Origin of the sequence: Nocardia sp. CY41 (assembly GCF_009829325.1) — a bacterium.
In the GTDB taxonomy this organism is placed as follows: domain Bacteria; phylum Actinomycetota; class Actinomycetes; order Mycobacteriales; family Mycobacteriaceae; genus Nocardia.
Genome location: NZ_VUOS01000001.1, coordinates 1 through 57671, shown reverse-complemented (window position 1 = coordinate 57671; position 57671 = coordinate 1). Strand labels below are relative to the sequence as shown.

The following is a 57671-nucleotide window of genomic DNA, read 5'->3' as shown; positions in this document are numbered from 1 at the left end:
CCGGACTGCCCTATCTGGGCCGGGCGCTGCACTACATGCGCTGGGGCCCGGCCGAGATGATGGAGCGCTACCGCCGGTACGGACCCGTCTCGATGAACACCTCGCTCGGTGTCGACCGCGTTCTGGTCGCGGGACCGGACGCGCTCGACGAAGTGCTCGGTCACCGCCGCCGCGATTTCGGCCAGGGCTGGGACTATTTCATCGGTCCGTTCTTCCGGCGCGGCCTGCTGCTGCTGGAGTTCGACGAGCACAAATTCCATCGCAGGATCATGCAGCAGGCGTTCACCAGGGACCGGCTGGAAGCCCACCTGGCCGGGCTGACGCCGGTGGTGCGGGCGAGCATCGCACGCTGGGTGCCGCGCGAGCGCGACGCCGAACGCACGGTGCGGCTGTATCCGACGATCAAAGAGCTGACCCTCGACGTCGCGGGCGGGACTTTCATGGCCGCGGACGTCGGCCCGCAGCGCAGGCAATTGATCGACGCGTTCGTCGATTGCACCCACGCGGGGCTGTCGATCATCCGACACTCGGTGCCCGGCGGCCACTGGCGGGCCGGGTTGCGCGGCAGGAGAGTGCTCGAGGATTATTTCACCGCGATGCTTCCGGAGAAACGCCGCGCCGAATCGGCGGACTTCTTCTCGGGGTTGTGTCACGCCCGTAGCGAGGACGGTGGCGTCTTCGGTGACGCGGACGTGGTGAACCACATGATCTTCCTGATCATGGCCGCGCACGACACCACCACGACGACCGCCACCGCCGTGGCCTACTACCTGGGTAAACACCCCGACTGGCAGCAGCGGGTGCGCGCCGAGGTGCTCGACATGGACGCGCGCCTCGGCGATGGGCCACCGGCCATCGCGGACCTGGAGGCGCTGCGCGACCTGGATCTGGTGGTGCGGGAGAGCCTGCGGCTGATGCCGCCGGTTCCCGGACTGGCGCGCCGCGCCGTGCGCGACACCGAGATCGCGGGTCACTACATTCCGGCGGGCGCCCCCGTCGACCTCGCCTACCAGGTGAACCACCTGTTGCCCGAACTGTGGACCCGCCCCGAGCGCTTCGATCCGGAGCGGTTCGGCGAGCAGCGGCGTGAGGACAAGTCGCACCGCCTGGCCTGGATGCCGTTCGGGGCGGGCGCGCACAAGTGCATCGGGATGCACTTCGGCACGTTCGAGGTGAAGACGGTGACCGCCGCCCTGGTGCGCGAGTACGAGTGGCGGATCCCCGAGAAATACCGCATGCCCTGGGGATTCACCACGATTCCGTTCCCCAGGGACGGCGCGCCGATGACCTTGCGCAGACGCGCGGCCGCCTGAGCGGCCCCGCGATCAGCGGCCCGCGAGCAGGATCTCCGCGAGCTTGGTGTCGGTCTCGGCGCCCTCGGTGTAGCCGCCCGCGTCACCCAGCGAGCTCATGATGGCCAGGGTGTAGCGCTCGCCCGGACCCGCGAAGCCGACCGAGTTGACCACCCAGCCGCCCTGCTCGGCCGACCAGCCGTTCTTCAGGCCGGGACGCATGCTCGCACCCGCGCCCCACACGCCCCAGTGCTGGTTGGAGTCCACCGCGCGCATCCGGTCGACCAGGTAGTTGCGGTCGTCGGGGTGCATGCGGTTGAGGATGTGATCCATCAGCCGGTCGAGGTCGGCGGCGGTGCACTTCTGGAACGACCAGTCCGGGAACAGCGCGGTATTGGTCGGCTGCGGAACCAGCGAGGTCATCCCGTTGGCGCGGAAAGCGTTGTTGTAGGCCATCCGGTCGATCCCCGCGTACTTGGTCCAGAGCAGGTCGGCGGCGCCGTCGTTGGAGGTCGCGAGCATCCCCTCCATGAGGCCGCGGTCCTCCGGCGACAGGGTGATCGCGCCGACCCGCGCCCGGTTGAGCAGGTCCGCGGCGATCGCGAGCTTGATCGTGGACGCGGTCCAGACCGCGTTCTCGGCGTTGGCGTTGGCGTAGACGCCGCCCGATACCCGGTCACGCAGGACGTAGCCGGTGACCCCGGGGCGGCTGTTGAGGTAGGCGTCGGCCTTCGCGATGCGGCTGCTCAGGTCGCAGTCGAAGCCGGGCAGGCAGCCCTGAGTGTGCGCGAGCGGCGCCGCGCCCGCGATCGGCAATGCGGCGGGCAGGCTCGGGGCGATGATCGCCGCGGCGGCAAGGACACAGGCGGAGGCGGCCACGCGGGGAACGGTTCGGGTGGCGGGGGACGGATAACGCACGAGGGACCACGATCGCACATCCCGGGTCCGGACGCACGTCTTGAGCTCGGGTCCGGGGTGTGCTAACGCCGGTCCCGGCGCTTGGGCCCCAGCGATTTTCGCTCGTCGGCGCAGGCCAGGGCGTCAGCGGAAGGCCGCGCGCAGCTCCTCGACGGTGCGTCCGTTGAGTCGATAGCAGTGCTCGAACGCCTCGGTGTGCCGATCCCGGGGCCAGGAATGCAGGACGACGGTGCGGCCGTAGTGGCGCGAGTTGATCAGCTCCCAGCGGTCACCGATCCGGCGGACCGTGAATCCGCCTTTCGGGACCAGGGGAATCACCATCGCATCCATGAACGCGAACCAGCCTTTCGGTGCAGCTCTCTCGTTCCGCCCCGGTGCAAACTCTTACCTCCCCGGTGCAGCACTGTCGCACATCGCCGCAGCGGTCCCGGCGTGACACGGCGAAGTAATCCGTTCTGGTGTGGTCTATTTCACTGAGGTGCGGACGGGGCGGTGCGATTGCGCGTCGGTCGCTGGGCGTATAAACGTGCACAGTCCGTGGCCGGCGCGACCGGACACCATCGATCGAGAGGGCGCAGATGCCGCTGCACATGCACCGTGCCGAGCGCGCCGACGTCCTGGCCCGGGCGCTCGCCGGTGTGCTGGCGTCGCCGCTGGACGACCCGCTCGCGACCGAGGTGGTCGCGGTGCCCGCGAAGGGGGTGGAGCGCTGGCTGACACAGACGCTGTCGGGGGTGCTCGGCGCGGACGGCGCGGTCGACGGCGTGTGCGCGAACATCGCCTTCCCCTCGCCCGCCGCGCTGGTCGCCGAGGCGCTGGCGGCGGCGAGCGGAGTGACGCCCGCCGAGGACCCATGGGCGCCGGAGCGGGCGGTGTGGACGCTGCTGCGGGTGATCGACGGATCGTTGTCCGAGCCGTGGTCCGCTGTACTGGCCAGGCACCTGGGCGCGCGGGCCGCTGTGGGCGACGAGCACCGCGTCGGCCGGCGCTACGCGACGGCGGCGCGGATCGCCGCGCTGTTCGACAGCTATGCCGCACAGCGGCCCGCGCTGATCACCGAATGGGCGGCGGGCCTGGACACCGACGGCGCGGGCGGCGTGATACCCGACGATCTGCTCTGGCAGCCGATGCTGTGGCGTGGGCTGCGGGGGGAGATCGGGACGCCGAGCCCGGCCGAGCGGCTCGAGGCAGCCTGCGCGCGGCTGCGCGCGCGGCCGGATCTGGTGCCGCTGCCACCGCGGCTGTCGCTGTTCGGCGTGACCCGGTTGCCCAGCGATCAGCTTGCCGTGCTGTCGGCGCTGGCCGCCGCCCGCGACGTCCACTTGTGGCTCGTGCACCCGAGTCCGGTTCTGTGGTCGGCCCTCGGCGAACTGCCCTCGGCCCGCACGCGCGCCGACGATCACAGTGCCGAAGCGGTGGCCCACCCGCTGCTGGCGGGATCGGCCCGCGACGTGCGGGAGCTGCAGCAGCGGTTGACCGCAGCGGCCGCCACCGGCTCCGACACCTATCACCCACTCGGTTCGGCGCGCTCCGACGTCGCGGGGGAAGACACCTCGCCCGCGACCTTGCTGCAGGCGTTGCAGCGGGGCATCCGGGACGACCGGTGGCCGCCTCCCCCCGGGGAGGCGGGCGCCGACGGCACCGTGCAGGTGCATGCGTGTCACGGCCCCGCGCGGCAGGTCGAGGTGCTGCGAGACTGCCTGCTCGGGCGGTTCGCGGCCGACGAGACGCTGGAGCCGCGCGACGTGCTGATCATGTGCCCGGAGGTGGAGCTCTACGCACCGCTGGTACGCGCGGCGTTCGGGCAGCGCACGGCGGGAACGCCCGAGCCGCACTCGGATTCGGAGCATCCGGCGCACCGGCTGCGGGTGCGCTTGGCCGACCGGGGGCGCGGGGTGACCAATCCGCTGCTCGCGGTGATCGGAGTCCTCCTCGAGCTCGCCGACGGCCGGGTGACGGTGACCCAGGTGCTCGATCTCGCGGCCGCCGAACCCGTCCGCCGCCGTTGCGGATTCGACGACGACGACATCGAGCGGCTGCGCGAGTGGGCGGCCGAATCCGGGGCCAGGTGGGGCATCGGACAGCGACAGCGCCAAGCGTTCGGGCTCGCCGATTTCGCGCAGAACACGCTCAACAGCGCGGTGGACCGAATTCTGCTCGGCGTCACCGCGGGCGAGACCTCCGACGACTGGCTGGATCTCGCGCTGCCCTTGGACGACGTGGACAGCAACGACGTGGACCTGGCCGGACGTTTCGCGGAATTCGTCGACCGCCTCGCGGTGTGCCTGCGCGACCTGCGCGGCCCCCGGCCCGCGCACGAGTGGGCGGCGGCGCTCGGCCGCGCGCTGGACCTGCTGACCGACGTACCGGACGCGCAGGCGTGGGTGCGCACCGAGGCCAGGCAGGAACTCGCCGCCGCCACCGACCACGCGGGCGAGGTGTCGTTGCGGCTGACCGATGTCGGCGTCTTGCTCCGGTCGCGGCTGGCGGCGCGCCCCACCAGGGCCAACTTCCGCACCGGCGAGCTGACCGTCTGCACCATGGTGCCGATGCGGTCGGTACCGCACCGGGTGGTCGTGCTGCTCGGGCTGGACGACGAGATGTTCCCGCGCGCGAGCGCCGCGGACGGTGACGATGTGCTGGCCCGTGAACCGCTCCTCGGTGAACGTGATCCGCGCAGCGAGGACCGGCAACTGCTGCTGGACGCGATCCTCGCGGCGCGGGACACCCTGCTGGTGTTCCACACCGGCGCCGATCCGGTCAGCGGGGCGCACCGCCCGCCCGCCATCCCGGTCGCCGAGTTGCTGGACGCGCTGCGGGCCCACGTCGGCGCCGCGGCGATGCGCGCGGTGGTGACCCGCCATCCGCTGCAGTCGTTCGATCGGCGGAATTTCCGGGCCGAGCAGCCGTTCAGCTTCGACACCGTGGCCTTGGCAGGCGCGCACGCGGCCGACGGACCCGTGCGAGCGCGGCCCGGATTCCTGGCCGCCCCGTTGCCCGCGGCGGAAGCCGCGGACGTCGCGCTGGCCGACCTGATCTCCTTCGCGGAGCACCCGGTGCGCGCGTTCCTGTGGCAGCGCCTCGGCCTGCGGGTGCCCGAGCACGAGGAGGACATCGCCGACCGGCTGCCCATCGAACTCGACGGCCTGGCCAAGTGGGAGCTGGGCGAACGCCTGCTCGCCGCCCGCCTCAACGGCGCGGATCCGGCCGGGCTGCGGGCGGCGGAATGGCGGCGCGGCACGCTGCCGCCCTTCGGTTTCGGCGCCGCCGTGCTCGATGAGGTCGAACACACCGTCGACCGCTTGGTGCGCGCGGCACAGGCGGACTACGCGGGCTCGGCGCGCGCCGTGGACATCGCGGTCGACCTGGGCAACGGACGGCGGCTCACCGGCACCGTCCCCGAGGTTCGGGGCGACGTCCTGGTCCGCACCACCTTCTCCCGGCTGGCTCCCAAACACCGGATCGCGGCGTGGGTTTCGCTGCTTGCGCTGACCTCGACCGAGGACCGGTCGTGGCGGGCGGTGAGCACCGGCCGCGGACAGTTCGGCCGTCCCACCTGGCGGAGCGAACTCACCGCGCCCGATGTGCCCGCGGCCAGGGAGGCCCTACGTCAGCTCGTCGCACTGCGCGACGTGGGCTTGACCGAACCGCTGCCGGTCGCGCCCGCCGCCTCCGCGGTGTACGCCGAGCGCCGGTTCCGCGGCGCGGGCACCGACGACGCCATCGCCGCGGCGGAGCGCGAATTCAACGGCGGGCCCAACGGTCCCGGGCCGTTCGGCGACCACACCGACCGTCATCTGCGCTACGTCTGGGGTCCGGCGCCCCGGCTCGAGGACCTCGTGGCCGCGCCCGCCGCGGCGGGTGAGCCCGGGGAGCGCAGCCGGTTCGGCGCGCTGGCCCGGCGGATGTGGTTCCCCTTGCTGGCCGCGGAAAGCCAGGGACAGCCGTGAGCGATCACCCAGCGGCCGCTCCGGTGCGAGGGTTCGGCGCGATTCGACGCGGAACACCCGGATGCACCGACGCGGCGCGTGTCGGTCGCCGGTGGGCGGCCGGGCGCGGGGCAGAATGTCGGGTCGGACGGTCGGTTCGGGAGCAGCTCCGCGCGGCGTGGCCGGCCCCCCGGGCGATCGCGAATTGCGGGACCAACGCACGCGCAGGAGGGAGGCGGGCGTGACCGTGCAGGAAACCTCCTTCGCCGCAGCGGATTTCGACGCCGACGGGTTCCAACCGTATGGGCCGTTGCCCACCGGCACCACCGTGCTCGAGGCCAGCGCGGGCACCGGCAAGACGCACGCCATCGTCGGCCTCGCCGTGCGCTACGTCGCCGAGTCCGGCGTCGACGTATCCCAGCTGCTGTTGGTGACCTTCAGTCGCGCCGCGACGCAGGAGCTACGGGAACGCACCCGCGACCGGTTCGTCGCCGTCGCCGCGGGATTGGCCGATCCGGAGGCGGCGGCGGTACACACCGACGAACTGGTCCGGTACCTCGCGCAGGCCGGGGACGAGGAGGTGCGGCTGCGGCGGCGACGGCTGCTGGCCGCCCTGTCGGATTTCGACGCGGGCACCATCGCCACCACGCACAGCTTCTGCCAGCGCATGCTCGACGAACTCGGCCTGGCGGGCGAACACGACCCGGGCACCCGGCTGGTGGAGACCGTCGACGACCTCGTCGGCACGGTCGTCGACGATCTGTACCTCAACCGTTACGCCCGCGCGGAACCGCCGTTCTCGCTGAAAGAGGCCCGCACGCTCGCGCTGGCCGCGGTGCGGGACCGGCACGCGGCGCTCGTGCCCGACGGCGAGACCGGCGCGGGCGAGCGGGTGGCGTTCGCGCACGCCGTGCGCGCGGAGACCGAGCGCCGCAAGCGTTCGGCCGGACTGCGCGACTTCGACGATCTGCTGGTGCTGCTGCACGATGTGCTCGCCGATCCGGAGCACGGCCCGCGCGCGTGCCGCCGCATCCGCGCGCGGTACCGGGTCGCCTTGGTCGACGAATTCCAGGACACCGATCCCTTGCAATGGGACATTCTGCGCAGGTCGTTCCACGGGCACGCCACCCTGGTGCTGGTCGGGGATCCGAAGCAGGCGATCTACGCCTTCCGCGGCGCGGAGGTGCTCAGCTACCTGGACGCCGTCGCGCACGCAGGCACCCGCCGGGAGCTCACCACGAACTGGCGCAGCGACGCGGGCCTGCTCGCCGCACTCGACCACCTGCACGGCGGAGCGGCGCTGGGGCACGAGGAGATCCGCGTCTATCCGGTCGCGCCGACCCGGCCGTGGTCGCGGCTGTCCGGTCCCGGCGAGCTCACCACGCCGATGCGCGTTCGCTGCCTGCCGCGCACGGGGGCGGGACCGCTCAACAAATCCGGCTTCCCGGCCGTCGGGCGGATGCGCGCCAAGGTCGCCGACGATCTCGCCGCCGATATCGTCCGCTTGCTCGAATCCGGGGTACTGCTGGACGCGAAAGCGGAAACCGAGAGTGCTTCGCCGGCCGCGCCCGGGGACGCCGCGCGCAGGCCGATCGGCCCCGGCGACATCGCGGTGCTGGTGCGCACCCGCTCGCAGATCGACGTGGTGCGCGCCGCGCTGGACCGTGTCGGCGTCGCGTCGGTGCTCGCCGGTGGCATCAGCGTCTTCGCGACCAGCAGCGCGACCGACTGGCTGTGGGTGCTGCGGGCGCTGGAACAGCCGCACCGCGGCGACCGGGTACGGCTGGCCGCGTGCACACCGCTGCTCGGTGTGACGGCGGCCGAGATCGACAGCGGCGGAGCCGATCTGGTCGGCCGGGTCAGCGCCCAGTTGCGCGAGGCGGCGCGACTGTTCGCTCGCGCGGGCTTCGCCGCCGTCTACGAGAAGATCGCCGCCGAGACGCGTCTGGCGCCGCGGTTGCTGGCCGTGGAGAACGGGGAACGGCAGCTCACCGACCTGCGGCACCTCGCGCAGCTGCTCGATCAGGTCGCGCTCACCGAGGGCCTCGGGCTGACCGCGCTGACCCGGTGGCTGGCCGACCGGGTGCGCGATCCGGCCTCCGGCGCCGTCGCCGATCGCAGCCGCAGGCTCGACCGGGACGCCGCCGCCGTCCAGATCGCCACCGTGCACGCGAGCAAGGGACTCGAATTCCCGGTCGTCTACCTGCCCTTCGCCTGGGACAGCGCGAAGAATCCCTATCCGGCGACGTTGCTGTTCCACGCCGACGACGGGGCGCGCGTGCTGGACGTGGGCGGCCAGGACGCCGCGGGGTACGCCGATCGCAAGGCGCGCAGCGAGGCCGAGGAGGCGGGGGAGGAGCTGCGGCTGCTGTACGTCGCGCTGACCCGGGCCATGTGCCAGATCGTCGCGTGGTGGGCGCCCGCGATCACCACCGCGGCGTCTCCGCTGCATCGGATGGTCTTCGGGCGCGGCGATCGCGGCGCCGTCGTCGCCACACGTGCTGCCGTGCCGACGGATTCCGTTGCTGTTCGATCTCTTTCGACGTGGGCGCAGGACGGGGGCGCGGCGATCTCGGTGACGGCGGTGGCCGGGAGCGACGACGTCGCGATCCGGCGGGTGCGCACCGAGCCCGCGCACGGCGCGCTGGCGGCCGCCCGATTCGACCGGGAGCTGGACCAGCAGTGGCGGCGTACGTCGTACTCGGCGTTGACCGCTTCGGCACACGGGCCCGCGGCCGCGGAACCCGACAGCGAACCGGAGGACGCGCGGGGGCCCGGTGACGAGCCCGCGGGCACCTCCCTGGTCGGCGCGGCGGAGCCGGAGCCCGCGGGCGCGGCGTCGCTGATGAACGCGCTGCCCTACGGGGCGGAGTTCGGCACGCTGGTGCACGGCGTGCTCGAACGGATCGATACCGGCCACCCGGACCTGGCGGCCGAGGTGCACGACCGGTGCCGCGAAGCGGTGCGCGAACTGATGGCCGAGGTGGACGCGGAAGTGCTGGCCACCGCGCTGCTCGCGGTGCTGCGCACCCCGCTCGATACCGGCTGCCTGGCCGATGTCGCCCCGCGCGACCGGCTCAGCGAACTCGAATTCGAATTGCCACTGGCGGGCGGGGACCGTGTCGGCGCGACCGCGGCGACCCTGCGGTGCGTCGCCGCATTGTTGCGCGAGCATCTTCCGGCGGACGACGACCTGATCGCGTACGCCGACCAGTTGGCGGCGCTGGACGACCTCCCACTGCGCGGCTACCTGACCGGCAGCATCGACGCCGTGCTGCGGGTCGCGGGCGGCCCGGACCCGCGATTCGTCGTGGTCGACTACAAGACCAATCGGCTCGGCACCGGTGATCTCACCGTCGCGCACTACACCCGCGACCGCATGGCCGCCGAGATGCTGCGCTCGCACTATCCGCTGCAAGCGCTGCTGTATTCGGTGGCGTTGCACCGGTATCTGCGCTGGCGCTTGCCCGGCTACGACCCGGCGCGGCATCTCGGCGGGGTCCGGTACTTGTTCGTGCGCGGCATGATCGGACCCGAGACGCCCTCGGGATGTGGCGTGTTCGACTGGCGTCCGCCCGCCGGCTTGGTCGTCGCGCTGTCGGCGTTGCTGGCGGGGGAGGCGCGGTGACCTCGATCCAGGTGGCGCAGCGGGGCACCGGGCTGCTGCGTACGTTCAACGAGGCGGGAGTGCTGTCGGCGGCGGATGTGCACGTGGCCCTGCGGTTGGGCCGGCTGGGGCGGGAATCGTCGGAGCCGGTGCTGTTCGCCGCGGCGCTGGCTGTGCGAGCGGTGCGCTCCGGCTCGGTGTGCCTGGAACTGCACCGGATGCGGGAGATCGGCGTCGACGCCGACGAAACCTGGGACGCGGGCGTCGATCCGGCGACGCTGCCGTGGCCGGACATCCCGGCGGTGGTCGCCGCGCTGCGGGAGAGTCCGCTGGTGCGCGGTGGACCCGCCGGTCCGTTGCGACCGTTGCGACTGGTCGAATCGCACGGGCCGGGCGACTCCGGTCCGCTGCTCTACCTCGATCGTTACTACCGGCAGGAGCAGACGATCCGTCGGGTGCTCACCGAGCGATCCGCACATCATCCGGTGGTGGATCCCCGGATCGTGCGCCGCGAACTGGACCGGTTGTTCGACACGCCCGCGGGCACCGCGCCGGATCGCCAGCGTCTGGCCGCCGCGCTGGCCGCCACCCACTGGACCACCGTGGTCGCCGGCGGGCCGGGCACCGGCAAGACCCACACCATCGCCCGGATCATCGCCTTGCTGTCCGCGCACCGCGAGGCCGAGCCGAAGCTGCCCACGCTGCGCATCGCGCTGGCCGCCCCGACCGGCAAAGCGGCGGCGCGCCTGCAGGAAGCCGTGCGTGAGCAAGCGGCGTCGCTCGGACTGCCCGACCTCACCGCCGCCACGCTGCACCGGCTGCTCGGCTGGCAGCGCGGGCGCAGTACCCGGTTCAAATACCACGAGTACAACCGGCTGCCCTACGACGTGATCGTGGTCGACGAGACCTCGATGGTCTCGTTGACGATGATGAGCAGGCTGCTGGCCGCGCTGCGCCCGGACACCCGCCTGGTCCTGGTCGGCGACCCGGACCAGCTCGCCTCGGTCGACGCGGGCGCGGTCCTCGCCGACCTGGTCGCCGGACCGGTCGCCGCCACGGCGAACCCCGTCCTGGACCAGATCCTCGGCCCGGATCCGACCGCCGCACACGCGGAGTCCTTGACCGCGCTGGAGCGCACCCGCCTGCGCGGCGGCATCGTGCGGCTGACCCGGGGCCGTCGGTTCGGCGGCCGGATCGCCGACCTGGCCGTCGCGGTGCGGGCCGGAGACGCGGACACCGCACTCGAGTTGTTGCGCGGGGGCGGCGACGAATTGTCGCTCAACGCGCCGGACGAGCTGCTCGCGGTGCGCGCCGACGTAGTGCGGGCCGCCACCGCGGTCACCGCCGCCGCGCTCGACGGCGACGCGGCCGGCGCGCTCACGGCACTGGAATCACATCGTTTGCTGTGCGCGCACCGGCAGGGGCCCTTCGGCGTCGAACGCTGGGACCGGATGGCCGCGGAGTGGGCCGCCGCCGGGGGAGCGGGCCCCGATGCGCACCAAGCGCCGTGGTATCCCGGCCAGCCGCTGCTGGTCACCGCGAACGATCACGAGGCGCGGATCTACAACGGTGACACCGGCGTGGTCGTTCGCATGCCCGACGGCTCGCTGCGCGCCGCGCTGCAACGCGGCAGCGAACCGTATCTGGTACATCCGACGCAGTTCCCCGCCGTGGTCACCGTCTTCGCCATGACCATCCATCGCAGCCAGGGCAGCCAGTACGACACGGTGTCCGTCGTCCTGCCCGAGCCGGAATCGACGCTGCTGACGCGGGAATTGCTGTACACCGCGATCACCAGGGCGCGCCGCCACGTCCGGATCATCGGCGCCGACGAGTCCATCCGCGCCGGTATCGCACGACGGGTGTTGCGCGCCAGCGGGTTGTCGCGGCGGGAAGAGGTCCGGTGACGACATCTCACATTCGCGGCGCCTGCCGCGTCTACCGGGTGTGAGCCTGCCCCCGTTCGAGGAAATAGTGGCCGAATACGGCCCGATGGTGTTGCGCGTCTGCCGGGCGGTGCTCGGTCCGTCCGACGCGGCCGACGCCTGGTCGGAAACGTTTCTCTCGGCGCTGCGCGCGTTTCCCGGCATGCCCTCGGACACGAATGTCGAGGCATGGCTGGTCACCATCGCGCACCGTCGCGCGATCGACGTCGGCCGGGCGCTCACGCGCGCGCCGGTCCCGGCCGAGACGCTGCCGGAACGCCCCGCCACCGCCCCCGGACCCGCCGACTACGACCCCGACCTGTGGGCCGCCCTGCGGGCGCTGCCGACCAAGCAGCGCCAAGCGGTCGCCTACCACTATCTGGCCGGGCTTCCCCACGCGGAGATCGCCGCATTGCTCGGCAATTCTCCCGACGCCGCCCGCCGCGCCGCCGCGGACGGCCTGAAGACCCTGCGCAAGCTCTACCCGAAGGATGAAGCATGATGGCCACTCTCGATCACGGCGACGGGTTGTCGCGCGCACTGACCCCCGACGCCGATCTGCTCGCCACCTTGCACGCGCGACTGACCGCCGAGGCCGAAACCGCGGGCCTGCTCGATGTCGCCTACCGCCTGCTGGACACCCCGGTGGGGACGCTGCTGCTGGCCGCAACGCCCGCCGGGCTGGTCCGCGTCGCCTATCCCACCGAGGACCACGACGCGGTGCTCGCCACGCTGGCCGCCCGGATCAGCCCGCGGATCCTCGCGGCGCCCGCCCGGCTGGACGCGGCGGCGCGGCAGATCGCGGAATACTTCGCGGGCAGCCGGACGCGGTTCGATCTGCCCCTGGATCTGCGGCTGGCGGCAGGTTTCCGCCGCCAGGTGATCGAGCACCTGCCCGCCATCGGCTACGGACAGCGCGCGAGCTACGGCGCGGTGGCGGCCGCCGTCGGGAACCCGCGTGCCGTGCGCGCGGTCGGTTCGGCCTGCGCGCGCAATCCGCTGCCGTTGGTGCTTCCGTGCCACCGGGTAGTGCGCGGTGACGGGTCGATCGGACAGTACGTCGGCGGCGTCACCGCCAAGCACGCGCTGCTGGATCTGGAGGCGGCGGCATGAGCGGGCGAGGCATCGGCACCGCCCGGCGCGGTCACCCGGCCGCGCCGATCCCAGGAGGGACGAGAGTCGCCGCCTCCCTGGCAGATCGAGTCGACGACCAGCCGTGGCAGGCGCTGCTCGAGGAAGTCGACGCCCACGGCTGCGCGGCGACCGGGCCGATCCTCACTCCGGACGAGTGCGCCGAGTTCACCGCTGTCTGGGACGACCGCACGCGGTTCCGTTCCACCGTCGACATGGCACGTTACCGATTCGGCGAAGGCACCTACCGGTACTTCGCGGACCCCCTGCCCGAGTCGATCATGACCCTGCGCGCGTGCTTCTACCGAAAACTGTTGCCACTGGCGCGCTGCTGGGCCGAGCGGCTCGGCGATCCAGCTGCGTGGCCCGACGAGTTCGCGGATTGGCTCGCCGCCTGCCACGCCGCGGGCCAGACCGAGCCGACTCCCCTTCTGTTGCGCTACGACGCGGGTGACTGGAACGCCTTGCATCGCGACCTGTACGGCGACCTGGTCTTCCCGATGCAGGTCGTCATCGGATTGGACCGGCCCGGAATCGACTACACAGGAGGCGAATTCGTGCTCGTCGAGCAGCGTCCGCGTGCCCAGTCGAAAGCGACCGTCTCGGTGCTCGAGCAAGGCCACGCGCTGATCTTCACCACCCGCGACCGGCCGGCGCGCTCGAGCCGGGGCTGGTCCCGGGCTCCGATCCGCCACGGCGTCAGCCGTGTGCGCGACGGTCTCCGGCACACGCTGGGGCTCGTGTTGCACGACGCGCAGTAGCCGCCGGTGTACACGTTGCTCGATGGTGACGGCCGGCCGTATCGCAGCACCCGGCCGGGCGGCTACGGCGGTCATCGCCGTAGCCGGATCTACGGTCGCCTCGACTGCCCTTCGGCCCTGCGCGCGCTGGCACTCGGCGCCTACCTCCCACATCGCGTCTTCTTCGCCACCGAACTCGACGCTCTCGCCGCCGGCTACCGCCCCTGCGCCGTCTGCCTGCCCGACCGATACGTCGCGTGGAAGGCCCTGCGCTCGCAGCGATCCGACGGGTGACGCGCGGCGGGCGCGGTCGGCGCGGTCGGTCGGCGTGTCAGTAAGCGTCGGTTCGGCCGTGATTCAGTAGCGGGCCGGACAGGCTCTGTCGGCGACGTGTGGCACGACGGGTCGACGCGCTTCACCTTCTCGGATCCTCGATGCCCTACACGATTCGACGGGAGGAAGGTTTGGAAGTCAAGGATTCAAGTGTGCACCCGTCCTGCGAAGTGGGATTGCCACAGACGATCCCGACGACCGGGCGCGGGCGGGGAACGCTACTCGAGCCCTCCGGCGTCGCGTGATCCTCACTGGCCGCCAACTGCCCGTTGCTCAGTTCCGAGCAGCCGCGATCACCGAGATCTACGGCGCGTCGGTGTCGAAGGAGACCGTTTCTCGTATCACCGACAAAGTGGTCGCGGAAATGCGGGAATGGGCCAGACCGACGCCGCAGTCCCGGGGACCGCTGCCGTCGGCTCGAGGCGGTACTCCGATGAGCGTGCGAGGGTGGATCGCCCACGATGGGGGCAGGGTGCGAGAATCGCCCGATGGATGACTACACCACTCACAAGCAGCGCGCCGAGGCACTGCTCAGTGGCCTCACCGCCGGGGAGGCGGTCAGCGGAGCGGAGCGGCGGAACGTGATCGCTCAGGCGCAGGCACATGCTGCCCTCGCCCAGGCGGAAGCCCAGCGGGAGACCGCGGAAGCCATACGTGCACTCGGGGCGTTGTCGGCACGAAGCGCAGTCTGAACGAAGCAGACCGACTCACAACGGGATCGCGACCCCTGGATCTGGCGGGACCGCATGCTGACCTCGCGGGACGAGTGGTGCTCACTCCGGTCCTCATGTGCCCGTCGGATAGGCCGTCTCGATGTTCGTTCGGCTGCGGGATCAGGTTGTCGGCCAGGCGACTTCGTCGATCGCGAGCCACGGTGCCCTCGCGACGACGGTGGGGGTCATATCGGTAATCGCCTTGGTTCGACGGTGAAGATGGGATTGGTCGGCGTAGCCGGCCTCGACGGCGGCATCCGCAGGCGAGCGCCCTGTCGCTAGGAGATGGGCGGCATGGTCGAAGCGGACGAGTTCGGATGCATGCTTGGGCGAGACCCCCATGTGGGTGCGGAAGCGAGACCAGAGTCGCTGGCGGGTCCAGCCGGTCTCTGCGGCAAGGGTCTCGATGCGGAGCACGCCTCTGGTGCGGACGATCTGGTCCCAGGTGTACGCGATCTCGGGTGCTACACCGAATCCGCGAGGTACCCGGCTTCGGAGGAACGCGGCTGCGATTGCGAACCGGTCGTCCCACGACGGCGTCGAACGGAGTCGCTCGGTCAAGATGGCAGCGCAACTGCCCCACAGTTCCGGCAGTGGTGTCACGGCGCCGCCGATGATTTCGGTGTCTCGGAGAATCGCTGCGGCGATGACGGGGGACACGCGGATCTGCAGGACGTCGCCGGCCCCTGCGCTGGTGATGCGTAAGGCGCCGGCATGGAGGCCGACGATCGCGTTCCCCGTGACCGGGCGCCCGAGAACGTCGTAGACGACTCCGTGCTCGCTGAGATCGAGCAGGAGCGTGACCAAGGGATGCGGGATCATCGTGATGTCAACGGGACCAACGTCGTGGTACCGGAAACCCGCCATCCGGACTCCCGGAGTCGGTAGTCGGACCGGGACGGCGACGTCGACCCGACTCCAGTCCAATCCCTCCGTTGCGGTCATGCATCCCAGGCTAGCCGGAGCGGGATAACGTGACATTTGTCCAATACGGCGTGACGAGCCCGCGACGAAGCTGTCGGTATGAGCGAATCGAGTCCCACCCAGACACGCGATGACACGACAGTCCGTGGATTGCACGTCGTCATCGAGGGGAACCCGGCGGCACCGCCCTTGTTACTCATCCACGGCTCGGGTGCAACCGGTTCGATGTGGGCGCCAGTGGTGCCGTCGCTCGCCACGAAGTACCGGGTGATCACGATCGACCTTCCGGGATGCGGCCGGTCCACGCCGGCGTCGACGTACGCCGTTCCGCAGCAGGCGGATCGGACGGCGACGGTGTTGGACGAGCTCGGCGTCCGAAGTCTGAAGGTGGTCGGCCACTCCAGCGGAGGGTACGTCGCTACCGCCCTCGTGGAGCGTCGTCCAGACCTGGTCGGCGAGCTGGTCCTGGTCAGCACGGGGCCGAGTCACGCAGCGCTTCTCCCCGAGCCGGCGATCATCCGGGTACTCGCCTCGCCGCCCTTCGGCCCGCTCGTGTGGGCGATCCGTACCGACTCGATGATCCGCCGCGGACTGGCAGCGACTGCGGCGGCTCCGATCACGGTGCCCGACGGGGCTTTGGCCGACTTGCGAAGGACGTCTTATCGAGCTTTCCGCGCGATTCTCGCCGCCAACGGCGACTACATCGCCGAGCGGACCGTGCCCCAGCGTCTCATCGACGCCGGAAAGCCCCTCCTCGTGATCTTCGGGGATTCCGACCCTCGTTGGGACCCGGCATCGGCGCACCAGTATGAGGCGGTGCCGGGTGCCGAGTTGGAATACCTTCGCGGAGTCGGGCATATCGCGATGCTCGAGGACCGCGACGCCCTCGCCCGCTTGATTCTCGACCGCGCACCCTAGGTCGTCCCGAACGTCCTGGCCGGCAACAATAGTATTTCCACCTGGTACGTTCCTTCTGCTTGTCGTGCTGACCCTCACCCACATGGGACATCCCGACAAGCAGGCCGATACCGCCGTCGTGCCGTCTACTCTCGCGCCCGCGCAACCGGCTGCCCCGCCGAGATCGTGCTTCCCGTTCAACTGCTGACCGCAAGACGAGCACGGCTCGGTCCTGCAATGGCACTCGGTTGTCTGTCGAGTGGGCGGTGGTGGCTGAGCCTGGAACCCGTCTCGTCTGCCGGTGGCGATGGGTGTGCCCCTGGACGTGAGGTCGAGCCTGTGGCGTGGACACGTGTATGGCCGTGGGGTTGTCGTGGAGGACAGTAAGTCAGCCTGGTGGCGTGCGAATGTGTTGCCCGGCGAGGGCGGACCGACCCTGAACACCCCTGCCGGGCAACGTCGGAAACGATCGGCGGGCCGGAGCCTGCCGATCGTTTCCGTGTCTATCGCGTTGTCACCGGGTGAGCAACGAGCGCAGGGCGAGGATGGAGTCGCGGCGCTCGTAGGCGATCCAGGCGAAGATCCCGGACAGCACCAGCGGGAAGGGCGCGTACGCGGGCATATCCGTCAGGAAAAGGTTGGTGGCTGCGGCCAGCAGGGTGAGGACGGACAGGCCTACTGCGGCCGCCCCGCTCAGGCGGCGCACGAGCAGGCCGATGCCGCCGGCGATCTCGCAGATGCCCACGAAGTACATGAACCAGGGCGAGCCGATACCCGCCTCGCGCATCGCCGCCATGTTCTCCTCCGGAACCATGTCGAGCACCTTCGGCATGCCCGAGGCGACGATGAAGAAGAGGCCCAGGAAGATCTGCAGTCCCCACAGGACGCGGTTGCGGACTTTGCCGGGGCGGACGGTGGTGGTGGTCGCGGCGGCGATGCTGGTCATTGTTCATTCCTCCAGGGTCGGTTGCGCTGTTCGGTAGCGCGTTCACCTGATAGGACGGCGGTCCTCGCGAGGATTCATCGGTCGCGGCGAAAATTGTTTCGCCGCGCATGTTCCTGCACGTCAGGCCTGCGACGGCGATAGTTCCGGCGGCCGGTTCCGGCCGCGCACGACGGGCATAGCGTCAGCCGCGGCTCCGGTAGCGCCAGAGGCGGGCCTGGTGGTGTCGGTGGACCAGGGTGACCAGGCACAGACATGCTCGGCCTGAGGGGACGCAGCCCGGCAGGCAGTCCCGGCACCGTTCTCGCGGCTCGGGCCGGGCAACCATCGCCGATCCGGGACATCAACGAACATGTCCGTGCCGGACAGGCGCTGCTCGCAGATGTAGTGCCCACCTCCGGCGTCGGTGATCTGGCCGGCCGGGCCTGGCTCGACCGCGCCCGGGCAACCTCTGCGTGGACTCCAACACCCGGCGCGCGGGAAGCCATGACGCGCCGCCTTCCAGGGATCTCGCCGACCCCTGGGCGCACTCCTCGGTCACGGCATAGCCGACCTCGCGCAAGGGACGCCCCGCGCTCGACGCAGGTTGCGCTGCCTCGGACGGTGACGCTTGCACCACCGGTTTGGGAATCCCGGCAATGGTCACCGAACCGAATTGTTATCGCGCACAGAACCGCTTGAAAAGCTGCTCATCGGACATGCGATGCTATTTACTGCGAATTCGGGCCCTCTCATCCGGGGCCGGGAGCCGTATTTTCCGGCGAACAGGCCGTCGCGGTGGCAGGCGTGTCCGATAGTGGAATCCGGCCTGATCCGACCGGTAATCGAAACGCGAGGTGAATTCGGCCGCGATGAACAGTACCGAGCGAATCCCTCCGCTGTGGAACGCCGAGGCGGATATGCGAGCGTCGACCGTTGATCGAGGGAAGAACGACACCTGCTCTCGGAGCTGTCGGCACAAGTTTCGGGACGATTCGCGGCCGACGACGAAGACGGTGATTCGATGACCCGCAAGGAGGCGGCGGTCGCCCTCGGATCGTTCGGGGCATGCCTGATTTCGGTTTTCATGCAGATGATCGATGTGACGATCGTCAACACCGCGCTCCCGGTGGTCACCGCGGAACTGGGGGCGTCCCGGTCCGAGCAGCTGTGGGTGGTGGCCGGTTACTCCCTGGCGTTCGCCTGTGTGCTGCTCACCGCGGCTCGCGTCGGCGCGATCGCCGGCCGCCGCAGCATGTTCCTGTGGTCGGCGGCGGCCTTCACGGCGGCCTCGGTGTGGTGCGGAGTGTCTTCCACCGCAATGGAGTTGGTGATCGCCAGGATCGTCCAGGGTGTGGCGGGCGCGGGGATGGCCGCGCAGACCATCGCCATCATCACCGCGAGTTTCCGGCGCGAGCACCATCAATACGCCTTCGCCGTCTACGGCGCGACTGCCGGTTTCGCCGGGATGCTCGGGCCGATCCTCGGCGGCGGGCTGATCACTCTGGATCCGTTCGGGCTCGGCTGGCACGCGATCTTCCTGATGAATCTGCCGCTGGGGGTGGTGGCCATCGCGCTGGCCGCCCGCTACCTGCGACTGGGCCCGGCGACGGATCGGGACCCGTTGGATATGCGCGGAGCCGTGGTGGCCACCGCGGCGCTGTTCCTGCTGCTGTTCGCGCTGTCGGACAGTCAACAGGCGGGCTGGCGGCCGCTGCACGGGGCATACATCGGGGCCGCGGTGGTGCTGGGCGCGGTGTTCGCGGCCCGCGAACGCGCGACGCGCCGCCGCGGCGGCCGGGCGCTGGTGCGGCTGGACCTGTTCTCCGACCGCGGATTCGCGGTCGGATCGGTGCTGGTGACGGTCTTCTTCGGCCTGTTCACCGCGTTCGTTTTCACCGTTTCGATCCTGCTGCAGGACGTGTTGCGGTTCTCCGCGCTGCGTACCGGTGTCGCGATGACGCCGTTCGCCTTGGGAGCCGGGGCGGGGGCGGTGCTGTCGCCGGTACTTGTCAGCCGTTGGGGGATTCGCGCACCGGCCGCCGGTATCGCCGTCTTCGCGGGGTGCGTCGTGGTCGGAGTGGGCTACTTGTACGTGGGCTCCGGCGCGGTGAATCTGCCGCTGGTGGCCGGGCCGGTGTTCCTGGCGGGTTTCGGGGTAGGGGTGTTCGGGGTGCCGCTGCAGCCGCTGATGCTGGCCGACCTGGACGATCGCGCGATGGGGGAGGCGTCGGGAGTGCTGCCCACGATCGAACAGATCGGCAACTCGGTCGGGCTGGCGGTGCTCAGCGCGCTGTTCTTCCGCGCGCACACGTTGTCGGGCAGCATGATCATGCTCTCGGCCATCGCCGCCGCCGCCCTCGGCCTCGCCGCCCTGACGCTGGCGCTGCCGGACCGCGCGCGGGCCGCAACGAGCCCGTGGAGCTGGTCGACCGCGGGCTGACCGCTCCGTCCCCCTTCGACGACGCGTTCCAGCGCCGACTGTCCTCGCATCGAGGCCGGATTCCGCGGCAACCGTGTTCGGCCACCGCAGTCCAGGCGGCAACCGTGGTCCGGATGCCACCGAGGCATCCCGAAGACTGCCCCGCAGTGATCGCGCACGCTCACCAGAGAAGGATTCAGCGCATTGGCCATGAGTCGCCGAAAGAGGGACTGGCGGGGTGTCCGACGCCGTTTACAGTCGGTCGTCGGGCGACGGCACCTGGCTGCTGTGCGGGAGATGCGTGAGTTCGTGGCCCCTGCCTACCGGACCTGGGAGCGTCCGGAGACGGCCTCGGTGTGGAAATCCTCGGCCTCGGCACGACGACGCCCGCCGCGCCGCAGCCAGGACGGCGCCCACCAGCACGCGTCGCCGAGCAACCGCATGGTCGCGGGCACCAGCAGCATGCGCAGGATCGTCGCGTCGATGAACAGCGCCGCGACCATGCCGTAGGCGATGTATTGCATCATCACCAGATCCGACAGGGCGAACGCTCCGGTCACCACCACCAGGATGAGGGCGGCGGCGGTGATGATCCACCCGGTGCGGGCGATGCCGACGCGGACCGCCTCGGTGGTCGTCGCGCCGGCCGCGCGCGCCTCCACCATGCGGGCGAGCAGGAATACCTCGTAGTCGGTGGACAAGCCGTAGATCACGGCGACGATCAGCACCAGCACCAGTGCCATGATCGGTTGCGGGGTGAATTCCAGCAGTCCCGCGCCGTGGCCCTCGACGAAGATCCAGGTGAGAATGCCGAGCGTGGAGCCTAGCCCGAGCAAGTTCAGCAGCGCGGCCTTCAGCGGCAGCACCACCGAGCCGAAGGCCAGCACCATCAGCACGGTGGTGACGAGGAAGACGAGCGCGATCATCAGCGGCATACGGCGCAGCAACGCGTCGACGCTGTCGCGTTGCTTCGCGGGCTGCCCGCCGACCAGCACGGTCGTGCTCTGCGGCACGGACATGGAGCGCAGATAATCGATGGTCGCGCTCGCATCGTGCGCGTCACGCAGGACGGTCGAGGTCGTGAAGACGTTGGGATGTCCCGGTCCCGGCACCGCGCGGGGAAACGGCGCGACGAGCCCGGGGGCTCGGCCGGCCTCGGCGACCACCGCGTCGATCGCGGCGCTGTCATGGGTGATCAGCACCAGGTCGATCGGGTTGATCTGACGCAGTGGGAAGATCTGGTCGAAATGCTGTTGCGCCGTGCGGGCCGGATGCCGCGGCGGCAGGAAGCGCTCGGTGATGCCGCCGAAGGCCACCTCGCGCACCGGCGCGATGAGCACCACCAGGACGGCCACCAGCGGGACCGCGACGGCCAGCGGCCTTCTCATGACCCATCCGGCGACGCGGCCCCACCCGTTGTCCTGCTCGCGGTCGCTCGCCCGGCGCGCGTGGAAACGGTTGAGCCCCAGCCGGTCCACGCGCCGGCCGAGCACAGCCAGCATGGCGGACAGCACCGTGATCGAGATCAGCGCCGCCAGCGTCACCGTCACCATCGCGCCGACGGCGAACGAACGCAGGAAGCCCTGCGGGAACAGCAGGATCGCGCCCGCGGCGACCACCACGACGGTCGCGGAGAACACGACGGTCCGCCCGGCGGTCGCGACCGCGCGCCGTACCGCGTCGGGCACCTCGTGACCGTCGGCCAGCTCCTCACGGAACCGGCTCACGAGGAACAGGCCGTAGTCGATGGCCAAGCCGAGGCCGATCATCGAGACCACCGGTGAGACGAAGGAATTCACTTCGGTGACGGTGGTCAAGGCGCGAATGATCCCCCAGGCGCCCAGCACGGTCAGCCCGCCGACGACGAGCGGGAGCGCGGCCGCCACGACGCCGCCGAACAGGAAGAACAACAGCACCGCCACGGCGGGGACGGCGAACAGCTCCATGCGCCGCTGGTCGTGGGCCATCGTGTCGTTGAGGGCGGCCGCGACCGGCTGTCCGCCTGCGACCTCCATCTCGACACCGGGCAGTCGGAACTCCTCGGCGACGGCTCGGTAGTTGCGCATCACCTCGGTGTCGTCGGTGCCGCGGATGGCGACGGAGGCGAAGGCGTGCGCGCGGTCCTGGGAGCCGAAGATGTCCGGCAGTTCGAGCCCGGTGTCGGTGCGCCAGTAGGCGGCGTTGATCTTGCCGATCCGATCCGGAAAGCGTTGCGGCAGGCTGTTCAAGTGGCCCACGACCGTGGCGGCGAAGGCGGGATCGTCGATCGTCTTCCCGGCCGGGGCATGGAACAACAACAGCACGTCGGCGATGTGGTCGCGCCCGAACGCCTCGTCCTTCAGCCGAGCCGCGCGCGCCGATTCCGACGTCGGATCGTCCCACCCGCTGACGCTGAGGTGATCACCTAGGCCGAGGCCGTACCCACCAAGGGCGAGCAGGCCGGCCACGACGAGCCCGAGGACGATGAATCGCCGCCGCACGAGCGTATCGGCCCAGCGCGTGAACAATGCCGCCTCCTGATCGATGACATCGCATGCCGGCGAGGGTCACGTACGAACTGAAAACCTAGCGATCGCAGGGCATTCGACCGACGAAGAATCGAGAATCTCGAAATGTTACAAAGCGCTGTTCGGCCGGATTGTGAAGTCTCCCTGAGTCCGCCACGGGTCGTGTGGCCGCCGTTACGCTGGGGCGGTCGCCAGCTGCGCACACGCCAATTCGTGAATCGCCGGACAAGAATGGCGATCAACTAGATCCGACCCGGAGGATGTGCATGTCGGATATTGCAATTGTCGGCATCGGCTGCAGATTCGCAGGCGGAATCGACTCGCCCGACACCTTTTGGGAATTCGTCCTGGACAAACGCGACGGCGTGATCGATATGCCCGCCGATCGCTGGGACTACCGCCGCTACTACGATCCGGAACCGCGAACGCCGGGGCGCAGCTACACCAAGCGCGCCGCTTTCATGACGATCGACCCGTGGGAGTTCGACCCGGACTTCTTCGGCATCTCCGCCCGCGAGGCGACCGTGCTGGATCCGCAGCAGCGCCTGATGCTCGAGGTGACCTGGGAGGCGCTCGACGACGCCGGGATCGCGCGGCACGCGGCGGGCTCGTCGATCGGCGTCTACGTCGGCGGATTCGTGGTGGACCAGTCGGTGATCGGCGTGGTCGGCCCGGCCCTGTTCCACACCGACATGCACACCCCGGCCAGCGCGTCGTACACCATGCTGTCCAACCGGATCGCCTACGCGCTGAACCTGGTCGGACCCGCGCTCACGGTCGACACCGCCTGCTCGTCGTCGCTGGTCGCCTTCCATCTCGCCTGCCAGGCGCTGGAGAACGGCGACTGCGAGGTGGCGCTCGCGGGCGGCGTCAACGTGATGCTGCAGCCGGAGACCTTCGTCTTGATGTGCAAGGGCGGCTTCCTGGCCGCGGACGGCCGCTGCAAGTCCTTCGACGCGTCGGCCGACGGCTACGGGCGCGGCGAGGGCGCGGGCATGGTGGCATTGAAGAAGCTCGACGACGCGGTCCGCGACGGTGACCGGATCTACGCGGTGGTCAAGGCGACCGGCGCCAACCAGGACGGCCGCACCACCGCGATCACCGTGCCGAACGCCGAATCCCAAGAGGCTCTGGCTCGTTCGGTGTGCAGCCGGGCGGGGCTCGCGCCGGACACCATCACCTACGTCGAGGCGCACGGCACCGGCACGCTGGTCGGCGATCCGGTCGAGTTGCGCGCGCTTGGCCGGGTGTTCGGCGCGCCGGCGGGGCGCACGCGGTCGCTCGGCGTCGGCTCGGTCAAGTCGACACTAGGCCATACCGAGGCCGCGGCCGGAATCGCCGGCGTGATCAAGTCGGCGCTGGCGATCCACCATCGCACCATCCCGCCGCAGGGCTGGTTGGACAAACCCAATCCCGACATTCCCTTCGACGAGCTGGGACTGCACGTTCAGCTGGAGGCGCAGGCGCTGCCCGACGACGCCGAGCCGATGACGATCGCGGTCAACGGTTTCGGCTACGGCGGCACCAACGCCCACACCATCCTGCAGGAGTTCCGGCAGGTCTCCCGGCCACCGGCGCAGCAGGCACGGCATTTCGGTGTGCTGCCGATCTCGGCGCGCAGTACCGGCGCGGCTCGTGCGCTGGCCGGCCGGTTCGCCGATCTGATCACCGCGGGCGCCGACCCGGGGCGGCTGGCCGAGGCCGCCTGGACCCGCATGGCGCATCATCAGTTCCGTACCGGCATGCTCGTCGGTGACACCGCCGACCTGGTCCGGGACCTGCACGAGTTCGCCGCGGGCGCAGGCCGCGATGCCGCGCGGACGATCGTGGCGCGCACGGCCGAACCGGTGTTCGTGTTCTCGGGCATGGGTCCGCAGTGGTGGGGCATGGCCCGCGAGCTGCTCGGCGGCGAAGGCGTCTTCGCCGACACGGCGCAGGCGATCGACGCCGAGTTCCGCGCGATCGCCGGCTGGTCGATCATCGAGGAACTGCTGCGGCCCGAGGACGAGTCACGGGTCACCAGCACCGAGGTGGCGCAGCCGGCGAACTTCCTCGTGCAGGTGGCGCTGGCGCGGGAGCTGGCCGAATACGGCGTCCGGCCCGCGGCCGTCGTGGGGCACAGTGTCGGTGAGGTGTCGGCGGCTTACGTGAGCGGCATGCTGTCGTTGCGCGACGCGGTGCTGGTGGCCTACCACCGGGCCCGGTTGCAGGCGACGACCGCGGGCTCGGGTGGCATGCTCGCGGTCGGGATGTCGCTCGAGCAGGCTCGCGAGCTCGTCGGCGACGACCCGTGTGTGGATGTCGCCGCGATCAACAGCGCGAGCTCGCTGACGTTGTCCGGTGACGTCGACCGCCTGGACCAGATCGCCGAGAAGCTCACCGAGGACGGCGTTTTCGCGCGCAGGCTGCGCGTCGAGGTGCCTTACCACAGCCGGTTGATGGACCCAATCCTGGACGAGCTGCGCGCGGCGCTGGCCGGGCTGCAGCCGCAGGCGCCGACCGTGCCGCTGTATTCCTCGGTCACGGGCGAGGCGGTGCACGGTACCGACTGGGACGCCGGGTACTGGTGCGCCAACGTGCGCGAACCCGTCCGGTTCGCCGACGCGATCACGAAGCTGATCGGCGCGGACAGCCGGGTCTTCCTGGAGGTCGGCCCGCATCCGGTGCTGTCGGGCAACATTCGCGAGGCCCTGCTGGGCGCGGACGTCAACGGCACGACGGTGGCGACATTGGATCGCAAGCAGGCGGACTCGGAGAGCATCCGCCGCACCCTCATCGGTCTCTACGCCGCGGGCGTGCTCGACCTCGACGCACTGTTCCCCGCGCGGCTTCCCGCCACGCCGCACGTGCCGCTGCCGCGTTATCCGTGGCAGCGGACCCGGCTGCATTCGGCGCTGCCGCTGTTCGAGCAGGCACGGCTTGGCACCCCCGGTACCTACGCCATGCTGGGCGACCCGGACGTCGAGGGCAGGCCGGACTGGTTGCTGCAGGTCGGCACCGAACTGCTGCCGTGGCTGGCCGATCACGTCGTCAACGGCGTCAAGATCATGCCGGGCGCGGCGTACCTGGATGCCGCGCTGAGCGCCACGGCCGCCCGGTTGGGCGTCGAACGCGTTGCGCTGGAACAGGTCCGGTTCGTGGCCCCGCTGATCATGGCCGCGCCGGACGTGCCGCTGGTGGCGCTGACCGTCGAAGAGGCCAGCGGCCGCTTCCTGATCCGATCGCGCTCGGCGACGGGCACGGCCTGGACGGTGCACGAGTTCGGCCGCACGCTGACCGGCAGCCACAAGCCCACGAAGGTCACGGTCCCGGCCTTGGACGTCGGTCTGGACGTCGACCCGCAGATGTTCTACCGCGGCCTGGCCGCGGCGGGGCTGCAGTACGGTCCGGCCTTCCGCCGCGTGACCTCGGTGCGCGTCGGCGCGGACGCGGTGGTGGCCACCGTCGACGGCGCGATCGCCGCCGACTCCGGGCACCTCGCCCATCCCGCGGTCGTCGATGCGGCGATGCAGTCGGCGGCGTTGTTGTTCGCCGACGCCCGGATCGACGAGGGCACGCTGGTGCCGGTCGGCGTCGCGGCGGTGCGGCTGGTGGCCCCGCTGCCCGAGCGGATCACGGTCGTCGCGCGCCGCGATCCCCGGGCCCGGCTGCGCGCCGACGTGGATCTGGTCGACGACGAACAGAACCTGGTCATGCGGTTGAGCGGCGTGCAGATCGGCGCGCTGGCGCCGGGGCAGGATCCGCTGCACCGGATGGTCGACTTCTACTACGCCGAGACGCTGGAACAGCGCGATCCGCTCGATCCCGCCGCGCTGCCACAGGATTCGGTGAGCACCGTGCTCGTCGCGCTGGGCGGCGACTGCCGCCGTGCGGGGCAGCTGGCCGCCGCCATCCCGGGCTCCCGGCTCTACGTCGCCGGAGTGGCGGGTCGCGAACTCGCCTCCGATCTGGCCGCGACATTGGCGGCCGCCAAGGCCGAGGGCGCCGACCGGCTGCACGTCTGCGTGGTCGCGGGGGCTGTCGAGGACGATGTCGCCGATCTGTGGATGCTGGAGCGGATCGCGGTCGCACTCGACGAGTTCGTCCATCCGGAGGCCACCGAGGAGGGGCCCAAGAGCGTCTTCGGCGAAGGCTGGTGTCATGCCACCCTGGTGACCGAGCGGGCGTTCGCGCTGCCGGACAGCCCGATCCCGCCGAACTCCAACCACGCCGCGCTGGCAGGTGCCCGCCGAGTGCTGCTCAACGAGCAATCGGCACTGCGCTGGCGGCTGATCGACGTGGAACCCGATACCGAGATGGCCGATCTGATCCGCGAATTGGCCGTTCCCGGCGCGTTCTGGAACGACAACCTCGACGAGGTCGTGCTGCGCGGCGGCAAGCGCTGGGTCCCACTGGTGACCAAGCCGCTGCAGGAACGTCTCGACGCCCTGGACACCGCCGAACCGCTGGCCGACCCGGAGGCCAACTTCACGCTCGAAATGCCCCGGACCCGGCTGCTGTCGGCGTTGGCGTGGCGGCAGTGCCCGCGGCCCGAACCGGGACCGGGGCAGATCGAGGTGCGGATGAAGATCATCGGCCTCAACTACAAGGATCCGCTCAAGGTCATCGGCCTGCTCGGTGAGCGGGAACTCGCGCCGACCTATTTCGGCACCGTGCCCGGGATGGAGGGCGTCGGCGAGGTGGTGCGCGTGGGCGCGGACATCACCGATGTCGTGGTGGGCGAGCTGGTCGCCGTCGCCGCCAAGGGCATGATGCAGCGCTACGTCGTGGTCGACCGCCAGCTGGCGGTCCCGCTGCCCGCCGACGCGGATCCCGGATATTGCACCAGCACCATCGCCTTCGGCACGGCCGAGTACGCGCTGCTGGACCTGGCGCGGCTGGAACCGGGCGAGACGGTGCTGATCCACGGCGCGGCGGGTGGTGTCGGCACGGCCGCGATCCAGGTCGCGAAGGATCGCGGGGCCCGCATCATCGGCACCGCGAGCACCGACGAGCGCCGTGCCCATGTGCTCGCCCTCGGCGCCGACCACGCGATCGACTCGCGTTCGCTGAACTTCGTCGACGACGTGCTGGAACTGACCGGCGGCAAGGGCGTCGAGGTCGTGCTCAGCAGTGCGCCCGGAGAGATCCTGCGCCAGAATTTCCACGCCGTCGCGGAATTCGGGCGGATCGTCGAGGTCGGCAAGGCCGACATCTACACCGGCGGCCTGCTCGAGATGGCCAACTTCGACAAGAACCTGGCGTACTTCTCGATGGACCTCGACCGCTTGGTCGCCGTCGACGCACAGCGGCTGGCCCGCCTGTTGCAGCGGGTCTACGAGAAGGTGCTCGCGGGCACCTACCGGCCGCTGCCCTACAAACTGTTCGAGACCGACGAGGTGGCCAGGGCCTTCGAGGAAACCATCCGGTCGACCGGGCTCACCCGGATCGCGCTGCGCATGGATTCGCCCACCCCGGCGGTGCGGCCGTACCTGGCCGGGATCGAGATCGACGGCGCCGCCACGTATCTGGTCGCCGGCGGCTTCGGCGGGTTCGGGATGGCCATCGGTCGCTGGCTGGTGTTGCGCGGGGCGCGGCGGCTGGTCCTGCTCGGCCGCGGCGGCGCGAGCACGGAGGAGGCGCGCCGTCAGCTCGAGGCGTGGCGCACCGTGGGCGTCGAGGTGGTCGAGGAACTGGCCGACGTCACCGATCCGGATGCGGTCGCCGCGATCGTCGCGCGGTCGCACAGCGCCGAACACCCGCTGCGAGGGGTGTTCCACGCGGCGGGTGCGGTGGCCGACAATCGACTGGCCGCGATGCGGTTCGAGGAGCTGGCCAAGGTGTACCGCCCGAAGGTGCACGGCGCGCGAGTCCTGCATCGAGCCGTGGCCGACGCCGGGATCCGGTTGGACATGTTCGTGCTGTGCTCCTCCGGCGGTTCGATGTACGGCATCTACGGCCAGTACAACTACTGCGTGGCCAACGTGGCGGTGGAGTCGCTGGCCGAGGAATGGTCCCCGGCGGGCGAGCGGGCGCTGTGCGTCGGCTGGGGTCACCTGTCCGGCGCGACCGGTGGCATGGCCGCCGACGAGACGGCGCTGAAGTACCTCGATCTGGTGGGCTTCGACCCGATCGACATGGCCGACGCCACCGCCTACCTCGAGCAGACGTTGCGCTTGGGGGTGGCGCGCGCCGCGATCATCCCGACCGACTGGGCCAAGCTGACCGGCACCTTCCCGCAGCTGACCCGTACCGGCCGCACCATCGCGCTCGCGCAGGCCTCCGCCAAGGACACCTCCGAACTGGCCCGCCTGCGGGCCGAGGTGGCCGCGATCGAGGAGAGCAAGCGCGGGGCCTTCGTCGCCCGCAAGATGGCCGAGGAACTCGCCGTCGTGATGGGTGTGCCGGTCGATTCCATCGACATGACCGTCCCGGTGCCCGAACTCGGCTTGGACTCGTTGATGGCGGTGGAACTCGGCGCGCGGGTCACCAAGACCCTCGGCATCGACCTGATGTCACTGCAGATGGGCCGCTCGTTCAGTCTGGAGCAGGCCGGCCCGAAGGTGGCCGAGCTGATCCTGGCGGCGGATTCCGGCCAGCCGCAGCCGGTTGCCGTGCCGGGGCAGGCCGAGCCTGCGCTCACGAAGGGCTCCGCGGCCGAACCGGCGCTGGCGGTGGCGGCGGCCGAGGCCAGGCCGTGAGCGACCGCCGTCGTCGAAACGAGGTATCACCGTGGTCCGTTTCGGGCTGATCGATGAATGGGAGCCGGGGCCGGGACGCCTGATCAGCTGGGCGGCGTCACCGGAGTCGGTGGCGCGCGCCCGGCGGGCGCCGGTGCACCCGGCCCCGCCCTCACATCAGCAGGAACAGTATCTCCGGCTGGCCGATCGGCACGCCGCGGCGGAATTCCGGTACTTCGGTGTGCAGGTGATCGACCGCCGAGCGGGAGTACACCGGCCGCATGACGCTCGCCTCGCCCGGCGTGCGGAAGTGGCTGGAGCTCATCCGTGGGAACGACGGCGAGCTGCCCTCCTTCCCCTTGGATCTGGGCAGACGCACCGACGTGTACAACCGCAGCGCTCACCGCACCGTCACCCTTTTCGACGAGCACACCGCGCTGCGGTTCGAGCGGGCCTGCCGTGCAGGCGGAGCCGAGTTCGTCGGTGGCATCTTCGCCGCGGCGGCGCTGACCGAGCGCGAGCTCATCGACAGCGACTACTACTTCGGCATGACGCCCGTCAGTACCCGCAGCAGCGCCGCGGAACGCGCGTCGGTCGGCTGGTACGTCACGCTGCTGCCGGTGGCCTTCCCGATCGGCCCCACGACCACCTTCACCCGCGCCGCGTCCCTGGCGCAGCGCGCCTACGAGAACGGGCTGCGCCTGGCCCCGACCTCGTTCCAGCGCGTAGTGGAACTGCTGCCCGCCGACTCCGATCTCGACCTGGAACCGGGCTGGTCCACGCCGATGATCTCGTATGTGGACGCCAGGGAGCTGCTCGGCAACGAGGTCTTCGACCTGGCGTCGTGCGGGCTGTACGCCAATCGCGCCGCGTCCGAGCAGGTGCTGATCTGGATCAACCGGCTCGCGTCGGAGACCACGCTGAGCGTCATCTACCCGGACACGCCGGTGGCGCACGGCTCCGTCGAACGCTACATCGCCACGCTGGCAGCGGTGTTCGCGGCGGCGGCCGCGGACACCCGGTAGAGGAGGATTGGTGGACATCGCTTTTCGTGACCCGGGGATCCCGGACGGAGAGAAGTCCGTCTACACCGTCACCATCGCCGATCGGCCGCTGAAGCTCGACCTGGTCAGCGTGGTCGCCCACGACGGCGACGGGTACCGCTCGACGCTCGAGGCAAGCCTGGGACACCGGACTTTCGCGATGACCATCGAGCAGCGGTTCCAGCGCTGCGGGGACCGGCTGCGGGCCGAGCACTACCGCGCCGAGACACGCTCGGGCACCACGGTGGTCTCTCGGGAGGAGGCCGACTTCCTCGGCACCGTCCACCTCCGATTCGGCGGTGGTATCGCGCCTTTCCCGGCCAACGTGATGCCGCTGGCCGGTGGCCTGACGCTGCTGCGCGGCCTGGACTTCGCCGAGGGCGCCGAGCAGTGCGTCGACCTGTGGCTGGCCTTCTCGGTGCACTTCCCGCTCGGGGCCAAGGTGGAGCAGCGCACCGTCGTCGAGGTTCCGGCCGGGCGCATCAACAGCTGGCAGGTGCGGCTGCGGCCGCGGTTGTCCGGACTGAACGTCATGGTGGAGAAGGTGATCGGCGGATTCCTACCACCCGCGGTGGCGCACTTCGACACGGCCGCGCCGCACCGGCTGGTCCGGCTCAGCTTCCCGACCGGGCCGATGCCATGGGATCCGCGTGGGGTGATGGAACTGGTCGCTTAGGTCGCGTCGAGCGGAAAGCACGCTCGGCAGAAGCCGGGTAGGGAGCCGCCCAGCTCGCGTCCACGCCGGCCGGGCGGCTCGGACAGCTGATGGGTGCCAGACCAACCGAAGCTGAAGCTGTGGCCCTTCGAGGTGCTATACCGGCCGCCTCCGACGCGGCCGGCGCCGCCGTTGGTGACGATGCCGGGCGATGCGCGGCTGTGCCGCCCGGTGCGTCCGAAGGTCGCTGTCCACCGCGTCAGCGTGTGGTCGCCGCGCGCTCCCGGATGCGGTCGACGGTGGCCGGGACGACGCGGCGGCGGCGAGGTGACCACCAGTTGGCCGGACCCATCAGCTGCACCAGCGCCGGGACCAGCAGCATGCGGACGAGGGTGGCGTCCACGACGAGCGCGATGATCATGCCCAGGCCGAGGAAGCGCATGGGGGTCAGCGGCGACAAGGTGAACGCGCCGGTGACGATCACCAACAGAGTGGCGGCGGCGGTGATCACACGGGCGGTCTTGACCGTGCCCGCGCGCACCGACGCGGCGGTGTCGGCGCCCGCGTCGTGCGCTTCCACCATGCGCGACAGCAGGAACACCTCGTAGTCGGTGGACAGGCCGAAGACCACCGCGATGATCAGCACCAGCATGCCCGCGGTGATGGGGCCGGTGCTCACACCGAGCAGGCCGGACAGATGCCCGCCGCAGAAGATCCAGGTGAGCACGCCGAACGTGGCGGCCAGGCTGAGGAATGCCAGGGCGACGGCCTTGAGCGGCAGCACGATCGAGCGGAACGCCGCGGTCAGCAGCACCATCGTGGCGCCGACCATGACGAGGATCATCCACGGCATCGCGGCGACGATGGAACGCACGCTGTCCACGGTGGCCGCGGTGTCGCCGCCGATCCACAGAACCGTGCCGTCCGGGGGAGTCAACTCGCGCATGCCGCGCACCGAGGCGCTCGCTGCTTCGGTGCGGTCGGTGTCGCGCAGGAATGCGTGGAAGACGACGAAGTCCTCGGCGCGACCCACCTGGACGACCTGCCGGACACCGTCGACCGTGCCCAGCGCTGTCGCGGCCGCGTCCACCGCGGCCGACTGCGGCGGCCCGTCCGAGCCGTGCAGCACGGCGGTGACGCCGCTGCCTGCCGCGGGGAACTGCGCGGTGAGCTCTTCGATGGTGACGCGCATGGGGTTGTCCGGCGGCAAGGCGTGGTGGTCGATATCGCCCAGCCGCAGCCCGGCCAGCGGCGCCGCGAAGACCAGCAGGACGGCGCCGACGGCCACGGTCACCAGCCCCGGCCGTCGCAGCACGCGATCGACCAGACCGCCCCAGAACCGGTCGGTGCGATCGATCGCGCGCGCGGTCCCGATGCGCGCGCCGAACAACGCGAGCATGGCGGGCAGCACCGTGAGCGAGAGGCATGCGGCCAGCGCCACCGCCGTGATCGCGCCGATGCCGAGCGAGCGCAGCACCGCCTGCGGGAAGACGAACGTCCCCGCGAACGCGCAGACCAGCAGCAGTGCCGAGAACGCGATGGTACGTCCTGCGGTCGCGTAGGTGCGGCCGATCGCGGAGCGCACGTCGTGCCCGCCGGCGACCTCCTCGCGGAATCGGGTGACCAGGAACAGCCCGTAGTCGATGGCCATTCCGAGGCCGAGCAGGGACGCGATGTTCACCGCGAACGTGCTCACCTCGGTCAGCTCGGCGAGCACGCGGATGGCGCCCAGCGCGCCGAGCACCGTCAGGCCACCGACCACGACCGGGAACGACGCGGCGATCAGACCACCGAACACCAGCACCAGGATGAGCAGTGTGAGCGGAAGCGAGAGCCCTTCCGCCCGTACCAGATCGTGCTGGGACTGCGCGTTGATCTCCGTGGAGACCGCGCTGTAGCCGGACAGATCGGCCGGGACACCCGGAACACGAAGCAGCGGTTCGATGTCCGGATACGCGGCGACGCGCTGGTTGGCGTCACCGGCGAGATAGACCACGGCCAGGGCGTGCCGGTTGTCGGCCGAGCGCAGGAATTGCTTGCGCGCGAACCCGGCGTTCCAGTAGGTCTCGATCGGCCGTTGCAGCATCGCCGGATCGATCCGCGCCAGCGCCTCCTGTACACGGGGGCCGAGGTCGTCGAGCGTCTGTCCCTCCGGTGCGGTGTACCGCACGACCACATCGGGATTCTGCGGGCCGAAGTGGTCGCTCACGAGCTGATCCACGCGCGCGGACTCGCTGCCGGGATCGATGAACCCGGCGGCCGTGACCTTGTCCGACGCTCCGATGCCCAGCAGACCGGACAGCAGCATCACCCCGGTCACCACCGCGAGCACCATCCGCGGCCGGGCCAGGACGACCCGGGCGAGGCCGGTCATCCGACGGCCGCCCGGTGCGGCGTGAGCTCGGCTTCGAGCCGCGCGGTGATCTTGTCCAGCAGCGCCTCCAGCCGGGGCTCGATGCCCGCGCCGTTGCGGCAGGAGACGGTCAACTCGAGCTTCCCGCGCGACTCGACCATCGCGAACAGCAGCGGCATCGCGCCGCTGTGCTGTGGCAGCACCCGCATGGTCGTCGGCGTCCAGCCGGGAACCGCCATCTCGGCGAGATCGAAGGCGCCCAGATGAGAGACGGTGGCCGACACCATGTTGCGGTTCAGCCGGGCCCCTAGCCAGTTGCCGCCGCGCAGCACGGCGCGGACGACGGCGTCCGGGAACTTCGACAGGTTGCCGTTGTCCAGCTCGTTCACCTCCCGTTTCTCCCGCAGGCCGGTGCGCATCCGCTCCCGGACCGTCGCCCAGTCTTCACCGGGCGCCACGTCGAGAAACAGCGGCAGCGCCAGGTTCGCGGTAGAGCGCAGGCCGGGATCGTGCCTGCGCAGGTCGACCGGGATCATGAAGCGCGAGCGGGTATCCGACTCCGCGGCCAGCACCGAGGCCACCAGCGCGACGATGCCCTTACCGGTCGCCTCGATCGTGCGGTGGCGCAGCAGCCAGCGCGGGGCCGCCGGATCCTGGCGGCCGCGGCCGGTCGGCGCCTGGAACGTCGGCAGGACCAGGGTGGGCTTCCCCGCGGTGCCGACGCGTGCCACCAGTTCGGCGTCGGCGACCGGGTCGGGCGCACCGAGTGGCGTGTGTCCGCGCAGGGCGCGGAACACGTCGTCCACCCACATCCGCAGGCCCATGCCGTCCATCACGCCGTGGAAGGCGCGGAACAGCACGGTGGTCTGCGCACCGGTCAGCAACAGGACCTCGGTGGTGCGATCGGGCGTGGGGCCGATCGGGCTGTTGAGCACCGCGTCCTGCTCCAATGCGGCGTAGTTCAGCGTCCATCCCGGCACGACGCGCACGGTGGCGGCCAGACCGCTGTCCACCCAGTCGCTGCCGTCGCGCACCAGGCGGGCGCCGGGGCAGGCCGCCGAGGCGGCGTCGACGGCGGCCTGCAGCGCCGCCGGGTCCAGGTTGCCGTCGCCGTGGACGGCGAGGTACATCACGAACGGCGGGGTCACCCGCCGCGTGGCGAAATAGAGGCGTTCGGTGGGGGTGATCTTCCGGCGGAAGACAGGGGCGTTGCTCATGCTGGTCTCCGGTACCGATGAGGTGCTCAGCGCAGAGCGCGGGTGAGTTCGACAGCGCCGCCCTGGCTGTCGAGCCAGGCGAGGAAGGCGGTCAGTCCGCTGTCGCGATCGATGACCGGCCGATAGCCGAAATCGCGTGCGGCGGCGCTGGTGTCATAGGTGGCGCTGCGGGTCAGCAGAGCGACGGCGTAGCGCGACAGCGGCGGCGACCAGCGCGTCGCGACGGCCGGGACGCGCCAGATCGTCTCGATGACGCGCACCGCAGCGTCGATCACCTTCGGATTGGGTTTCCTGGTCGGCGGCCGGTATCCCAGCCGGGTGGCCACCTGGCCGAGAAATCCCCAGACGTCGGTCTTCTCGGCGTCCGCGACGAAATACGCTTTACCGCCCACCGCGTCGGACGCGGCCGCCAGCACACATGCCTCGACGATGTTGTCGACGTGGCACAGCGAGGCGTACACGGTGCGGCCGAACGACAGGTCCGGCAGCGTTCCCGCGCCGGCCCGGCCGAGCATCCGCACGATGGGACCGGAGCGGTCGCCCGCGCCCCAGATCGCGCGGGGGCGCAGCGCGCAGGTGCGGAAACCGTCGGTGTCGGCGGCCAGGACCGCCCGCTCGGCCGCGGCTTTGGTCTCCGAGTACAAATTCAGGTAGCGCCGGGGATACGGCACCGATTCGTCGACGTCGAGCTGGTCGCCGCCGTAGTAGTCCATCAGCGCGCTCGGGCTGGAGATGAACACGAACCGCGAGGCCCCGCCGCGCCGGGCCGCGTCGAGCAGCCGTTCGGTGGCCCGGACGTTCTCGTTCCAGAATTGTTCGCGGGTGCCGCGCTCGTCCACGCGAGCCGCGCTGTGGAAGATGATGTCGACCCCGCTGGTGGCCCGCTCCAGCGAGGCGGGATCGGTCAGGTCGCCGTAGACCAGCTGGATCTTGTCGATGTCCGAGCCGAGGTCGGTCAGATTGCTGCTGCGGCGCACCAGAATCGACACATCGTGCTCGCCGTCGCGCACCAGCCTGCGCACCAGCGCGCCGCCGAGAAATCCGGACGCGCCGGTCACCAGAACTTTGCTCATTGCCTTTCCTCCTTGCCGGGCTGGGTCCGCCACCAGGTCAGGCCGAAGATCTGCGTCAGGACCGCCGTCTCCAGCCGGCCGCGGCCGGCGCCTTCGGCGGCGCGCAGGGCCGCCGGGATCTGGGCCGCGTGCACGACGACGCTGAGGAACGCGTCGATCCACCAGACGGTGCGCAGGATCTGGCTTTCCGGGATACGGCCGGTCGCCGCGGCGAGCGCGCCGCAGGCCAGATACAGCCACCCCAGGACGGGAACCGCCCGCAATACAGTCGTTTTCATCGTCGGTTGTCCGTTCGAAGCCGCTCGGCCGCCCACACCGCGAGCTGCTCGCGGCCGATCTTGGCGTTGTGCCGGATGTCCACCGGGAACGCCGGATGGACCAGGAAGTCGGTGATCGGCCGGGTGAGGTCGAATCGCGCCGCGTGGGCCCGCAACGTGACCTCGACGACCCCCGCGTCCGCGCCGGGTTTCAGTTCGACGCACAGCACCGGCCGCTGCGATCCCCGCGTCCCGATGCCCACCAGCGCCGTGCGCGCCACGCCCGAGACGGTGTTGCAGATCTGCTCGACCTGGACGGTGAACATCGGTCCATGCGGCGTGACCACCCGCTGGCTCTTGCGTCCGCAGAACCAGATCCGTTCGTGTTCGTCGATCCACACGAGATCGCCGGTACGATGCCAGATCCGGTCACCGTCGACGATCTTGCCCAGCGTGTTCGCCTGCGGCGGCCAATAGTACCCGGTGCTGACGTTCGGCCCGGCGACCACGAGTTCGCCGATGCCGCGCGTGTCCGCCAGCCCGCCCGCGAGTTCTTCGGCCCGCGCCCAGGTGGGGATGGCGTCGTCGGTGATGGCGACGACGCGGGCCTGCACTCGGTAGGAGGGCCTGCCGAGGCAGGTTCCCGCGCCGCGATGCGCCCGTTCGACCAAGCCGTCCAGCAGTTCTCTGGACTCGATGGTGGACATCGGCAGCGCCTCGGTGGATCCGTAGCCCGCGACCACCTTCGCGTCCGCACGGAGCACTTCCCGCAGTCCGGCGATGCACCAGTCCGGCACCGGGGCGCCACCGGAATAGACACTGTCGAGCGAGTCCAGCGCGGCCGGGCGGACGCGCAGATGCTCGAGCAGCGGAATCAGCACGGCGGGGGAGGCGAACATGGTTCGCACGCCGAAGCGCTGGATCGCGTCGACCACGTGCGCGGGATCGGTCGCCCCGACCTTGCTCGGGATCAGCGGCGGCAGCACGCACTGCGAGCCGAGCAGCAGATCCAGCACGCCGACCAGCGGCAGCGTGATCAGCGAGACCTCCGGCGCGACCTCACCCCGCGCCACATGCACCTGTTCCACCATCGCCGCCAAGTTGCCGTGCGTCAGCCGCACGGCCTTGGCCGGCCCGGTGCTGCCGGTGGTGAACGCGATGAACAGCAGGTCGTCCTCGGTGACCGGCCGGCCCGTGGGGACCGGGCCGGTGGGCGTGCGGCCCCATTCCCGCAGCGACTCGCCGCGCCAGAACCAGCGTTTGCCGACCGTGACCGCGGTGCGCACGGTGCGGAAGCCGCGCCGGAACAGCACTCGCAACGTGTGTGCCTGCGGGATGCCGATGAACGCCTCGGCGTCCACGGCGCGCAGACAGCGCAACATCTTTCGCACGCCCATGCCGGGGTCGATCACCACCGCCACCGCGCCGATCTTCAACAGCCCGAACATGATCGCGTACAGTTCGGGACTCGGCAGCACCAGCACGATGGTGCGCGTCCCGGCGCCGACGCCCGACGCGGCGAGCCGCTGGGCGATCGTGTCCGACCACGCGTCCAATGCGCGATAGGTCAGCTGCCGGTAGGCCGGCAGGCCATCGGGCCCGACCCCGTCCGCGTAGCGCACGGCCACCCGGGTGGGGTGGGTGCGGACGACGGCACGGAAGCGGTCGATGGCCTGCCAGTGGGTTCCCGTTGTCACGCAGGCGCCCCGGCGAACACGGGCAACCGGTAGAGCACCGCCGCCGCCGAAGGACCGGCACCCGCCGCGACGAACAGCACCTGGCGGAACTCGGCCAAGGCGTCGTCGGCGATCGCCAGATCGTAGGCGGCGGTGAGCGCCGCGGTGTGCGGGTCGCCGTCGCGCAGATCCGGGATGCGGACCGAGGCTTGGTCGATGCCGAGCGCGGCGGCCAGCCTGCCCGGGAACTGCGGGCTCGGCGTCGACGCGATCAACGCGATCTCGTCGAGCGAGCCGTGGTCGGACTCGGCGAGCGCGCGGTGCGCCGCGTCGACGGCCACGTCGAGCAGACGGTCCTGGAAGCCGGGTTCCCGCTCCACGGTCATCGCGCCGCGGCCCGTCTTGCCCATGGTGGAGACGTCGACGTATGCCTCGACGGCGGGTGTGCCCTCGCCTGCGACGGTGTGCACGGAGCCGAAGCCGGTCGGCTCGTCGGTGTGCTCGAGCAGCAGCGCCGCGCCGCAGGTGGCGTACGGGAATTCCGCATCGCCGACGGAGCGCAGCAGCGACGGATGGGTGTCGCCGGAGACGATGAGCACGTGTTCGGCGCTTCCGGTCGCCAGGACCGACGCGGCCACCTGAACCGCGTTCAGCACGCTCACCGCCCCGTTCAACAGGTCGAAGGAGAAGGTGCGCGGGTCGTCTTTGGCGTATTCGAGACCGATGCCCGCCGCCTTCTGGATCAGCGCGGACACCGCCGGTTCGACGGTGTTCGAATCCCGGAAGATGCCCGCGTTGATCAGCAGCCCGACCTGCTCGGGCCGGATCCCGGCACGTTCGAGGCTGCGCTTGGCCGCGCGGGCGCTGTGCTCGACGATGCTGTTGGTGTCGCCGCCCCGGCTGATGCCGGTGGACTTGATGCGGACGCTCATGACCGACCTCAGACCTTCAGAGACGAGATGGTGGTGGACAGAAACCCGGTGACGATGCCGGAGGCAGCGGGCACCAGCAGCAACTTCGAGCCGGCGGGGATGTTCTGCTCGCCGAGCTGATCGTGCAGCACGATGAAATGCGAAGTGGTGGAGGTGTTTCCGTACTTCTCGATGACCCGCAGGTCCGGCGGCATCGGGCTGCCGAACTCGCGCTCGGCGATCGCGTTCATCCACGGGATGGCGGCCGCGCCGAACTGATGGTGGATGACGTAGTCGAACTGCTCGTCGGCGAAGGTCTTGCCCTGCGCCTCGAGGAGTTTCCGCTGGGTGTTGGTCCCGAGCAGGAAGCGGTCCTCGTTGTGCATCTTGCGGTTGTCGGTGTACATCGCGATGCCCTGTGTCTTACTGCTGGGCATGCCGAGGCACAGCTGCGCGTATTCCGCGGCGGTCATCATCTCGATGTAGTGGATCACGTCGTTTTCATCGACCGCCTGATCCAGCACGATCGCGCATCCGGAATCGCCGACAGTCAGCGAGGCGAACTGCGGATCGTATTTCTGAGAAATCTCGGTGACCGCTGTCTCGGCGATCGGAGTAATGGCCTCGCCGCTGACCACGAGGCCGTTTCGAACGGCGCCGGACCGGATCATCCGATCGAGGATGTAGGTTCCGGTGAGCATTCCGGCGCAGGCATTGGCGACATCGAAAGTAATGGCGTTCTTGGCACCGATAAGACGGCTTATCGATCCGGCGAACGATGGCTCCAGATACATCCTTGTCGCCTGCTTGCTGCGCGTGATCGAGGCGGATATGACCACGTCGATATCCTCAGGCGCATACCTTGACCTGGACAGACAATCCTCGACCGCCTTGGTGGCGAGGGTGAACGAATCCTCGTGACTTTCCGGTCGGGTATCGCGGACGCGGCGCTCACGGACGCCGGTGATTTTCTCCAGATCGAACGAAGGCGGCTCTTTGAGCCCGGAAAGCAATTCCGCGGTGGTGACGACTTTCGAAGGCAGATAGGCGCCGATGGATTCAAAGCGAGATTGGGGAGACACGAGCGCTCCTGAAATCGTTGAGATATACGGTTCCGGATCGACTCTGATCGTCGGTGCAGTGAACACTACCCGACAGTAACAACAAATGGCTATATCCCCTGTGAGGGCTCCTCCTGAGACGCGAATCACTGATGGAGGTACCTGTTTCGTGAGGTATCACTAACTGGTGACCGACTGGCTATGGCGTTCGCAGTATTGCGATGTGAGGTGCCGTTTCGGCCTGTCGGGGCATTTCGTATTCGGAGCCGGGTGTGGCGCCGCGGGTGGGCGCAGGCGTTGCTTCGATTACGGCAAGCGATGGGCTATTGCCGAATGGTGGTTCTTTCTGGGGGGCGGGAGGGCTGCCTCTCTCGCCGGATGTGAGTGAGTTCACTGTGTATGGGGCGTCGGGCGGTGCCGATCGCCGCACCGTACGCTGGTGGACTGCGGACGAACGACGTTGTGTCAGAACATGAATCGTCGGAAAGCATGGCCTGGACACCACGCAGGCACCCCAACGGCCGGGCGACCGGCGTCCGGGGATCAGGCTTCGGTGATCAGCGAGGATCGCGCGGTGGCGATCCGCTCGATGACATCGGCGGCATGCGCGTCGAAACGCGCTCGGGAGACCGGGATCTCGCCGTCGAGCCAGGGGCGGTAGAGATAGGCGAGCGCGCCGAAGATGGCGCTGGCGTTGAGCGCGTAGTCGTGCTCGTCGGGCACCGGCTCGGTGTAGTCGCCCGCGCTGATGGTCAGGGCGATCGGCGCGGTGAACAAGCCGATGAGCTCGTTGGCCCGCGGCATCAACACCGGGGTGGCCTGCGATTCGACGAACATGATGCGGCCGCGGCGGCGGTCGGCCAGCAGGTAGTCGGTGAAGACGCCGACCATGTGGCGGAACATCGCGTCGCGGTCGATGGGCGCGTTGGGCAGCTCGTCGAGCAATCGGTCGCGCGCGCCGAGGACGACGGTGTCCAGCACGGTGGTCAGCAACGCATCCAGGTTGGGGAAACTCTCGTAGAAATAGCGCTCGGTGAGCCCGGCCTGCCTGCACACGCCGCGCATGGACGTCTCGGCCGCGCCCACGGTCGCCATCAACTCCGTGCACGCCTCGATCAGCTGCTCGCGACGTGCGGCGACGCGATCGGCGGGGGACTGCCCGCGCCAGCGGCGCATGCCGGGAATCGACCCGTCGCCTTCGTCCATAGCGTCATCCTCTCATAGCGCCCGAATTGACATCATGTGATGTTGACAGCATCTGATGTCACCAATACATTGCGAAGACGCCGATCGATCACGAGGGGTGCGAGATGGGTTCTGCCGTCTATGCCGACCAGACACACGCCATCAATGCGCGGGCCGTGGAGTTCGATTTCGCCACGGTGCCGATGCACTACATCCCTGGCGAGGCGATGGCCACCCACATCATCAACGTGATGCACCTGGTGCTGCCGGAGGGCGAGCGCGCGATGGCGCAGGCCCTGGCGGAGGCGCTGCCCCTGATCGACGACGAGCGGTTACGCGAGGAGGTCCGCGGCTTCATCGGCCAGGAATCCATGCATGCCAGTTCGCACGAGAAGGCTCGCGAGCAGTTGGAGCGGCTCGGCTTGGAGGTCGGCCCGATGGTCGACCGTGTCACCTGGCTGGTCGACCGGATCCTCGGCGACCACGGACTCACCGGCCGGGCCAAACGCGAGTGGCTGTGCGAGCGGCTGGCGTTGTTCGCCGGCATGGAGCACTACACCGCGGTCATCGGCGAGTGGCTGCTGACCAACGACAAGCTCGAAGCCAAGGGCATGCATCCGGCGATGCTCGACCTGATCCGCTGGCACGGCGCCGAGGAGGTCGAGCATCGCAGCGTCGTCTACGACGCGTACATGCACGTCGACGGCGGATACGCGCGCAAGGCGCGCCAGGCGCTGGTGGCGAGCGCGGGATTGCTCGTCCTGTTCGTCATCTCCGGTGGCTACCTCTTCCACAAGGACCCCTCGAAGCACAAAGGCCGGTTCTGGCCGCTGCAACTGGCCGGCGCGTCGGTGCGCGGTGTGGTGCCGAGCTTCACGACGTTCTTCACCGAGATTCCGCGATACCTGCGGCCGGGCTTCCACCCCTCGCAACTCGGCCCGATGGACAACGCGCTGCGCTACCTCGCGCAGTCGCCCGCGGCACGGGCGGCGGGCGCGTGACCGCCGTCGGGGAGCGGTACCAGCCCGGGGGCGCGCTGCGGCTGATCGGCTCTGCGGCCGACGCCTACAAACGCCTGTTCGCCGCGAGCGACGCCGCGCCTTTGCTTTCGCGGCCCAGTCCGGTTCGTCGCACCGGCTACGAATTCGAGGTGACGGTCGATCGGATCGGCTACGAGGCCGACGATGTGCTGAGCTTGTGGCTACGGCACCCGGACGGCGGTCCGCTACCCGCGTGGACGCCAGGGGCGCACCTGGACGTCGTCCTGCCCTCCGGTCGGCAGCGGCAGTACTCGCTCACCAACGACCCCGCCGACCGCGGGTTCTACCGCATCGCGGTGCGCCTCATCCCCGACGGCGAGGGCGGCTCCGCGGAGATCCACCGGGACCTGCGAGTCGGTGACCGGCTGGCTGTGCGCGGTCCGCGCAACGCCTTCCCTTTCGTCGAGGCGCCGTGCTACCTGTTCGTCGCGGGTGGCATCGGCATCACCCCGATCCTGCCGATGGTCGCCGCGGCCGAGCGCGCGGGTGTGCCTTGGCGGTTGATGTACCTGGGCCGGGCCAGATCGCGCATGCCGTTCCTGTACGACCTGGCCCGCTACACCGGTGGCGACGTCGTGGTGCGCCCCGATGACGAATTCGGCGTACCCGACGCGCGGATGATCTTCGAGCAGACCCCGCCCGGCGCCGCGGTATACGTCTGCGGGCCGCCGCCGCTGGCCGAGGCCGCGCGTGCGGTGCTCGCCCTGCACGATCCGACGGCCTCGCTGCACACCGAGCGCTTCTCGCCGCTGCCCGTGCGAGACGGGGAGCCGTTCCGGATCCGGTTGCATCGCAGCGGTTTCGACGTGGAGGTCGCCGCCGACGAGTCCGCGCTCAGCGCGATCCGCCGGGTGCTGCCCGGTGTCGCCTACTCCTGTCAGCAGGGCTTCTGCGGCACCTGCAAGACGCGGGTGCTCGCAGGAGCGGTGGAACACCGCGACCGGTCGCTGCTCGAGTCCGAGCGCGCGGAGGCGATGCTGACCTGCGTCTCCCGGGCGCGCGGCGGCGAGCTCGAACTGGATCTGTGAACTCGGCGGGCAACGGCGCCCGCGGGTGAGAGGAAGACATGACAGTGGCTGCGAACCAGGAGCACGTCCCGATCGCGGTGATCGGGGCCGGGATAGCCGGTATCGGCCTGGCGGTCGCGCTGCGCGAAGCGGGCATAGAGGATTTCGTGCTCCTCGAGCGGGCGGACGGTCTCGGCGGCACGTGGCGGGCGAACACTTATCCCGGGTGCGCCTGCGACGTGCCCTCGCATCTGTATTCGTACTCCTTCGCCCCGAATCCGGACTGGTCGCGCACCTACGGCACGCAGCAGGAGATCCTCGCCTACCTCCGGTCGGTCGCGACGCGCCACGACGTGGTGCGCCACATGCGATTCGGCGTCGAACTGCACGAGGCGCGCTGGGACGACACGGCCACGCTGTGGCGGCTGCGCACCGGCCGCGGTGACCTGACCGCGGATGTGCTGGTCTCCGCCGTGGGCCCGTTCAGCGAGGCGCAGGTCCCGCGGCTGCCGGGTGCGGAGACCTTCGAAGGGACGCAATTCCATTCGCTGCACTGGGACCACGAGCACGATCTCACCGGCGAGCGCGTCGCGGTGATCGGCACGGGCGCCTCCGCCGTGCAGTTCATCCCCGAGATCCAGCCGGTGGTGGGCGAGCTGACGGTATTCCAGCGTTCGGCGCCGTGGATCGTGTCGCGGCTGGATCGGCGCACGCTGCCCGCGGAACGCGCGCTGCTGCGCCGGGTGCCCGCGCTCGGCAAGGCCATCCGCGGCATGTACTACACCGGCATCGAAGGGTTCGGCCTGGTCGGCTTCGTGGACAAGCGTTTCCGGCATCCGTACGAGGCGCTGGGCAGGCTGCAACTGCTGCGCCAGGTCCGCGATCCGGAGCTGCGCCGCAAACTCACCCCGGATTACGTGATCGGCTGCAAGCGGGCGATCTTCTCCGACGCGTACTATCCGGCGCTGACCCGGTCGAACGTTGAGGTGGTGACCACGGGGATCCAGGAGATCCGCGCCCGCTCGATCGTCACCGCCGACGGCGCGGAGCATCCCGTGGACACGATCATCTGGGGCACCGGATTCGGCGTTCCGCCCGCCGTTTTCGACCGCGTGTACGGGATGGGCGGGCGCTCGATCGGTGACATGTACCGGCAGCGGCCCAGCAGCTACCTCGGTGCGGCCATGACGGGCTTCCCCAACTTCTTCTGCACGCTGGGACCGTTCGGAGCGGCGGGCAATCAGTCCGCCATCTATATGATCGAGGCGCAGGTGCGCTATATCGTCGATGCCGTGACCACCATGCGTGCGCAGAACATCCAGCGGATCGATGTGCGCGAGGAGGCGCAACGCGCCTTCCTCGACGAGGTGACCGAGCGCAGCCGCGACACCGCCTGGCTGACCGGCGGGTGTCGCAGCTACTACCAGACCGCCGACGGCGGCAACGCGGGCCTGTACCCGAACTGGAGTTTCGAATACCGCCGTCGGACAAGTCGTTTCGATCCGGAGTCCTACCGGCTGCGGGCAGGGTGAACGCCGTGGTCGCCGACCTGCTGCGGCAGTTGCTGTCCCCGCCCGCGGAGAACCGCCTGGACGTACGTGACCGGGTGGTCGTGATCACCGGCGCGGGCACCGGCATCGGCCGGGCGCTGGCCGAGAAGCTCTACGCCTCCGGCGCTTCGGTGGCGCTCATCGACATCGACGAGGCCGCCGCCGCGGCCGTCGGACGTTCGATGGGGGAGCGTGCGCTGGTCGTGCGCGCGGACGTCTCCGATCGAATCGGCATGCGGGAAGCCATCTCCCGCGTGCGCGAACGTTTCGGGCGGATCGATGTCGTCGTGGCCAATGCGGGCGTGGTGCCCGAGCCCGCGACCATCCGGACGATGAACCCCGGGGACTTCGACCGGGTGATCGGCATCAACGTGACCGGGGTGTTCAACACCGTGCATCCCGCGCTGGACGACATCGTCGCCGCGAAAGGGCACGTCGTCGTGGTCTCCTCCGCGGCCGCGTTCGCGCCGGGCATGGCCGGTTCGCCCTACATGGTGAGCAAGGCCGCCGTCGAGCAATTCGGGCGGGCGTTGCGGGTGGAGCTGGCCGCGGTCGGCGCGACCGCGGGCGTGGCGTACTTCGGCATCGTCGACACCGCGATGACCCACGGCACTCTCGACGAGGACGAGCTGGGCGCCGACCTCGGCGCGTTGCTGCCCTGGCCGCTCAATCTGCGCATCACCGTGCGCGACGCGGCGGAATCCATCGCGGACGGCATCGCCCGCCGCGCGGCGCGCACGATCGCGCCGCCGCAATGGGAGCCCTACGCGTTGTTCCGCGGCGTCGTCAACGTGGTGCTGGACAGCAGGCTGGCGCGCGACCCGCGCGTGCACGACCTGATCCACCGGGTCGAACAGCGGGTCCGCGACAGTCGTCCCGTCACGCCCGTGCCGCGCTGACGCGCGGGGTACGGTTCACGGCTCGGCGGGAAAGATCGTGGGCAGCGTCAACGCGTACTCCACGTCCACCCTTGTGCCTAGCGTCGTGAGCAGCACCCGGATCATGGTCAGACGTGCCGCGGCGACGGTGTCCGCGTCCGGTTCGGCTCCGGGGGCGGTACCCGCGGAGATCCGGTAGACCACGTACTCGCACAGGTGTAGCGCGGCGTCCAGGTCGAGCGGGCTCGGCACCGGGCGGCCCAGTCCGGCGAACGTCTCGCGCACCAGGTCGCGGATGTCGTCGAGCGCGCGCTCCCGGTAGGCCGACACCGGCGAGCCCGGATCGTGCAGCTCGGCGAACAACGGCCGCAGCATGGGGCCGTGCCCGCGAGCCCAGTCCAGGTACGCGTCGATCAGCCGGATGCCCAGCTCGACCGGTTCGTCGGTCCCGGTCAGCGCCGCGCGGATGCCGCCGACCAACCCGTCGTTGGAGCTGTCGAGCACGGCCAGCAGCGGTTCGTTCGCGTTGGCGAAATAACGGTAGAAGGTCGGCCGGGCCAAGCCCGCCTGCTCGATGATCTGCGCGACGCTCAGTCCGCGGGAACCGGTGCGGGTGAACACTTCCGCGGTCGCGAGCACGATCCGGGCCCGGACCTCCTCGGCCTGTTCCTGCGTCTGTGGCGGTCTGCCACGCCGCGCGGCCGTCGGCTCAGCCTGCATAGTGCCGCCTCACAACGCGGCCCCCGAGGGTTCTGTGCGCCACGACGAACAGCTTGACACGAGCGGTGACATAGACATTAATCTAACACCACTGTTCATTTAATTGGGCGCGCGCGGCGCGGCCATCGTCCTCGAGAGGGCCGACCATGACGACCGCCTCCCCACCGGCCACCGCCGACGCGCTGCCCTCGTCGCTGGTGCAGTCGTTGCTCGCGCACGCCGTCGCGGGCGGCGCCCCCGCGGTCGAGGTGTTCGCCCCAGCGACCGGTGCGAAGATCGCCGACCTGCCGCAGTCCTCCACCGACGACATCGAGACCGCGTTCGCCACCGCGCGCGAGGCGCAGCGCCGGTGGGCGGCGCGTCCGGTGCGGGAGCGGGTCGCGGTGCTGCGCCGCTTCCACGACATCGTGCTGGCCGAGCAGGACGCCATCCTCGATATCGTGCAGACCGAGACCGGCAAGGCTCGGGCACATGCCTTCGACGAAGTCGGCGACGTGGCCGTGAACGCCAGGTACTACGCCTCGGTGGCAGGCCGGCTGCTGGCCACGCGCAAGCCGCGCGGGGTGCTCCCCGTGCTCACCCAGGTCGACGTGCGGCACCGGCCCAAGGGCGTGGTCGCGGTGATCTCGCCGTGGAACTATCCGCTGGCCCTGGCCGCCTCCGACGCGCTACCCGCCCTCGTCGCGGGCAACGCGGTGGTGGCGCGACCGGACAACCAGACCGCGCTCACCGCGTTGTGGGCGATCGACGCCGCCGAGCGCGCCGGATTGCCGCGCGGGCTGTGGCAGGCGGTGCTGGGCCGCGGTTCGGTGATCGGCGGCGAGGTGATCGCTCGCGCCGACTACGTCGACTACACCGGTTCGAGCGCGACCGGGCGGACCATCGCCCAGCAGGCGGGGGAGCGGCTGATCGGCTACTCGCTCGAACTCGGCGGCAAGAATCCGCTGCTGGTGCTGGCCGACGCCGACGTCTCGCGCGCCGCCAAGATCGCCATCCGCGCCTGTTTCGCCTCGGCCGGGCAGCTGTGCGAGTCGATGGAGCGGATCTACGTGCACGACAGCGTCTACGACCGCTTCGTCACCGAATTCGTCGGGCACGTCGAGGCCATCCGGCTCGGCGGCGGGCTGGACTACGACAGCGACATGGGGTCGCTGACCTTCCGGCGTCAGCTGGACACGGTGGTGGCGCACGTGAACGACGCGGTCGCCAAGGGCGCGAAGGTCCTGGCGGGCGGTCGCGCGCGTCCGGACCTCGGACCGTATTTCCACGAACCCACCGTGCTGGCCGGGGTGCGGCCGGGCATGACGGTGCACCGTGAGGAGACCTTCGGCCCCGTGGTCTCGATCTACCGCGTGAGCAGCGACGACGAAGCCGTCGAGCAGGCCAACGACACCGCCTACGGCTTGAACGCCAGCGTCTGGACCAAGGACACCGCCCGCGGCCGCGCGGTGGCGGCGCGGATCCAGGCGGGCTCGGTGAACGTCAACGAAGGCTTCATCGCCGCCTGGGGCAGCGCCGACGCGCCGTCCGGCGGGCTCGGCATCTCCGGCACCGGACGCAGGCACGGTCCCGAAGGCCTGCTCAAGTACATCGACACCCAGACCATCGCGGTGCAGCGGGTCTTGCCGATCGCGCCGCTGCCCGGTATGTCCGAAGCGCTCTGGGCCAAGACGATGACGCTGTACTTCGGCGTCATGAAAGCGCTCCGGCAGAAGTAACTCGCACGACTCACGGATCAGGAAGCGGTACGGATGAAACTGGACACGGTGGCGGGCAAGAGGGTCCTGGTCACGGGAGCCGCGATGGGCTTGGGCAAGCTGTTCGCCGAGCGCGCGGTGGGCGAAGGCGCCGCGGCGGTGGTGCTGTGGGACGTCAACGAGGCCGTGCTGAAGGAGACTGCCGCCGAGCTGGCCGGCCGGGGCAGCGCCGTGCACCACCACGTGGTCGACGTGGCCTCGCCCGAGGCGATCACCGAGGCGGCGGCGAGCGTGCGCGAGCAGGTCGGCGGCATCGACATCCTGGTCAACAACGCGGGCATCGTGCGCGGCAACAACTACTTCTGGGAGACGGGGGACCGCGCCGACATAAACAAGACGATGGCGATCAACTCGCTCGCCCCGATGTACGTCACGCTGGAGTTCCTGCCCGCCATGGTCGCCGGGGCCACCGAGGCGCGGGTGCTCACGATCGCGTCGTCGGCGGGCCTGGTGTCCAACCCGCGCATGAGCGTCTACGCCGCGTCGAAGTGGGCGGCGCTGGGCTGGTCGGACTCGGTGCGCATCGAACTGGAGCAGGCCGGTCACGAGCACGTGAAGGTCACCACGGTTTGCCCGACCTACATCAATACCGGGATGTTCGAAGGCGCCAAAGGATTCCTGTTCACCCCGATCTTGGAACAGGACAAGGTGGTCGACACCTCGTGGCGCGAGATGAAGAACGGCACACCGCTGGTGGTGCTGCCGTGGACGTCGCGTCTGAACAAGGCGATCTCCGGCCTGCTGCCGATCAGGTTGCGTGACCTGTTCCTCGACACGGTCGGCGTCTACCACTCGATGGATCAGTTCACCGGCCGCAAGAAGTAGAGCGCCATACGGGCCCTACGAGCGGGCCGAGCGAAGCGGCGCGCCCATCAGCGTGGGCGGGTGCCGATGACCACGGTCGCGTAGTGCTCGTCGGATGCCGCGACCCGGCCCGCGAGACCGTGCTCAGCCAGCACGGCGAGCGCGATCGGGGCCTGGTCCTCGCCGGCCTCGACGAAAAGATGTCCCCCCGGGGACAGCCACTCGGCCGCTTCGGCAGCCACACGCCGGAAGACGTCCAAGCCGTCCGGGCCGCCGTCGAGAGCGGTGCGCGGTTCGTGGTCGCGGGCCTCCGGCGGCATCCGCGCGATCATCTCCGAGGGCACGTAGGGGGTGTTGCAGAGCAAGATGTCGATGCAGCCGCGCAATTCCGCGGGCAAGGGATCGAAGAGATCCCCTTGGTAGACCGGCGCGCCGAGCGGGGTGAGGTTGCGGCGGGCGCACTCCACCGCGATCGGATCGATGTCGGCGGCCGCCAGCGTGACCGCGCGACCTTCGTCGGCGGCGGTTCGCGCCGTCGCCAGGCCGAGCGCGCCGGAGCCGCAACACAGGTCGACCACCACCGGATGCCCGGTGCGTTCGCGGACCGACTCGACCGCCTGATCGACGAGGAACGCGGTGCGCTGCCGCGGCACGAAGACGCCGGGGGCCACCGCGACCCGCAGCCCGTGGAATTCCGCCCAGCCGAGCAGGTGCTCGAGCGGGCTGCCCGCGACGCGCTGGGCGACCAGCGCATCGAGGGCCACGCCGATCTCCGCGGCGGCGGCCGCCAGCAGCCGCGCCTCGTCCTCGGCGAACACGCAGCCCGCCGCCCGCAGCAGGGCCACCACATCGGTACTCGCGGGTGGGGTCACCCGGCCATCCTGCCGTGCGCACGATGGATGCCGCCAGTGAATTTCCCCGGTGGCCGCGACCGGTGTCGTCGGGCGGGGTCAGCGCGCCGTGCTGAGCTGGAAAGTCCGGGTCGCGTCGAGATAGATGCCGCGCCGGCCCGCTCGGCCGGGCGGTGGGAGTTGCGCGACCAGCTGCTCGAGCGAGGTCGTCGCGCCGACGACCCTGGTGCCCGCGACGATGAAATCGGCGACGGCGCGGCGGATGTGGTTGGGGGAGGTGACCACGATCGCGCTGGTCGCACCGACATCGCGCAGCAGCCTGGTGCTGAACAGGGCATTCTGCACGGTCGAGCCCGCGCGGCTCTCCACGTGGATGCGCGTGGGCGGCACGGCGTGCGCCACCAGCCAGTCCCGCATGGCCTCGGCTTCGGTGATCCCGTTCTGCGGATTCCCGCCGGTGACGACGATCGGCGACAGCGGCGCGGCGATCGACTGCAACCAGGCCGCGGTGAGCCGGTTCACCAGTTCGGGGCGCAGCGCGCCGTCCGGGAGCAGGCCGTAGCCGAGCACGACGATGCCGGTCTGCGGGCCGGCCAGCGCGGGCAGCGGGTTCGGCAGGGTGCCCACCGCCGCGCGGATTGCGCCGAGCACGTTGTCGGTGCCCTGCGCCAGGCCCGGATCGACCACGTGCAGCCGTGCCATGGCGTCCACCAGCGCGGGCAGGTCACCAGCGTAGTCGGACCAGATGGCCTGCAAGGCCAGCGCTTCGGCGTCCGCGGGATCTGCTCCGATCAGGTTGCGCAGGTCGGCGCGGCCTGCGACGTCGTCGCCGTCGGCGAAGTGACGCTGGGCGGAGTTGTACAGCGCGTCCGTTTCCGGCGCCGCGTACGCGGGAACTCCGGCGAGCCCGGTGAGCGAGAACGCGGCGAACGACGCCGCGACGAGAAGTTTCCAATGCCTCGAGATCATCACTACAGTCGTCACCTTTCCGCCGTGGAACGGGATGGCACGCGCTAGCAGTCAGCTGGGGCAAACAGCAATCACCATACGGCCGAATGTCCCGGCCACCCGGCAATTCGCGAACGGGTTGCTTCACCTGTCCGCGATTCGAGACGGGCTGGAGCCGGGTGCTCGCGGCCGCGCCCGTTAGGCTGTGTCAACGTGGATACCGTTTCGCTGTCCGGCAAGGAACTCGCCGCCGCCATCAACGCCGATACCAAGGCCCGCGCCGCCGCGCTCACCGACGGCGGCACCGCTCCGCGCCTTGCCTTGGTCGTGGCGAACGACGACCCGGCGAGCGCCTGGTATGTGAACTCGCTGCGCAAAGCGGCCGAACGACTCGGCATCGCTTGCGACACGGTCGATCTCGGCCCCGAAGCGAGCGTGGCGGAGATTCGCGACGAGCTCACGGCGCGCGGCGCGGATCCGGCGACCGACGCGATCATGCTGCAGACGCCCCTCCCGGCGGGTGTCACGCTCGACGACGTGAGTTCGGCGATCGTCGCGTCGAAGGACGTGGACGGCGTCAGCCCGTTGTCGCTCGGCCTGCTGGCGGCCGGGCTGGACGGTTTCGTCCCCGCCACCTCCGAGGCCGTGGTGGAACTGCTCGAACATCACGAGATCCCGCTGGCCGGCCGCCACGTCGCGGTCGTCGGCCGCTCGAACGTCGTCGGGAAGCCGCTCGCCCAGCTGCTGCTGGCGAAGGACGCGACCGTCACGGTGTGCCACTCCCGCACGGCCGACCTCGCCGCCGTCACCGCCACCGCGGACATCGTCGTCGCCGCGGCGGGCCGCATCGGCCTGATCTCCGGCAAGCACGTCCGGGAGGGCGCGGTGGTCATCGACGTCGGCACCAACGAGGCCCCGGACGGCAAGATCGTCGGCGATGTCGAGGCGGAGTCGGTGCGCGGCAAGGCCGCCGGACTCAGCCCGGTCCCCGGCGGCGTGGGCCCGGTCACCACGGCCCTGCTCATGCGCCACGTCGTCACCGCGGCCGAATCCGACTGATCGCGCGCTCTTCGCAGTTCTCGGCGAAGAGCGGCCTCACCCGCGGGCGATGGCGCTGATGAGCGTGCGGCTGCCGTCCTTGGTGGTGGTGACGATCTGCGGGTTGTAGGTGACCGGTTGCTGCCCGGGCCGATATTCGGTGACCACCACGAGGTACTGGCCCGCGAACGCGCCAGGAGTGATCGCCACGCAGTGGGTGGTGCCCGAGGGGATGCTGTCGATGCCGCGCTGGATGGCGTCGGCGGCCTGGACGGCGGCATCGGAGGTGGTGGTGGCACGGACGTGCTCGCCGGACCGGTCCACGTAGTAGGCGTACTGGAAGGCGAGGATCACCGCCGGGCCGGAATCGAAACCGCCCGCGCCATTGCCCTGGATCCGGTTGCCGACCCGTTCGGCCGGGCACTGCGCGGCCGGTGCGGCGGGAGCGGTGGGGGCGGACGGCGCCGGTGCGGCGGCTTGCTGATCGGGGCCGCCGATCCCGAACTGCATGATGGCCGCGAAGCCCAGCGCGACGACGCCGAGCGTCCCCAGCACGGGTACCGCCCACCGCCGCCTCGCGCGCGGCGCGGGGGAGCGGTCGATCAGTCCCGCGAATCGATCCTCGTACTCGTCCGGATCGGGCTGCGGCGTGTTCTCGGGTTCGGCGGCTGGGGCCTCGGCGGGCTGCCGGTCCACCCATGCGGCCCACTCACCTCGGTACTCTTCACCGGCAGGGGCCTGCCCCGGCCCCCCGGCGCTGTACGGATCGCCCCGGTCGTAGCCGGGTCGCGCGCTCATCTCCGGTCGATCCATCGCCCCACCCTTCGTCAGGTCCCCGTCAGATTAACCGCATCGCCACGACGCCGGAACGCCCGGCCGCGTGCGCAATTGAGCCGTGCCGTGGCCCGGAGTCCGCCGGCCGATGCGTCGATCCGGCGCACGTGTGACGCGCCGCGCGGTCGCACTCCGGCTCGCGGGATCCGCCGATCGGGACCAAGCTACCCGGGGACGTGCCGACCGGTCGAGCGCGGACGCGGTTCGAGAAGTGTTCGCGCGCGGAGGTCGTGACGTCCATCTCGGCGGTCCCCATCGCTCGGATACCGTCGGCGCGCATCACTGAACGAGCGGAAGCCATTCGTGCTCGGGATAGTGGTCGGACACGTAATTCCGCACCGCCGCGCGCTGGGCGGCGTTCAACTCCGGCCAGGTTCGCTCCAGGTCCACGCGGTCTTTCGGCCGGCCCTGCTTGGCCTTGAAGATCAGTACGAGTTCCGGTTCGAGGTAGCGGATGCCGTCGCCCGCGATCCAGGTCACCTCGTCGAGCGGCGCGACCATGGTGGGATCCCGCCGGTTGACCCATTGTCCGTGCCGATCGGGATTGAGCAGGACATCGATCAGCCATGGGGAGCGGGCATCGGCCCGCAGCCAGACGCCATCGGCGCTTTCGGGCAAATCGGGCAAGCGGTCGTCGACGGGGCGGATGCCGTCCGAGCCCGCCGCCCAGATATGCAGGCGGCCGCGCGCAGCGGCGCGCAGAGCGGGCAGATCGCTGCGGAACATCGACGCGTCGACGTCACTGTGCTCGCGCCGGGTGCCGGTCCAGGCATCGATCGCCCAGCCGCCCGCGATCCACCACGGAACGCCGATGTCGCCGAGAATCTCGGCGACATCGACGGGCGTGACCAATGCCCAAGCACCCCAGAGGTTCTGGAACTCGGCTGCCTCCGCGTCACGCGGTGGCGGGATCAGGAACTCACGCAACGACGGCCCTCCCCTCGAGTACGTCTGCCGACGCTACCCGCAGGAGGGCGCCGCTCACCAGTGCGTGACGACCGGGTCGCCGATGCCGATCGTGTGATAGACCCATTCGGCGTCATCGGGCGCGAGGTTGATGCAGCCGTGGCTGACATTCGCATAACCCTGCTGATCCACCGACCACGGGGCGGAGTGGATGAAAACGCCGCCCCACGTGAGTCGTTCGGCGAACTCGCCGTTGATGACGTAGCCCTCGGGCGAGCTCAGCGGAATGCCGATGGTGCGGGAGTCGAACACGATGGAACGGAACTTCTCGAGCACCGGATAGGTGCCGGTCGGCGTCTCGTATCCCGGCTTGCCCATCGAGGCGGGCATCGTCCGGACGACGGTGCCGCCGACGGTCAGCGTGAACGTGTGCGCCGACATGTTCGCCTCGCCGAAAACGCCTGCGTTGGTGCGGAATTCCGTGCGCGTGTCGCCGACCGATACGAGGATGGTGGCGTCGGCGGGCAGGAACCCGGACGGCGTCCACACCGCTTCGCGGTCGTCGGTCCACGCGAACGTGCCCGGCAACGGGCGGGTCGATCTGATGTCGATGGATTGTTCCGTCCGGGCGCGGTCGGTGACAGGTGCGGTGAAACGAATGGTCACGGGATGAGCCACGCCCACCACCTGGCCGTTCGACGGTCCGATCGACGCCGCCCGAGGCGTCGATGGCTTACCGATCATCGTCGCTGCCGCCGCGCCCGACCCGAACGCGGCCAGTGCCGCGATCACGGTCGCGAGGAACAGGTACCGAATGGCGCTCCTCATGGCGTCCACCCCTTCGAAATGGTGTGGTAGGCAAGGAACAGTTTAGGTCCCCATGATCAACTCGGCCACTCGAAGCGAACCGGTCCGCGGTCCGTTTGCGATCGGGGACACGCCCACCATAGATCGCTTACCCAGCCGAATGCGGCCGAAACGGGGACGCTCCACTCAGCTCGCCGCCGGTGGAGCCGGACAATTCGGTCAGTGTGCGAGTTCGGTGGGCAGCGGTTGCGGTGCGGCCGCCGCACGCGCGTCGAACGCCGCTCGCGCGGCCACGATTCGGTCCTGATTCTCGACCGCCCACACGCCCATGGCGTGGGTGATCGCGCCGATGCTCGCGCCCATTCCGGTGAGCGAGTACTCCACTCGGGGCGGCACCGTGGGATAGACCGCGCGGCGCACCATGCCCTCGCGCTCCAGGTCGCGCAGTGTGCGGGTGAGCATCTTCTGCGTGATGCCGTCCAGGCGGCGGCGCAACTCGTTGAAGCGGATCGGCCGGTCGTGGTCACGCAGCACGGCGAGTACCAGCATCACCCACTTGTCGGCGAGAACGGTCAGTACTTCTCGTGCGGGGCAGTGGTGGAGGTAGTTGTCTACCAGGCCGTCGGCCGCGGGCGGTGCGCAGGCAGTATCCATTGGGAACCTCAGTATCAAGAAGGTGCGTTCTTTCCGAAAGATACCATCGCTGGTCAGAATCGGTGCATGCTCGCAATCACGCAATACGCGTTCGGTGGCCCGGAAGTGCTCCAAGTGGTCGAGGTGGATCGGCCACGGCCCGGCCCCGGGGAGGTGCTGGTCCGGGTCGCCGCGACCAGCGTCAACGCCGCCGACTGGAAAGTGCGCGCCGGGCTGCTCGGGCAGTTGGGCGATCCACCGTTGACGCTCGGGCTCGACGTGTCGGGCGTCGTAGCCGAACTCGGGCCCGGTGCCGACCGCTTCGCGGTGGGTGATCCGGTATACGGCATGGTGTTCGGCGGCGCGAACGCGGAATACGTCGTGGCGCCAGCGCAGACGCTGGCGCCGAAGCCGAGGAACGTCGACCTCGTCCACGCCGCCGCGCTGCCGACGGCGGCGCTCACCGCGTGGCAGGCACTGGCCGCGCTCGGCGCCGGGCAGCGGGTGCTGGTGCACGCGGCCGCGGGCGGCGTCGGACATCTGGCGGTACAGATAGCCCGGCATCGCGGGGCGTACGTGATCGGCACTGCGCGCGCGGTCAACCACGAGTATCTGCGCGAGCTCGGGGCCGACGAGGTCATCGACTACACCGCAACGGATTTCGCCGCCGCGGTGCGCGACGTGGATATCGTGCTCGACCTGGTCGGCGGCGCCTACGGTTCCCGCTCGCTCGCGGTGTTGCGTCCCGACGGCCGGCTGATCGACACCCAGGGCTCGGACGCGGAAGCAGACCCCCGTTACGAGCGGTTCTACGTCGAGCCGTCCGGGGCGTCACTGCGCGAGATCACCACGATGGTCGAACGCGGTCGGCTGCGCGTGACGATCGATCGGATCCTGCCGCTTCCGGAAGCGGCGAAGGCGCACGAGCTCAGCGAAGCGGGGCGGGTGCGCGGCAAGATCGTGCTGGTCGCCTGGGCGCCGCCCGCCTGAACGCGCCGTCCGCGCGCGGCGTGGTCAGCGCCGTAGGGCGTGCACGACGTCGGCGTGCAGGGCGTCCGCTCGCGCGGTGAGTCCGTCGATCCGCAGCAGCACCGCGGCGAACCGGTCGCCCTCGGCGGCGGGCAGCGAGGCCACGTTGATCTCGATGTTGAGCTGCGAGCTGGTCGCGGCGGCTCGGCAGGCGTCGGCGGCCGCGCCGATGTCGGTGACGACGTTCGGATTCCCGATCGGGAACAGCTCCGTGGCCAGCGACAGCACCTCGTCCGCCTCGTCGACGACAGCGGCGGGCACGCGGGCGGCCTCGATCAGCGCGGCATTGATCGCCGCGGTGCGGGCGGCGAGCTCCTCCGGAGTGTCCTTGGGCAGCTTGTAGGCGGCGCCGACGGCCGTGAAGGCGGCGGCGTCGGCGTCGGCCAGCGCGAGAGCGCGCTCGCGGGCCGCGTCGGCGGCCTCGATGATCCGATCGACCACCGGCCGGTTCTCGGCATCCTTGGCGCGAGTGGTGTAACGCGCGACCATCGCGACGAGCGCGGCGGCCTGGGCGGCGTGCAGCGCGGCCACCGCACCGCCGCCGGGTGCGGGAATCTTGGCGGCCAGATCGCTCAGGTACTGCGCCAGGGCGGCCCCGCCGAAGGACGGCGCAGTTTCCGTGGACGACGAGCTGGGCTGCGACACGAGGTTGTTGCCTTTCGTTCATCGGCGAGGAGGACTACGAGTAGACGCTACCCCGTGGCGCCCGGCGCCTGGCCGCTACCATGCCGTGCCGGGCGTTCCCCCGGTGGCCGGTGCGCGGCCCCGGCGTACCCGCCGTTATGTTGAGTGCCATGCGGATCGGATTGAGCATCAACTACTCGGGGGGCTTCAAAGAGGCGGCGGCCGAAGTCGCCGACCTCGAGCGGGCGGGCCTGGACATCGTGTTCGTGCCCGAGGCGTACTCGTTCGACGCGGTGAGCGCGCTCGGTTACCTGGCCGCCAAGACCACGCGCCTGCAGCTGGCCTCCGGCATCCTGCAGCTCTACACGCGCACCCCGAGCCTGACCGCCATGACCGCGGCGGGCCTGGACTTCGTCTCCGACGGACGCTATGTGCTCGGGCTGGGCGCGTCGGGTCCGCAGGTGATCGAGGGCTTCCACGGCGTGCCCTACGACGCGCCGATCGGCCGCACCCGGGAACTGGTGGAGATCTGCCGGAAGGTCTGGCGGCGCGAGCGCCTGGAATACCAGGGCAAGTACTACCAGATCCCGCTGCCCGCCGGGCAGGGCACCGGCCTGGGCAAGCCGCTCAAGCTGATCAACCACCCGGTGCGCGAGCGGATCCCGGTCTTGCTGGCCGCGCTCGGACCGAAGAACGTGGAACTGGCCGCCGAGATCGCGGAGGGCTGGCAGCCGATCTTCTTCCTGCCCGAGAAGGCGAACGACGTGTGGGCGGGCTCGCTCGCCGCCGGGCTCGCCAAGCGCGACCCCGCCCTCGGCGACCTGGACGTGTACGCGGGCCCGGCCTTGGCCATCGGGGACAACGTCGAACCGCTGCTGGAGTTCGTGAAGCCGCATCTGGCGTTGTACATCGGCGGCATGGGCGCCAAAGGCAAGAACTTCTACCACACCCTGGCCACGAAGTACGGCTACGGCGCCGAGGCCGACCGCATCCAGGAGCTGTACCTGGCGGGCGAGAAGGAGGCCGCGATCAAGGCGGTGCCGGACCAGCTCGTCCGGGACATTTCCCTGGTCGGGCCGGCCGGCTACGTCAAGGAGCGGATCGCGGCCTTCCGCGAAGCGGGTGTCACGGTGCTGAACGTGGTGCCGATGGCGGCGACCGCGGCCGAGCGCGTCAAGCTGATCGAACAGCTGCGAGAACTGGTGTGAGACACGGCGCTGCCGCCGTCGGCGGGTGCGACGGCGGCAGCGGCACGGGTCATCTCTGGCGCAGCGCCGCCAGCGCGGCGTCCAGCGTCGAATGCAGCGCGAACACCTGATCCAGGCTGGTCATCTTCAGCTGCCTGCTGGTCGCAGGGCCCTCGGCCACGACGGCGATCGCGGTGGTCGAGCCCGCGCGCTGGTGGGCAGCCACGAGCGTCGCCATGCCCGCCGAGGCGAGGAAGCTCACCGAGGTGAGGTCGATGATCAGCGCCGCGGGTTTGCCGCTGAGGATGGCATCGATCGCGTTCTCCAGCGCAGGGGCGGTCGCCAGGTCGACCTCGCCGGCCACCGTCAGCACTGTCGCGCCGTCGTGCGCCGCGACCGTGGTGGTCATCGTGTCCGCGAGGGGATACGCGTCTCCGGAAGTATTGGTCACCCCACCACCCCACACAAATAGCAGAGAATCCGCAACCTCGTAGTGTTCACAGACTCGAACAATACCTCCGGGACGTGAACCGAGCGGAGGTCGCGGCATGCGCGGTGTACCGGATGACCCTGCTCACGTGGGGGGGTGTCCCTATGGTGTTCGTCAAGCCGCTGAGGTCGTGGGTGATCGGTAGAGTTCGCCGTGTTTGAGCATCGCGTAGAGGACGTCGCAGCGTCGCCGGGCCAGGCAGATGAGGGCGGCGTTGT

The 57671-nt window shown here is 70.2% G+C and carries 45 protein-coding genes and 1 pseudogene (1 of these 46 running past the window's edge); 24 read left to right on the top strand and 22 right to left on the bottom strand.

Annotation, left to right across the window (positions count from 1 at the left end):
• On the top strand, window positions 1-1313 hold the 3' portion of the coding sequence (locus GVY64_RS00225) for a cytochrome P450 (protein ID WP_159837513.1). Its footprint begins 184 nt before the window's first position; only the last 1313 of its 1497 coding nucleotides appear in the window; its start codon lies beyond the left edge, outside the window; it ends in the stop codon at window positions 1311-1313.
• A gap of 12 nt (window positions 1314-1325) precedes the next feature.
• Here GVY64_RS00225 and GVY64_RS00220 read toward each other — a convergent pair whose 3' ends face one another.
• Both GVY64_RS00220 and GVY64_RS00215 read right to left on the bottom strand, forming a co-directional pair.
• Window positions 1326-2171: a tat pathway signal sequence gene (locus GVY64_RS00220; protein ID WP_159837511.1), complete on the bottom strand. Its 846-nt coding sequence runs from the start codon at window positions 2169-2171 to the stop codon at window positions 1326-1328.
• A gap of 162 nt (window positions 2172-2333) precedes the next feature.
• Window positions 2334-2531 carry a hypothetical protein gene (locus tag GVY64_RS00215; protein ID WP_228829028.1) on the bottom strand — a complete coding sequence of 66 codons (198 nt, stop codon included), beginning with the start codon at window positions 2529-2531 and terminating at the stop codon, window positions 2334-2336.
• 257 nt (window positions 2532-2788) lie between these two features.
• On the opposite strand from GVY64_RS00215, the gene recC reads away from it, so the two are divergent.
• The 9 genes and pseudogenes from recC (at window position 2789) to GVY64_RS00170 (ending at window position 14567) form a co-directional block, all read left to right on the top strand.
• A complete protein-coding gene (gene recC / locus GVY64_RS00210) occupies window positions 2789-6160 on the top strand; it encodes an exodeoxyribonuclease V subunit gamma (protein ID WP_159837509.1) in 3372 nt (1123 codons plus the stop codon).
• Between the two features lie 220 nt (window positions 6161-6380).
• Window positions 6381-9767: a UvrD-helicase domain-containing protein gene (locus GVY64_RS00205; protein ID WP_442939489.1), complete on the top strand. Its 3387-nt coding sequence runs from the start codon at window positions 6381-6383 to the stop codon at window positions 9765-9767.
• Window positions 9764-11653: an exodeoxyribonuclease V subunit alpha gene (recD, locus tag GVY64_RS00200; RefSeq protein WP_159837504.1), complete on the top strand. Its 1890-nt coding sequence runs from the start codon at window positions 9764-9766 to the stop codon at window positions 11651-11653. The genes GVY64_RS00205 and recD overlap by 4 nt, the downstream gene beginning before the upstream one ends.
• Before the next feature lie 46 nt (window positions 11654-11699).
• Window positions 11700-12173 (top strand): RNA polymerase sigma factor, encoded by a 474-nt coding sequence (locus GVY64_RS00195; RefSeq protein WP_159838219.1) that lies wholly within the window; start codon window positions 11700-11702, stop codon window positions 12171-12173.
• Window positions 12173-12784 carry a methylated-DNA--[protein]-cysteine S-methyltransferase gene (locus tag GVY64_RS00190; RefSeq protein ID WP_201297859.1) on the top strand — a complete coding sequence of 204 codons (612 nt, stop codon included), beginning with the start codon at window positions 12173-12175 and terminating at the stop codon, window positions 12782-12784. The genes GVY64_RS00195 and GVY64_RS00190 overlap by 1 nt, the downstream gene beginning before the upstream one ends.
• Entirely contained in the window at window positions 12781-13563 is a 783-nt protein-coding gene (locus GVY64_RS00185; protein WP_159837500.1) for a 2OG-Fe(II) oxygenase, read from the top strand. Before GVY64_RS00190 ends, GVY64_RS00185 begins: the two co-directional genes overlap by 4 nt.
• 6 nt (window positions 13564-13569) lie before the next feature.
• Window positions 13570-13836, top strand: coding sequence for an Ada metal-binding domain-containing protein (locus GVY64_RS00180; RefSeq protein WP_159837498.1), 267 nt, complete (start codon window positions 13570-13572; stop codon window positions 13834-13836).
• Between the two features lie 322 nt (window positions 13837-14158).
• Window positions 14159-14260: pseudogene (locus tag GVY64_RS39000) on the top strand (transposase); the annotation flags it as partial.
• 103 nt (window positions 14261-14363) lie between these two features.
• Complete coding sequence (locus GVY64_RS00170; RefSeq protein WP_068057770.1) at window positions 14364-14567, top strand: hypothetical protein; 204 nt, start codon at window positions 14364-14366, stop codon at window positions 14565-14567.
• A gap of 141 nt (window positions 14568-14708) precedes the next feature.
• Here the strand turns inward: GVY64_RS00170 and GVY64_RS00165 are convergent, their stop codons facing one another.
• A complete protein-coding gene (locus tag GVY64_RS00165) occupies window positions 14709-15533 on the bottom strand; it encodes a helix-turn-helix domain-containing protein (protein WP_236566507.1) in 825 nt (274 codons plus the stop codon).
• Between the two features lie 78 nt (window positions 15534-15611).
• Here GVY64_RS00165 and GVY64_RS00160 point away from each other — a divergent pair, with 78 nt between their 5' ends.
• Entirely contained in the window at window positions 15612-16430 is an 819-nt protein-coding gene (locus GVY64_RS00160; RefSeq protein ID WP_159837494.1) for an alpha/beta fold hydrolase, read from the top strand.
• Between the two features lie 493 nt (window positions 16431-16923).
• Here the strand turns inward: GVY64_RS00160 and GVY64_RS00155 are convergent, their stop codons facing one another.
• Window positions 16924-17355, bottom strand: a complete 432-nt coding sequence (locus GVY64_RS00155) for a DoxX family protein (protein WP_159837492.1) — start codon at window positions 17353-17355, stop codon at window positions 16924-16926.
• Between the two features lie 1000 nt (window positions 17356-18355).
• Here GVY64_RS00155 and GVY64_RS00150 point away from each other — a divergent pair.
• Window positions 18356-19774 carry an MFS transporter gene (locus tag GVY64_RS00150; protein ID WP_159837490.1) on the top strand — a complete coding sequence of 473 codons (1419 nt, stop codon included), beginning with the start codon at window positions 18356-18358 and terminating at the stop codon, window positions 19772-19774.
• 299 nt (window positions 19775-20073) lie between these two features.
• Here the strand turns inward: GVY64_RS00150 and GVY64_RS00145 are convergent, their stop codons facing one another.
• Window positions 20074-22260 carry an MMPL family transporter gene (locus GVY64_RS00145; protein WP_159837488.1) on the bottom strand — a complete coding sequence of 729 codons (2187 nt, stop codon included), beginning with the start codon at window positions 22258-22260 and terminating at the stop codon, window positions 20074-20076.
• Window positions 22261-22526: 266 nt separating this feature from the next.
• Here GVY64_RS00145 and GVY64_RS00140 point away from each other — a divergent pair, with 266 nt between their 5' ends.
• The 3 genes from GVY64_RS00140 (at window position 22527) to GVY64_RS00130 (ending at window position 30638) form a co-directional block, all read left to right on the top strand.
• Entirely contained in the window at window positions 22527-28940 is a 6414-nt protein-coding gene (locus GVY64_RS00140; RefSeq protein ID WP_159837486.1) for a type I polyketide synthase, read from the top strand.
• A gap of 260 nt (window positions 28941-29200) precedes the next feature.
• Window positions 29201-29944 carry a hypothetical protein gene (locus GVY64_RS00135; RefSeq protein ID WP_236566506.1) on the top strand — a complete coding sequence of 248 codons (744 nt, stop codon included), beginning with the start codon at window positions 29201-29203 and terminating at the stop codon, window positions 29942-29944.
• 10 nt (window positions 29945-29954) lie between these two features.
• Window positions 29955-30638: a hypothetical protein gene (locus GVY64_RS00130; RefSeq protein ID WP_159837484.1), complete on the top strand. Its 684-nt coding sequence runs from the start codon at window positions 29955-29957 to the stop codon at window positions 30636-30638.
• A 238-nt stretch (window positions 30639-30876) separates the two neighbouring features.
• On the opposite strand, the gene GVY64_RS00125 is transcribed toward GVY64_RS00130, so the two are convergent.
• The 8 genes from GVY64_RS00125 to GVY64_RS00090 all read right to left on the bottom strand — a co-directional run bounded on the left by GVY64_RS00125 (window position 30877) and on the right by GVY64_RS00090 (window position 40371).
• Window positions 30877-32991 (bottom strand): MMPL family transporter, encoded by a 2115-nt coding sequence (locus GVY64_RS00125; protein WP_159837482.1) that lies wholly within the window; start codon window positions 32989-32991, stop codon window positions 30877-30879.
• Window positions 32988-34187, bottom strand: coding sequence for a peptide synthetase (locus tag GVY64_RS00120; protein ID WP_159837480.1), 1200 nt, complete (start codon window positions 34185-34187; stop codon window positions 32988-32990). Before GVY64_RS00120 ends, GVY64_RS00125 begins: the two co-directional genes overlap by 4 nt.
• A gap of 26 nt (window positions 34188-34213) precedes the next feature.
• A complete protein-coding gene (locus GVY64_RS00115; RefSeq protein ID WP_159837478.1) occupies window positions 34214-35260 on the bottom strand; it encodes an NAD-dependent epimerase/dehydratase family protein in 1047 nt (348 codons plus the stop codon).
• Complete coding sequence (locus tag GVY64_RS00110; RefSeq protein ID WP_159837476.1) at window positions 35257-35538, bottom strand: hypothetical protein; 282 nt, start codon at window positions 35536-35538, stop codon at window positions 35257-35259. The genes GVY64_RS00115 and GVY64_RS00110 overlap by 4 nt, the downstream gene beginning before the upstream one ends.
• Window positions 35535-37214, bottom strand: a complete 1680-nt coding sequence (locus GVY64_RS00105) for a fatty acid CoA ligase family protein (protein ID WP_159837474.1) — start codon at window positions 37212-37214, stop codon at window positions 35535-35537. The genes GVY64_RS00110 and GVY64_RS00105 overlap by 4 nt, the downstream gene beginning before the upstream one ends.
• Window positions 37211-38125 (bottom strand): hypothetical protein, encoded by a 915-nt coding sequence (locus tag GVY64_RS00100; protein WP_159837472.1) that lies wholly within the window; start codon window positions 38123-38125, stop codon window positions 37211-37213. The genes GVY64_RS00105 and GVY64_RS00100 overlap by 4 nt, the downstream gene beginning before the upstream one ends.
• Window positions 38126-38133: 8 nt before the next feature.
• Window positions 38134-39186: a 3-oxoacyl-ACP synthase III family protein gene (locus GVY64_RS00095; protein ID WP_442939502.1), complete on the bottom strand. Its 1053-nt coding sequence runs from the start codon at window positions 39184-39186 to the stop codon at window positions 38134-38136.
• Window positions 39187-39708: 522 nt separating this feature from the next.
• Window positions 39709-40371 carry a TetR/AcrR family transcriptional regulator gene (locus GVY64_RS00090; RefSeq protein ID WP_159837470.1) on the bottom strand — a complete coding sequence of 221 codons (663 nt, stop codon included), beginning with the start codon at window positions 40369-40371 and terminating at the stop codon, window positions 39709-39711.
• Window positions 40372-40475: 104 nt separating this feature from the next.
• Here GVY64_RS00090 and GVY64_RS37115 point away from each other — a divergent pair, with 104 nt between their 5' ends.
• The 4 genes from GVY64_RS37115 to GVY64_RS00075 are packed head-to-tail and all read left to right on the top strand — an operon-like array spanning window position 40476 to window position 44846.
• Entirely contained in the window at window positions 40476-41351 is an 876-nt protein-coding gene (locus GVY64_RS37115; RefSeq protein ID WP_201297842.1) for a metal-dependent hydrolase, read from the top strand.
• The gene (locus tag GVY64_RS37110; protein WP_201297841.1) at window positions 41348-42418 is read left to right on the top strand and encodes a PDR/VanB family oxidoreductase; all 1071 of its coding nucleotides are present in this window, start codon (window positions 41348-41350) and stop codon (window positions 42416-42418) included. Before GVY64_RS37115 ends, GVY64_RS37110 begins: the two co-directional genes overlap by 4 nt.
• Before the next feature lie 38 nt (window positions 42419-42456).
• The gene (locus GVY64_RS00080) at window positions 42457-43929 is read left to right on the top strand and encodes a flavin-containing monooxygenase (protein ID WP_159837468.1); all 1473 of its coding nucleotides are present in this window, start codon (window positions 42457-42459) and stop codon (window positions 43927-43929) included.
• Window positions 43930-43934: 5 nt separating this feature from the next.
• On the top strand, window positions 43935-44846 hold the full coding sequence (locus GVY64_RS00075; protein ID WP_236566505.1) for a short-chain dehydrogenase/reductase: 912 nt from the start codon (window positions 43935-43937) through the stop codon (window positions 44844-44846).
• Window positions 44847-44861: 15 nt separating this feature from the next.
• Here the strand turns inward: GVY64_RS00075 and GVY64_RS00070 are convergent, their stop codons facing one another.
• On the bottom strand, window positions 44862-45545 hold the full coding sequence (locus GVY64_RS00070) for a TetR/AcrR family transcriptional regulator (RefSeq protein ID WP_159837466.1): 684 nt from the start codon (window positions 45543-45545) through the stop codon (window positions 44862-44864).
• 146 nt (window positions 45546-45691) lie between these two features.
• Between GVY64_RS00070 and GVY64_RS00065 the strand changes: the two genes are divergently transcribed.
• Both GVY64_RS00065 and GVY64_RS00060 read left to right on the top strand, forming a co-directional pair.
• Window positions 45692-47263 (top strand): succinic semialdehyde dehydrogenase, encoded by a 1572-nt coding sequence (locus tag GVY64_RS00065; protein WP_159837464.1) that lies wholly within the window; start codon window positions 45692-45694, stop codon window positions 47261-47263.
• Window positions 47264-47296: 33 nt separating this feature from the next.
• A complete protein-coding gene (locus GVY64_RS00060) occupies window positions 47297-48127 on the top strand; it encodes an SDR family NAD(P)-dependent oxidoreductase (protein WP_159837462.1) in 831 nt (276 codons plus the stop codon).
• A gap of 47 nt (window positions 48128-48174) precedes the next feature.
• Here the strand turns inward: GVY64_RS00060 and GVY64_RS00055 are convergent, their stop codons facing one another.
• Window positions 48175-48978: a putative protein N(5)-glutamine methyltransferase gene (locus GVY64_RS00055; RefSeq protein ID WP_159837460.1), complete on the bottom strand. Its 804-nt coding sequence runs from the start codon at window positions 48976-48978 to the stop codon at window positions 48175-48177.
• A gap of 78 nt (window positions 48979-49056) precedes the next feature.
• Window positions 49057-49926: a YdcF family protein gene (locus GVY64_RS00050; protein ID WP_201297840.1), complete on the bottom strand. Its 870-nt coding sequence runs from the start codon at window positions 49924-49926 to the stop codon at window positions 49057-49059.
• Window positions 49927-50118: 192 nt separating this feature from the next.
• On the opposite strand from GVY64_RS00050, the gene GVY64_RS00045 reads away from it, so the two are divergent.
• Complete coding sequence (locus GVY64_RS00045) at window positions 50119-50964, top strand: bifunctional 5,10-methylenetetrahydrofolate dehydrogenase/5,10-methenyltetrahydrofolate cyclohydrolase (protein WP_159837456.1); 846 nt, start codon at window positions 50119-50121, stop codon at window positions 50962-50964.
• Window positions 50965-51000: 36 nt separating this feature from the next.
• Here the strand turns inward: GVY64_RS00045 and GVY64_RS00040 are convergent, their stop codons facing one another.
• The 4 genes from GVY64_RS00040 to GVY64_RS00025 form a co-directional block, all read right to left on the bottom strand.
• Window positions 51001-51741, bottom strand: a complete 741-nt coding sequence (locus GVY64_RS00040) for a hypothetical protein (protein ID WP_159837454.1) — start codon at window positions 51739-51741, stop codon at window positions 51001-51003.
• A gap of 315 nt (window positions 51742-52056) precedes the next feature.
• Window positions 52057-52704: a nucleotidyltransferase domain-containing protein gene (locus GVY64_RS00035; protein WP_159837452.1), complete on the bottom strand. Its 648-nt coding sequence runs from the start codon at window positions 52702-52704 to the stop codon at window positions 52057-52059.
• 54 nt (window positions 52705-52758) lie between these two features.
• Window positions 52759-53511, bottom strand: coding sequence for a L,D-transpeptidase (locus GVY64_RS00030; RefSeq protein WP_159837450.1), 753 nt, complete (start codon window positions 53509-53511; stop codon window positions 52759-52761).
• Window positions 53512-53709: 198 nt separating this feature from the next.
• The gene (locus GVY64_RS00025; RefSeq protein WP_159837448.1) at window positions 53710-54144 is read right to left on the bottom strand and encodes a winged helix-turn-helix transcriptional regulator; all 435 of its coding nucleotides are present in this window, start codon (window positions 54142-54144) and stop codon (window positions 53710-53712) included.
• 66 nt (window positions 54145-54210) lie between these two features.
• Between GVY64_RS00025 and GVY64_RS00020 the strand changes: the two genes are divergently transcribed.
• On the top strand, window positions 54211-55113 hold the full coding sequence (locus GVY64_RS00020; RefSeq protein WP_159837446.1) for an NADP-dependent oxidoreductase: 903 nt from the start codon (window positions 54211-54213) through the stop codon (window positions 55111-55113).
• A 24-nt stretch (window positions 55114-55137) separates the two neighbouring features.
• On the opposite strand, the gene GVY64_RS00015 is transcribed toward GVY64_RS00020, so the two are convergent.
• Window positions 55138-55797, bottom strand: coding sequence for a cyclodeaminase/cyclohydrolase family protein (locus GVY64_RS00015; protein WP_159837444.1), 660 nt, complete (start codon window positions 55795-55797; stop codon window positions 55138-55140).
• Window positions 55798-55946: 149 nt separating this feature from the next.
• Here GVY64_RS00015 and GVY64_RS00010 point away from each other — a divergent pair, with 149 nt between their 5' ends.
• Entirely contained in the window at window positions 55947-56984 is a 1038-nt protein-coding gene (locus GVY64_RS00010) for an LLM class F420-dependent oxidoreductase (RefSeq protein WP_159837442.1), read from the top strand.
• Window positions 56985-57033: 49 nt separating this feature from the next.
• Here GVY64_RS00010 and GVY64_RS00005 read toward each other — a convergent pair whose 3' ends face one another.
• Window positions 57034-57372: an STAS domain-containing protein gene (locus tag GVY64_RS00005; RefSeq protein ID WP_063017971.1), complete on the bottom strand. Its 339-nt coding sequence runs from the start codon at window positions 57370-57372 to the stop codon at window positions 57034-57036.
• Window positions 57373-57671: the final 299 nt, after the last annotated feature.

Bases quoted from the DNA above. Each gene is read 5' to 3' on its own strand.
- GVY64_RS00215 (WP_228829028.1), bottom strand. From the start codon at position 2,531: ATGGTGATTCCCCTGGTCCCGAAAGGCGGATTCACGGTCCGCCGGATC.
- recC (WP_159837509.1), top strand. From the start codon at position 2,789: ATGCCGCTGCACATGCACCGTGCCGAGCGCGCCGACGTCCTGGCCCGG.
- GVY64_RS00190 (WP_201297859.1), top strand. From the start codon at position 12,173: ATGGCCACTCTCGATCACGGCGACGGGTTGTCGCGCGCACTGACCCCC.
- GVY64_RS00185 (WP_159837500.1), top strand. From the start codon at position 12,781: ATGAGCGGGCGAGGCATCGGCACCGCCCGGCGCGGTCACCCGGCCGCG.
- GVY64_RS00170 (WP_068057770.1), top strand. From the start codon at position 14,364: ATGGATGACTACACCACTCACAAGCAGCGCGCCGAGGCACTGCTCAGT.
- GVY64_RS00165 (WP_236566507.1), bottom strand. From the start codon at position 15,533: ATGACCGCAACGGAGGGATTGGACTGGAGTCGGGTCGACGTCGCCGTC.
- GVY64_RS00160 (WP_159837494.1), top strand. From the start codon at position 15,612: ATGAGCGAATCGAGTCCCACCCAGACACGCGATGACACGACAGTCCGT.
- GVY64_RS00155 (WP_159837492.1), bottom strand. From the start codon at position 17,355: ATGACCAGCATCGCCGCCGCGACCACCACCACCGTCCGCCCCGGCAAA.
- GVY64_RS00150 (WP_159837490.1), top strand. From the start codon at position 18,356: ATGACCCGCAAGGAGGCGGCGGTCGCCCTCGGATCGTTCGGGGCATGC.
- GVY64_RS00140 (WP_159837486.1), top strand. From the start codon at position 22,527: ATGTCGGATATTGCAATTGTCGGCATCGGCTGCAGATTCGCAGGCGGA.
- GVY64_RS00135 (WP_236566506.1), top strand. From the start codon at position 29,201: ATGACGCTCGCCTCGCCCGGCGTGCGGAAGTGGCTGGAGCTCATCCGT.
- GVY64_RS00125 (WP_159837482.1), bottom strand. From the start codon at position 32,991: ATGACCGGCCTCGCCCGGGTCGTCCTGGCCCGGCCGCGGATGGTGCTC.
- GVY64_RS00120 (WP_159837480.1), bottom strand. From the start codon at position 34,187: ATGAGCAACGCCCCTGTCTTCCGCCGGAAGATCACCCCCACCGAACGC.
- GVY64_RS00115 (WP_159837478.1), bottom strand. From the start codon at position 35,260: ATGAGCAAAGTTCTGGTGACCGGCGCGTCCGGATTTCTCGGCGGCGCG.
- GVY64_RS00110 (WP_159837476.1), bottom strand. From the start codon at position 35,538: ATGAAAACGACTGTATTGCGGGCGGTTCCCGTCCTGGGGTGGCTGTAT.
- GVY64_RS00100 (WP_159837472.1), bottom strand. From the start codon at position 38,125: ATGAGCGTCCGCATCAAGTCCACCGGCATCAGCCGGGGCGGCGACACC.
- GVY64_RS00090 (WP_159837470.1), bottom strand. From the start codon at position 40,371: ATGGACGAAGGCGACGGGTCGATTCCCGGCATGCGCCGCTGGCGCGGG.
- GVY64_RS37115 (WP_201297842.1), top strand. From the start codon at position 40,476: ATGGGTTCTGCCGTCTATGCCGACCAGACACACGCCATCAATGCGCGG.
- GVY64_RS00080 (WP_159837468.1), top strand. From the start codon at position 42,457: ATGACAGTGGCTGCGAACCAGGAGCACGTCCCGATCGCGGTGATCGGG.
- GVY64_RS00070 (WP_159837466.1), bottom strand. From the start codon at position 45,545: ATGCAGGCTGAGCCGACGGCCGCGCGGCGTGGCAGACCGCCACAGACG.
- GVY64_RS00065 (WP_159837464.1), top strand. From the start codon at position 45,692: ATGACGACCGCCTCCCCACCGGCCACCGCCGACGCGCTGCCCTCGTCG.
- GVY64_RS00060 (WP_159837462.1), top strand. From the start codon at position 47,297: ATGAAACTGGACACGGTGGCGGGCAAGAGGGTCCTGGTCACGGGAGCC.
- GVY64_RS00050 (WP_201297840.1), bottom strand. From the start codon at position 49,926: ATGATCTCGAGGCATTGGAAACTTCTCGTCGCGGCGTCGTTCGCCGCG.
- GVY64_RS00040 (WP_159837454.1), bottom strand. From the start codon at position 51,741: ATGAGCGCGCGACCCGGCTACGACCGGGGCGATCCGTACAGCGCCGGG.
- GVY64_RS00030 (WP_159837450.1), bottom strand. From the start codon at position 53,511: ATGAGGAGCGCCATTCGGTACCTGTTCCTCGCGACCGTGATCGCGGCA.
- GVY64_RS00025 (WP_159837448.1), bottom strand. From the start codon at position 54,144: ATGGATACTGCCTGCGCACCGCCCGCGGCCGACGGCCTGGTAGACAAC.
- GVY64_RS00020 (WP_159837446.1), top strand. From the start codon at position 54,211: ATGCTCGCAATCACGCAATACGCGTTCGGTGGCCCGGAAGTGCTCCAA.
- GVY64_RS00010 (WP_159837442.1), top strand. From the start codon at position 55,947: ATGCGGATCGGATTGAGCATCAACTACTCGGGGGGCTTCAAAGAGGCG.
- GVY64_RS00005 (WP_063017971.1), bottom strand. From the start codon at position 57,372: ATGACCACCACGGTCGCGGCGCACGACGGCGCGACAGTGCTGACGGTG.